General features: G+C 61.9%; 58 protein-coding genes and 1 tRNA gene (2 of these 59 cut by a window edge). 28 read left to right on the top strand and 31 right to left on the bottom strand.

Going from position 1 to position 54,425, the window contains the following annotated elements; genetic code table 11:
- Nucleotides 1–126, bottom strand: the beginning of a protein-coding gene (locus B5P46_RS18950) for a LysR family transcriptional regulator (RefSeq protein WP_129420056.1). 777 nt of this gene lie to the left of the window's left edge; 126 of the gene's 903 nt are visible here — the first part of the coding sequence; it begins with the start codon at nucleotides 124–126; the stop codon falls past the left edge of the window.
- Nucleotides 127–320: 194 nt separating this feature from the next.
- Between B5P46_RS18950 and B5P46_RS18945 the strand changes: the two genes are divergently transcribed.
- Complete coding sequence (locus B5P46_RS18945; RefSeq protein ID WP_129420055.1) at nucleotides 321–1,046, top strand: SDR family NAD(P)-dependent oxidoreductase; 726 nt, start codon at nucleotides 321–323, stop codon at nucleotides 1,044–1,046.
- Nucleotides 1,040–1,525 carry a RidA family protein gene (locus B5P46_RS18940; RefSeq protein ID WP_129420054.1) on the top strand — a complete coding sequence of 162 codons (486 nt, stop codon included), beginning with the start codon at nucleotides 1,040–1,042 and terminating at the stop codon, nucleotides 1,523–1,525. Before B5P46_RS18945 ends, B5P46_RS18940 begins: the two co-directional genes overlap by 7 nt.
- 338 nt (nucleotides 1,526–1,863) lie before the next feature.
- Here B5P46_RS18940 and B5P46_RS18935 read toward each other — a convergent pair whose 3' ends face one another.
- Nucleotides 1,864–2,403 carry a Pycsar system effector family protein gene (locus B5P46_RS18935; RefSeq protein WP_129420053.1) on the bottom strand — a complete coding sequence of 180 codons (540 nt, stop codon included), beginning with the start codon at nucleotides 2,401–2,403 and terminating at the stop codon, nucleotides 1,864–1,866.
- A 129-nt stretch (nucleotides 2,404–2,532) separates the two neighbouring features.
- On the opposite strand from B5P46_RS18935, the gene B5P46_RS18930 reads away from it, so the two are divergent.
- On the top strand, nucleotides 2,533–6,249 hold the full coding sequence (locus tag B5P46_RS18930) for a FecR domain-containing protein (RefSeq protein ID WP_129420052.1): 3,717 nt from the start codon (nucleotides 2,533–2,535) through the stop codon (nucleotides 6,247–6,249).
- Entirely contained in the window at nucleotides 6,249–8,219 is a 1,971-nt protein-coding gene (locus B5P46_RS18925) for a CHASE2 domain-containing protein (RefSeq protein ID WP_129420051.1), read from the top strand. Before B5P46_RS18930 ends, B5P46_RS18925 begins: the two co-directional genes overlap by 1 nt.
- Nucleotides 8,220–8,250: 31 nt before the next feature.
- On the opposite strand, the gene B5P46_RS18920 is transcribed toward B5P46_RS18925, so the two are convergent.
- A complete protein-coding gene (locus B5P46_RS18920; RefSeq protein WP_129420522.1) occupies nucleotides 8,251–9,003 on the bottom strand; it encodes a nucleotidyltransferase domain-containing protein in 753 nt (250 codons plus the stop codon).
- Nucleotides 9,004–9,292: 289 nt separating this feature from the next.
- On the opposite strand from B5P46_RS18920, the gene B5P46_RS18915 reads away from it, so the two are divergent.
- Both B5P46_RS18915 and B5P46_RS18910 read left to right on the top strand, forming a co-directional pair.
- Nucleotides 9,293–9,988, top strand: a complete 696-nt coding sequence (locus B5P46_RS18915) for a fumarylacetoacetate hydrolase family protein (RefSeq protein ID WP_129420050.1) — start codon at nucleotides 9,293–9,295, stop codon at nucleotides 9,986–9,988.
- Nucleotides 9,989–9,998: 10 nt separating this feature from the next.
- A complete protein-coding gene (locus tag B5P46_RS18910) occupies nucleotides 9,999–10,529 on the top strand; it encodes a gamma carbonic anhydrase family protein (protein WP_129420049.1) in 531 nt (176 codons plus the stop codon).
- A 41-nt stretch (nucleotides 10,530–10,570) separates the two neighbouring features.
- Here the strand turns inward: B5P46_RS18910 and B5P46_RS18905 are convergent, their stop codons facing one another.
- Nucleotides 10,571–11,278, bottom strand: a complete 708-nt coding sequence (locus tag B5P46_RS18905; protein WP_206735369.1) for a methyltransferase family protein — start codon at nucleotides 11,276–11,278, stop codon at nucleotides 10,571–10,573.
- 90 nt (nucleotides 11,279–11,368) lie between these two features.
- Entirely contained in the window at nucleotides 11,369–11,770 is a 402-nt protein-coding gene (locus tag B5P46_RS18900; protein ID WP_129420047.1) for a hypothetical protein, read from the bottom strand.
- A gap of 419 nt (nucleotides 11,771–12,189) precedes the next feature.
- Here B5P46_RS18900 and B5P46_RS18890 point away from each other — a divergent pair, with 419 nt between their 5' ends.
- The gene (locus B5P46_RS18890) at nucleotides 12,190–12,561 is read left to right on the top strand and encodes a hypothetical protein (RefSeq protein WP_129420043.1); all 372 of its coding nucleotides are present in this window, start codon (nucleotides 12,190–12,192) and stop codon (nucleotides 12,559–12,561) included.
- Nucleotides 12,562–12,592: 31 nt separating this feature from the next.
- On the opposite strand, the gene B5P46_RS18885 is transcribed toward B5P46_RS18890, so the two are convergent.
- The 4 genes from B5P46_RS18885 to B5P46_RS18870 all read right to left on the bottom strand — a co-directional run bounded on the left by B5P46_RS18885 (nucleotide 12,593) and on the right by B5P46_RS18870 (nucleotide 15,389).
- Nucleotides 12,593–12,991, bottom strand: coding sequence for an ester cyclase (locus B5P46_RS18885; protein ID WP_129420041.1), 399 nt, complete (start codon nucleotides 12,989–12,991; stop codon nucleotides 12,593–12,595).
- 268 nt (nucleotides 12,992–13,259) lie between these two features.
- Nucleotides 13,260–13,658: a Fur family transcriptional regulator gene (locus tag B5P46_RS18880; protein WP_011652680.1), complete on the bottom strand. Its 399-nt coding sequence runs from the start codon at nucleotides 13,656–13,658 to the stop codon at nucleotides 13,260–13,262.
- Nucleotides 13,655–14,470 (bottom strand): zinc ABC transporter permease subunit ZnuB, encoded by an 816-nt coding sequence (gene znuB, locus B5P46_RS18875; protein WP_129420040.1) that lies wholly within the window; start codon nucleotides 14,468–14,470, stop codon nucleotides 13,655–13,657. Before znuB ends, B5P46_RS18880 begins: the two co-directional genes overlap by 4 nt.
- The gene (locus tag B5P46_RS18870) at nucleotides 14,463–15,389 is read right to left on the bottom strand and encodes an ATP-binding cassette domain-containing protein (RefSeq protein ID WP_129420038.1); all 927 of its coding nucleotides are present in this window, start codon (nucleotides 15,387–15,389) and stop codon (nucleotides 14,463–14,465) included. Before B5P46_RS18870 ends, znuB begins: the two co-directional genes overlap by 8 nt.
- Nucleotides 15,390–15,491: 102 nt before the next feature.
- Here B5P46_RS18870 and znuA point away from each other — a divergent pair, with 102 nt between their 5' ends.
- The 3 genes from znuA (at nucleotide 15,492) to B5P46_RS34940 (ending at nucleotide 18,042) form a co-directional block, all read left to right on the top strand.
- Nucleotides 15,492–16,547: a zinc ABC transporter substrate-binding protein ZnuA gene (gene znuA / locus B5P46_RS18865; protein ID WP_129420037.1), complete on the top strand. Its 1,056-nt coding sequence runs from the start codon at nucleotides 15,492–15,494 to the stop codon at nucleotides 16,545–16,547.
- A 113-nt stretch (nucleotides 16,548–16,660) separates the two neighbouring features.
- The gene (gene zigA / locus B5P46_RS18860; RefSeq protein WP_129420036.1) at nucleotides 16,661–17,866 is read left to right on the top strand and encodes a zinc metallochaperone GTPase ZigA; all 1,206 of its coding nucleotides are present in this window, start codon (nucleotides 16,661–16,663) and stop codon (nucleotides 17,864–17,866) included.
- Nucleotides 17,863–18,042, top strand: a complete 180-nt coding sequence (locus tag B5P46_RS34940) for a hypothetical protein (RefSeq protein WP_129420034.1) — start codon at nucleotides 17,863–17,865, stop codon at nucleotides 18,040–18,042. Before zigA ends, B5P46_RS34940 begins: the two co-directional genes overlap by 4 nt.
- A gap of 113 nt (nucleotides 18,043–18,155) precedes the next feature.
- Here the strand turns inward: B5P46_RS34940 and B5P46_RS18850 are convergent, their stop codons facing one another.
- Nucleotides 18,156–18,482 (bottom strand): RcnB family protein, encoded by a 327-nt coding sequence (locus tag B5P46_RS18850; protein WP_072637892.1) that lies wholly within the window; start codon nucleotides 18,480–18,482, stop codon nucleotides 18,156–18,158.
- A gap of 466 nt (nucleotides 18,483–18,948) precedes the next feature.
- Between B5P46_RS18850 and B5P46_RS18845 the strand changes: the two genes are divergently transcribed.
- Both B5P46_RS18845 and B5P46_RS18840 read left to right on the top strand, forming a co-directional pair.
- Complete coding sequence (locus B5P46_RS18845; RefSeq protein ID WP_129420033.1) at nucleotides 18,949–19,332, top strand: VOC family protein; 384 nt, start codon at nucleotides 18,949–18,951, stop codon at nucleotides 19,330–19,332.
- A gap of 131 nt (nucleotides 19,333–19,463) precedes the next feature.
- Nucleotides 19,464–20,795: a hemolysin family protein gene (locus B5P46_RS18840; RefSeq protein WP_129420031.1), complete on the top strand. Its 1,332-nt coding sequence runs from the start codon at nucleotides 19,464–19,466 to the stop codon at nucleotides 20,793–20,795.
- On the opposite strand, the gene chrA is transcribed toward B5P46_RS18840, so the two are convergent.
- Nucleotides 20,792–22,213: a chromate efflux transporter gene (gene chrA / locus B5P46_RS18835; RefSeq protein ID WP_129420030.1), complete on the bottom strand. Its 1,422-nt coding sequence runs from the start codon at nucleotides 22,211–22,213 to the stop codon at nucleotides 20,792–20,794. The two genes, B5P46_RS18840 and chrA, sit on opposite strands and share 4 nt — an antisense overlap.
- Before the next feature lies 1 nt (nucleotide 22,214).
- A complete protein-coding gene (locus B5P46_RS18830) occupies nucleotides 22,215–23,030 on the bottom strand; it encodes a chromate resistance protein ChrB domain-containing protein (protein WP_129420029.1) in 816 nt (271 codons plus the stop codon).
- A gap of 371 nt (nucleotides 23,031–23,401) precedes the next feature.
- On the opposite strand from B5P46_RS18830, the gene B5P46_RS18825 reads away from it, so the two are divergent.
- Complete coding sequence (locus B5P46_RS18825; protein ID WP_129420028.1) at nucleotides 23,402–23,716, top strand: hypothetical protein; 315 nt, start codon at nucleotides 23,402–23,404, stop codon at nucleotides 23,714–23,716.
- Nucleotides 23,717–23,937: 221 nt separating this feature from the next.
- Here B5P46_RS18825 and B5P46_RS18820 read toward each other — a convergent pair whose 3' ends face one another.
- The 6 genes from B5P46_RS18820 to B5P46_RS18790 all read right to left on the bottom strand — a co-directional run bounded on the left by B5P46_RS18820 (nucleotide 23,938) and on the right by B5P46_RS18790 (nucleotide 28,236).
- Nucleotides 23,938–24,240, bottom strand: a complete 303-nt coding sequence (locus tag B5P46_RS18820; protein WP_129420027.1) for a hypothetical protein — start codon at nucleotides 24,238–24,240, stop codon at nucleotides 23,938–23,940.
- A 160-nt stretch (nucleotides 24,241–24,400) separates the two neighbouring features.
- The gene (locus B5P46_RS18815) at nucleotides 24,401–24,697 is read right to left on the bottom strand and encodes a hypothetical protein (RefSeq protein WP_129420026.1); all 297 of its coding nucleotides are present in this window, start codon (nucleotides 24,695–24,697) and stop codon (nucleotides 24,401–24,403) included.
- Nucleotides 24,698–24,852: 155 nt separating this feature from the next.
- A tRNA-Lys gene (locus B5P46_RS18810) sits at nucleotides 24,853–24,928 on the bottom strand.
- Between the two features lie 351 nt (nucleotides 24,929–25,279).
- The gene (locus tag B5P46_RS18800) at nucleotides 25,280–26,191 is read right to left on the bottom strand and encodes a PhzF family phenazine biosynthesis protein (protein ID WP_129420025.1); all 912 of its coding nucleotides are present in this window, start codon (nucleotides 26,189–26,191) and stop codon (nucleotides 25,280–25,282) included.
- A 165-nt stretch (nucleotides 26,192–26,356) separates the two neighbouring features.
- Entirely contained in the window at nucleotides 26,357–27,130 is a 774-nt protein-coding gene (locus tag B5P46_RS18795; protein WP_129420024.1) for an NUDIX hydrolase, read from the bottom strand.
- Nucleotides 27,127–28,236, bottom strand: coding sequence for an endonuclease/exonuclease/phosphatase family protein (locus B5P46_RS18790; protein WP_129420023.1), 1,110 nt, complete (start codon nucleotides 28,234–28,236; stop codon nucleotides 27,127–27,129). Before B5P46_RS18790 ends, B5P46_RS18795 begins: the two co-directional genes overlap by 4 nt.
- Before the next feature lie 198 nt (nucleotides 28,237–28,434).
- Here B5P46_RS18790 and B5P46_RS18785 point away from each other — a divergent pair, with 198 nt between their 5' ends.
- Nucleotides 28,435–28,797 carry a DUF4189 domain-containing protein gene (locus B5P46_RS18785; protein ID WP_129420022.1) on the top strand — a complete coding sequence of 121 codons (363 nt, stop codon included), beginning with the start codon at nucleotides 28,435–28,437 and terminating at the stop codon, nucleotides 28,795–28,797.
- A gap of 20 nt (nucleotides 28,798–28,817) precedes the next feature.
- On the opposite strand, the gene B5P46_RS18780 is transcribed toward B5P46_RS18785, so the two are convergent.
- From B5P46_RS18780 to B5P46_RS18765, 4 genes are all read right to left on the bottom strand, one after another.
- Nucleotides 28,818–29,873: an ABC transporter ATP-binding protein gene (locus B5P46_RS18780; protein ID WP_129420021.1), complete on the bottom strand. Its 1,056-nt coding sequence runs from the start codon at nucleotides 29,871–29,873 to the stop codon at nucleotides 28,818–28,820.
- Entirely contained in the window at nucleotides 29,861–31,555 is a 1,695-nt protein-coding gene (locus tag B5P46_RS18775) for an ABC transporter permease (protein ID WP_129420020.1), read from the bottom strand. The genes B5P46_RS18780 and B5P46_RS18775 overlap by 13 nt, the downstream gene beginning before the upstream one ends.
- A 7-nt stretch (nucleotides 31,556–31,562) precedes the next feature.
- Nucleotides 31,563–32,540, bottom strand: coding sequence for an ABC transporter substrate-binding protein (locus tag B5P46_RS18770; protein WP_129420019.1), 978 nt, complete (start codon nucleotides 32,538–32,540; stop codon nucleotides 31,563–31,565).
- Between the two features lie 260 nt (nucleotides 32,541–32,800).
- Entirely contained in the window at nucleotides 32,801–33,568 is a 768-nt protein-coding gene (locus B5P46_RS18765; RefSeq protein ID WP_129420018.1) for an alpha/beta fold hydrolase, read from the bottom strand.
- Between the two features lie 230 nt (nucleotides 33,569–33,798).
- On the opposite strand from B5P46_RS18765, the gene B5P46_RS18760 reads away from it, so the two are divergent.
- From B5P46_RS18760 to B5P46_RS18750, 3 genes are all read left to right on the top strand, one after another.
- Nucleotides 33,799–34,269, top strand: coding sequence for a MarR family winged helix-turn-helix transcriptional regulator (locus tag B5P46_RS18760; RefSeq protein ID WP_129420017.1), 471 nt, complete (start codon nucleotides 33,799–33,801; stop codon nucleotides 34,267–34,269).
- Between the two features lie 228 nt (nucleotides 34,270–34,497).
- Nucleotides 34,498–35,556 carry an aldo/keto reductase gene (locus B5P46_RS18755; protein ID WP_129420016.1) on the top strand — a complete coding sequence of 353 codons (1,059 nt, stop codon included), beginning with the start codon at nucleotides 34,498–34,500 and terminating at the stop codon, nucleotides 35,554–35,556.
- Between the two features lie 203 nt (nucleotides 35,557–35,759).
- A complete protein-coding gene (locus B5P46_RS18750) occupies nucleotides 35,760–36,800 on the top strand; it encodes a DUF2278 family protein (RefSeq protein ID WP_129420015.1) in 1,041 nt (346 codons plus the stop codon).
- A gap of 204 nt (nucleotides 36,801–37,004) precedes the next feature.
- On the opposite strand, the gene B5P46_RS18740 is transcribed toward B5P46_RS18750, so the two are convergent.
- A complete protein-coding gene (locus B5P46_RS18740) occupies nucleotides 37,005–38,225 on the bottom strand; it encodes a PLP-dependent aminotransferase family protein (RefSeq protein ID WP_129420013.1) in 1,221 nt (406 codons plus the stop codon).
- A gap of 305 nt (nucleotides 38,226–38,530) precedes the next feature.
- On the opposite strand from B5P46_RS18740, the gene B5P46_RS18735 reads away from it, so the two are divergent.
- The 7 genes from B5P46_RS18735 (at nucleotide 38,531) to B5P46_RS18705 (ending at nucleotide 41,825) form a co-directional block, all read left to right on the top strand.
- Entirely contained in the window at nucleotides 38,531–39,631 is a 1,101-nt protein-coding gene (locus B5P46_RS18735; RefSeq protein WP_129420012.1) for a branched-chain amino acid aminotransferase, read from the top strand.
- A complete protein-coding gene (locus B5P46_RS18730) occupies nucleotides 39,597–39,920 on the top strand; it encodes a hypothetical protein (protein ID WP_129420011.1) in 324 nt (107 codons plus the stop codon). The genes B5P46_RS18735 and B5P46_RS18730 overlap by 35 nt, the downstream gene beginning before the upstream one ends.
- A gap of 52 nt (nucleotides 39,921–39,972) precedes the next feature.
- Nucleotides 39,973–40,182: an AbrB/MazE/SpoVT family DNA-binding domain-containing protein gene (locus tag B5P46_RS18725; RefSeq protein ID WP_129420010.1), complete on the top strand. Its 210-nt coding sequence runs from the start codon at nucleotides 39,973–39,975 to the stop codon at nucleotides 40,180–40,182.
- Nucleotides 40,182–40,559 carry a type II toxin-antitoxin system VapC family toxin gene (locus B5P46_RS18720; RefSeq protein WP_129420009.1) on the top strand — a complete coding sequence of 126 codons (378 nt, stop codon included), beginning with the start codon at nucleotides 40,182–40,184 and terminating at the stop codon, nucleotides 40,557–40,559. The genes B5P46_RS18725 and B5P46_RS18720 overlap by 1 nt, the downstream gene beginning before the upstream one ends.
- A gap of 118 nt (nucleotides 40,560–40,677) precedes the next feature.
- Entirely contained in the window at nucleotides 40,678–40,929 is a 252-nt protein-coding gene (locus tag B5P46_RS18715; protein ID WP_129420521.1) for a ribbon-helix-helix domain-containing protein, read from the top strand.
- Nucleotides 40,913–41,248 (top strand): type II toxin-antitoxin system RelE/ParE family toxin, encoded by a 336-nt coding sequence (locus B5P46_RS18710; RefSeq protein WP_129420008.1) that lies wholly within the window; start codon nucleotides 40,913–40,915, stop codon nucleotides 41,246–41,248. Before B5P46_RS18715 ends, B5P46_RS18710 begins: the two co-directional genes overlap by 17 nt.
- A complete protein-coding gene (locus B5P46_RS18705) occupies nucleotides 41,238–41,825 on the top strand; it encodes a class I SAM-dependent methyltransferase (protein WP_129420007.1) in 588 nt (195 codons plus the stop codon). Before B5P46_RS18710 ends, B5P46_RS18705 begins: the two co-directional genes overlap by 11 nt.
- Before the next feature lie 49 nt (nucleotides 41,826–41,874).
- On the opposite strand, the gene ilvC is transcribed toward B5P46_RS18705, so the two are convergent.
- On the bottom strand, nucleotides 41,875–42,894 hold the full coding sequence (gene ilvC, locus B5P46_RS18700; RefSeq protein WP_003560822.1) for a ketol-acid reductoisomerase: 1,020 nt from the start codon (nucleotides 42,892–42,894) through the stop codon (nucleotides 41,875–41,877).
- Between the two features lie 49 nt (nucleotides 42,895–42,943).
- Nucleotides 42,944–43,609 (bottom strand): TetR/AcrR family transcriptional regulator, encoded by a 666-nt coding sequence (locus tag B5P46_RS18695; RefSeq protein WP_206735368.1) that lies wholly within the window; start codon nucleotides 43,607–43,609, stop codon nucleotides 42,944–42,946.
- Between the two features lie 172 nt (nucleotides 43,610–43,781).
- On the opposite strand from B5P46_RS18695, the gene B5P46_RS18690 reads away from it, so the two are divergent.
- Together B5P46_RS18690 and B5P46_RS18685 are read left to right on the top strand one after the other, a co-directional pair.
- Entirely contained in the window at nucleotides 43,782–44,228 is a 447-nt protein-coding gene (locus tag B5P46_RS18690; protein ID WP_129420006.1) for a hypothetical protein, read from the top strand.
- Nucleotides 44,229–44,250: 22 nt separating this feature from the next.
- Entirely contained in the window at nucleotides 44,251–44,616 is a 366-nt protein-coding gene (locus B5P46_RS18685; RefSeq protein WP_129420005.1) for a DUF4087 domain-containing protein, read from the top strand.
- Nucleotides 44,617–44,634: 18 nt separating this feature from the next.
- Here the strand turns inward: B5P46_RS18685 and B5P46_RS18680 are convergent, their stop codons facing one another.
- The 3 genes from B5P46_RS18680 to B5P46_RS18670 all read right to left on the bottom strand — a co-directional run bounded on the left by B5P46_RS18680 (nucleotide 44,635) and on the right by B5P46_RS18670 (nucleotide 48,375).
- Entirely contained in the window at nucleotides 44,635–46,317 is a 1,683-nt protein-coding gene (locus B5P46_RS18680) for a hypothetical protein (protein WP_129420004.1), read from the bottom strand.
- Nucleotides 46,317–47,375: a glycosyltransferase family 2 protein gene (locus tag B5P46_RS18675; RefSeq protein WP_129420003.1), complete on the bottom strand. Its 1,059-nt coding sequence runs from the start codon at nucleotides 47,373–47,375 to the stop codon at nucleotides 46,317–46,319. Before B5P46_RS18675 ends, B5P46_RS18680 begins: the two co-directional genes overlap by 1 nt.
- Before the next feature lie 91 nt (nucleotides 47,376–47,466).
- Nucleotides 47,467–48,375 carry an AraC family transcriptional regulator gene (locus tag B5P46_RS18670; RefSeq protein ID WP_129420002.1) on the bottom strand — a complete coding sequence of 303 codons (909 nt, stop codon included), beginning with the start codon at nucleotides 48,373–48,375 and terminating at the stop codon, nucleotides 47,467–47,469.
- A gap of 204 nt (nucleotides 48,376–48,579) precedes the next feature.
- On the opposite strand from B5P46_RS18670, the gene B5P46_RS18665 reads away from it, so the two are divergent.
- Nucleotides 48,580–49,626, top strand: coding sequence for an NAD(P)-dependent alcohol dehydrogenase (locus B5P46_RS18665; protein WP_129420001.1), 1,047 nt, complete (start codon nucleotides 48,580–48,582; stop codon nucleotides 49,624–49,626).
- Nucleotides 49,627–49,685: 59 nt separating this feature from the next.
- Here the strand turns inward: B5P46_RS18665 and B5P46_RS18660 are convergent, their stop codons facing one another.
- The 3 genes from B5P46_RS18660 to B5P46_RS18650 all read right to left on the bottom strand — a co-directional run bounded on the left by B5P46_RS18660 (nucleotide 49,686) and on the right by B5P46_RS18650 (nucleotide 53,891).
- Nucleotides 49,686–51,641, bottom strand: a complete 1,956-nt coding sequence (locus B5P46_RS18660; RefSeq protein ID WP_129420000.1) for an elongation factor G — start codon at nucleotides 51,639–51,641, stop codon at nucleotides 49,686–49,688.
- 411 nt (nucleotides 51,642–52,052) lie between these two features.
- Nucleotides 52,053–53,318, bottom strand: a complete 1,266-nt coding sequence (locus B5P46_RS18655; protein WP_129419999.1) for an NAD(P)/FAD-dependent oxidoreductase — start codon at nucleotides 53,316–53,318, stop codon at nucleotides 52,053–52,055.
- Nucleotides 53,319–53,426: 108 nt separating this feature from the next.
- Nucleotides 53,427–53,891, bottom strand: coding sequence for an Lrp/AsnC family transcriptional regulator (locus B5P46_RS18650; RefSeq protein WP_129419998.1), 465 nt, complete (start codon nucleotides 53,889–53,891; stop codon nucleotides 53,427–53,429).
- 156 nt (nucleotides 53,892–54,047) lie between these two features.
- Between B5P46_RS18650 and B5P46_RS18645 the strand changes: the two genes are divergently transcribed.
- Nucleotides 54,048–54,425 carry the 5' portion of an aspartate/glutamate racemase family protein gene (locus B5P46_RS18645; protein WP_129419997.1) on the top strand. The gene runs 342 nt beyond the window's last position, so only the first 378 of its 720 coding nucleotides appear in the window; it begins with the start codon at nucleotides 54,048–54,050; its stop codon lies off the right edge, out of view.

The raw sequence follows: 54,425 nt of genomic DNA, 5'->3' as shown, positions 1-54,425 counted from the left end.
CTCCTCCAGCGACGTCACCTTCCGGCTGACGGTCGATACCGGCATGCCGAGGGAAAGGGCAGCACGGCTGAAGCTGCCATACTGCGCCACCTTCACGAAAACGGCGATGTCGTTCAGATCGGCCATGCGCTAATTTTTGCATGAATGCAAAAGAGAATCCAGATATTTCCATCTAATCGGGTAATGGAGTTTTCGCCATATTCACCTTGCGAAAACAACCACAACCGGATGGAGGCGCATTCGCAGCAGCCCCATCTCGAGCGACCCCGCCTTTGCAACCGCAAGGCCCGCGTTGCCCGAACCAGATTATGGAGATCAGCATGACTACGAGAAAAACGGTCATCGTCACGGGTGCCTCCCAGGGTATCGGAGCCGGCCTCGTCAATGCCTTCATCGAGCGCGGCTACAATGTCGTCGCTACCTCGCGCCAGGTCAGCGCCTCGAAGGCTTTCCAAGCCTCGGACAGGCTGGCGCTCGTCGATGGCGACATCGGCGATGCCGAAACCGCAGCGCGGGTGGCAAGGACCGCAATCGATCGCTTCGGCTCGATCGACGCGCTCGTCAACAATGCCGGCATTTTTCTAGCCAAGCCATTCGTCGAGTTCACGATGGCCGACTTCCAGAAATTGTCCTCGACCAATCTCGAAGGCTTCATCCACCTGACCCAACAGGTCGTCAGGCAGATGCTCGTGCAGAAAACGGGCGGCAGCGTCGTCAGTATCACCACCCCATTGACCGATCATCCGATCGCCGGTTTCTCCGCCTCAGTCTCGATGATGACAAAGGGCGGTATCAACGCCATCTCCAAGAACCTGGCGATGGAATATGCGAACGAGGCAATTCGCTTCAATATCGTTGCTCCCGGTGTCGTGGATACGCCGTTGCACAAGGACAATCCGAAGGACTTCCTGAGGACGCTGTCGCCGATGGCAGGCATTTCCAACGTCGAGGAGATCGTCGATGCCGTCGTCTTCCTCACCGAAGCGCCGCGCGTAACCGGGGAGGTGCTGCACGTCGACGGCGGCGCACATCTGGGCAAATGGTAGACCATGCGAAAGCTGAGGCAGCCGGCGCGGAACGGCGGCTGCAGGAACTCGGCATCACGCTTCCCCCGCCGCCGACACCCTTCGGGGCCTATGTCGAAGCGACAAGGACCGGCAATCTGGTCTTTTTCAGCGGAATGCTGCCCGTCGTCGGCCATGAGCCCCGCTATATCGGCCGCGTCGGCGGTGCTTTGACGGTCGAAGACGGCAGGAAGGCCGCCGAAACGGCAACGCTGAGCGCGCTCGCAGCCGCCAAAGACTATCTGGGCTCGCTGGACAGCGTCGTCAGGGTCGTCAAGCTCGGCGTCTACATCGCGACCGAAGGCGATTTCCGCGACCATCCGAAGGTTGCGGATGGAGCATCCGAAATGCTGCTCCAGGTCTTCGGCGAGGAAAAACTCTCCGGCCGCGTCGTCCTCGGCGTCGCTAGCCTGCCTTTAGGTGTGCCGATCAAACTTGAACTTGTCCTCGAAGTCGGCTGAAAGCAGCACTGCTCCCCTTCTCCCCAGCGGGGAGAAGGTGGCCCGAAGGGTCGGAAGGGGGCCGCACGGCACGACATTTATTGCCCTTCGCTGACGCTCAGCGCATTCGCGACTTTGCCGCTCACCCCCTCATCTGCCTGCCGGCATCTTCTCCCCGCTGGGGAGAAGCGGGCTCGTGGCAGCGTCTCGCCTATCCGGAAGCGTGGAAGCGACGGTGAACGCTTCCCCCGCCTCCCCGGCGCGGAAGGTGCCGGCAGGCAGATGAAAGGGGGTGAGGAGTGCCAGCGACGAACGCCTTGAGCGGCAAGCGAAGGCAAATGAGGGTGTTAACAACGCCGTCACACCGCCACCAACAGCAGCACATAGGCGATCACACTCACCATCAGCCCGCGGAATGCAAAGGTGACGCAGCGGTATTTACTGCGGGCGATGGCGGAGAGGGTGTTGGCATTTTCGAGGTACTGATCGAAGAGGTAGCGCTCGTCGCGGCGAAGGGCGGCCTCGAAAAACATGTCGCGATGATCGGGCCAGGCGCCCCAGAATAGCGAGGTGGAGGTGCCGAGACGCCGCGGCAGCACAACAAGAATCGCCGACAGGATCGAGAAGACTGAGGCTGCCGCAAGCAGGCCTGAGAACAGCATGCTGCCCGGCGTGCCGCCGGTGTAACGCGTCAGGCTGAACACGGCCCTCACTTCGCTGGAGCTCACCAGAAAGGCGAGCATGAAAGTAAAAATATAGGCGGCCTTCTGGTCGGATATCTTGATCTGGTCATAAAATATGTCGTTGATTTTCTTGATATGGTCGAAGTACTCGGCACCGATGTCCCCACTCGACGGCTTGCTCAGCATAACCTCGGTCGCATTTTCGAATTCGCTCACGTGAATACTCCACCCCTAAAGTGTTTCCCTGATATTACACTTTGCGACGAAAGCAAGAACACGTGTGCAGCGCGCTTGACTTTTCCACTCTACACGGACAAAGGGGAAGCGGGGTGTGGGGTCGAGGACATGCGGGGTTATTCCAGTAACATCTGTCGCGTCGGGATGGCGCTTGCGTTTGCCGTGCCCGGTTTCGGGCGGCCGGCAGCGGCCGATCCCTTGCCGCGTGCAACACCGGTCGCCGGTTCCGTCATCGCCCGCAAGACCGGCGAAGAAGTCCGCTTCATCGACGTGTCGAACTGGCGTGTCGTCGACATCAATCAGGATCTCCTGACCGGCGACGTGTTGCGCACCAACGCCAACGGTCAGCTCGCCATCGTCTTTTCCGACCACACCCAGGTTCGCCTTGGCCGCAATTCCTCGCTGCAGGTCAAGAAAATGGCTGCGAGCGGCGATACCGTGCTCAATCTCCAATCCGGCACCATCTGGGCACGCGCCGAGCGTGGCGGCCAGGGCCTGACGGTGGAAACACCGGCCGCCGCCGCCGCCATCCGCGGCACCGACTGGACCATGACCGTCGAGGGCGCCAAGACCTCGATGATCGTGCTCGAAGGCCGCGTGGCGCTCAGCAACCCGCAGGGCAGCGTCGAGGTGAACGAGGGCGAAGGGGCGGTCGCCACCATTGGCCAGGCGCCGACCAAGATCATCAGCGTCAATCCCGATGACCGCGAACAGATGCTCTTCTATCTGGACTTGCGCGACGGCTTCGACCTGATGCCGACGTCGCCGCTACGGGCCGACCGCATGGCGACCGAACGCCGCCGCCTGCTGGCGCTGCCGCCGGAGCGCCGCACCACCGAAGACTGGCTGGAACTTGCCGAAGTGCAGAGCGCCTTCGACGGACGCCATGCTGCAGCCGCAACGCTGAAGAATATCCGCGATCGCAAACTGACGGCAGCCCAGCAGGCGCGCGTCGACCTGATCGACGCCACCATCGCCGGCTCGGAAAAGCGCTATGGCGATGCCGCCAAGCTCTTCCAGAAGGCCCTGCCGCATCTCGACCCGACACGCCGCAACATGGCCCAATATGGCGACTATTTCGCCCGTTCGCTGGCCGACCCCGCCCATGCCGAACAGCCGCCGGCCAACACCACCGGCCCCTATGGCGCGATCATGGAGGCCTATACGACAGGCTTCCTAAAAAACCCGCGCGCAGCGCTCGAAATTATAAAGAAAGCAGAGCAGCGCTATCCCGATGATCCGACCCTGCCGGCGGTCCGCGCCCAGTTGGCGGAGCTCACCGACGACCGTGAGCAGATGAAGGAAGCGATAGAACGCTCGCTGTCGCTCGACCCTGATCATCCGATGGCGCTCTCCGCCCGTGCGGGTTACAAGGCAAGCTATGAAAGCGATATCAACGGCGCGCTTGCCGACCTGAACCGCGCCATCGCGCTTGCCCCCGGTGCATCAGGCACGCTGAACTCTCTCGGCCTTCTGCAGAGCTCGCGCGATGCCAATGGCGAAGCGGAAAAGGCCTTCAAGAAGGCGATCGAGCTCGATCCGCAGGACCCGCTGCTGCACGCGAACCTCTCGATACTCTATCTCGATCAGGCGCGCATGAAGGAAGCCAAGCGCGAAATCGACACCGCGATCGCGCTTGATCCGTCCTTCGATCATGCCCTGCTTGCCCGCGGCCGCTATTACCTGCAGTCCGGCGAGCGCGACAAGGCGCTGCAAGATCTGCTTGCCGCCAGCACCGCCAATCCCGCGCATTCGCAGTCGCAGTTCATGCTCGCAGCCGCCCATTATGAAAAGGGCGACCGGCTTCCGTCCGAACAGGCGCTCGACAACGCCAACCGCCTCGACGATGACGATCCGGTCATCTCGTCCTTCCGCACCGCGATCGATATCGACGACTACGATTCGGATGGCGCGATCCGCAACGCGCAGGAATTCCTGCGCCGCTCACGCGCCCGCGGCGGCGATTACAGCGGCCTCGGCGCCAATGCGAGCGCCGGTTCGACACTGAACGACGCCTTCCGCCTGCAAGGATTGGATGCCTGGGGCCGCTATTACGGCGATGCCGTCTTCGATCCTTTCAACGGCACCGGTTATATCGATCAGTCGATCAAGGGCAGCATCTTTCCTTTCGTCAACGCGACCAGCTTCGGCGACGACAATATCATCCAAAACCGCGGCAACGCGTCGAGCTACTCATCCTTCATCCAGGGCCTGCTGCTTTCGCCACACATGCTTTCCGGCCGCTCGCGCTCGGTAACGCTATTCGATGTGCCCTTCATCGAAGGTTCGCTCGGCGGCGGCATCAACAGCGTCGACGGCCATACCAGGCGCATCGGCGAAGCCGATATCCAGGGCTATTCGAACGAGACCATTCCGATCAGCTTCTATGGCAACCTGACCTGGGAAGAGCTGGCGCTCGACCGCGACTACCAGGATTTCGGCGGTGTCCAGACGGATAACAAGCTGCTGAGCGCCAACGGTTATCTGACGGCAACGGTCACGCCCGATGATCGCGTGGTAGCCTTCGTCAACCACGGCAAGAATGATGGAGCGCTGAACGCCTTGTCGTCAAACACCGGGTTCATGGAACTCGTGTTCCGTGTCCCTATCCCGCTGCCTCTCTACACGACAGAGGAGACTGTACGAGAAAGCACGTATGCCGGCATCGGCTGGAGCCACACGTTTGCGTATGAAAACGTGTTGAATGGAGCATTGCTTTATTCAGGAAGCAAATCGAATACGAGCAGCGTGCTTGATGTCGACCTGGACCCAGTGTTTATCGGCAGAGGGGTTCCCTTCATCATTCCCTTTACCAACGTCACTCAGGAGACCGAATCCCAAACCTACATCGGCGCTTTGAGCCATTCCATAAGTGCCGGACCGTTGACATTTCGCTACGGCATCGAAGGCGGCTGGATGGATGCCAGCAGCACCGTCGATGCGACGCTGCTAGGCTTGACAGCTCCTCCCGATCATACCGAGAACACCATCGATATCGGCCGCGGCTATGTCGATGTACTGCATGAGATCACGCCGGACCTCAAGGGCGAATACGCCTTGTTCGCCACGCGCCTGGAGGGCGACGGCATCGATATCAGCCGGCTGGAGCCGCGCTTCGGCCTCGCCTGGGCGCCGGTTCAAAACCACTGGCTGCGTGCTGCCTTCATGCGTCAGAGCTTTGATATTGGAATTCCGACCCTTGCCCCCATCGGCGTCCTCGGGCTTCAGGCCAACCAGTTTTCCGCCAATCCGCAGGGCTACACGGATACGGTCGCGCTGCAGTGGGATGCCGAATGGACGGATCGATTCTTCACCTCGGTCGAGTATCAGCACCAGGAACTGCATGATTTCTCGATCGATTTTCCAATGATCTCGCTTCCGTCGGATACGAGCCTGCCGATCTCGCGCGGCAGCATCGATCGCGCTGCCGTCACAGCAAACGTCGTGCTCGGCCATGGTTTCGGCCTTTCGGCTACCTATGCCTATATGGATTCGGAAAACCGGGATCCGCTTGAGCCGATCTATGGCGGCCCCCTTCCCTTCATACCGCAGAATTCCGGGCAGATTGCGCTGACCTGGGTCAACGAAGCCAAGGTCAAGGCAACGGTTGCCGCCAACTATATCGGCGAGCGCGACGGCGATCGGTTCGGCACGAAACTCGACGATTACTGGAGCCTCGACGCCCACCTGGTCTGGGAACCGTTCGACAAGCGCATCGAGCTGGAGGCGGCCGCCTATAACCTGCTCGACGAGGACTTCGAGATCACCCCCGGTGTGCCCGGCTGGGGCCGCGCCTTCAAGGGCACGCTCAAAGTCCGCTTCTGATGCGGGGGCGGGACAAGCCTCGGCAGGCCAGGCAGATCAGGAGCCGCCATCTCAGGCTGCTGGTGCTGTCGCTAACGACGCTGATCGCCATCTCGCTCCTGTCGCGCCTACCCGCCTGGTCGCTGCTGGAGCTCAGAAGCTTCGACTATCTCTCGACCGTCGACGATCCCCGTCCGCCTCCCGGCGGACCCGTCATCGTCGCGATCGACGAACCCTCGCTTGCCGATATCAACGCGCAATGGCCCTGGCCGCGCAGCCTTCACGCTCAGCTCGTCACCCAGCTGCGCGCCGCCGGCGCCCGCGTCATCGGCCTCGACATCATCCTGGCCGAACCCTCGACCCCGGAGAACGACAACGCGATCACTCGCGCCGTCGGCCGGGATGTCGTTCTTGCCGGCGACGAGACGTTGATCGAGACGCCGCAAGCCTCGCAGCTGATCCGCACGACACCCCTGCCGCAGCTCACCGAGGCAGGTGCCGTGACTGGCATCGCCTCCGTCGAACTCAGCGGCGACGGCACCTTCCGGCGCATCCCGGGCTATGAGGACGGCTTTGCCGCCATGCTGACCAAGGTCGCCGGCGTGGCCCCCGAGACCTTGCCGGCCGGCCGCCTCATCCAAACCTTCGGCCCGGCCCGCAGCTATCCCACCGTCTCGTACTATCAGGCGCTCGACCCGAAGAACCTACTGCCGCCTGATTATTTCAAGGATCGCGTCGTGCTGGTCGGCCTCAGCCTGCAGAATGCGCCCGCCATCGATAAAGGCGGCGTCGATGCCTTCGCGACGCCCTATACCGTCCATACCGGCAAGCTCGTCTCCGGCGTCGAGATCCAGGCGACGATCTACGACAATATCCGCAGCGGCCTGTCGATCGCGGAAGCCCGGCTGCCGACGGTCGCTGCCTGCATCCTGATATCGGTGCTGCTTGCCGCCGCCACCGTCGGGCGCTCGACGGGGTGGCTGACGATCGTGACGAGCGCGGCGGCCCTCCTTGCCTTCGCCGCCGTCAGTGCCGCCGGTATGCGGCTAGCCCATATCTTCGTCTCGCCGCTTGGCCCGACGGTCGCCTATATCTCTGTCGTCTTCGGCCAGGCCGCCTTCGATTTTGCCGAGGAGCGCCGCAACAAGCGCCAAATCACCCGCGCCTTTGCCCAATATATCTCGCCCGATCTCGTCAAGCGCCTGTCGAGCGATCCCTCGCAGCTGAAGCTCGGCGGCGAGCGACGCACGCTGTCGGTGTTGTTTTCCGATGTGCGCGGGTTCACCACCATCGCCGAGACGCTGAAGGATGATCCGGAGCAACTGACCGGCCTGATCAACCGGTTGCTAACGCCGCTTTCCGACGTGGTGATGGATCATGGCGGGACGATCGATAAATATATGGGCGATTGCATCATGGCCTTCTGGAACGCGCCGCTCGACGACCCCGATCACGCCCTGCACGCCGTCAAAGCCTCGCTTGCCATGCAGGCGGCGATATCGAGCCTTAACCGCGAGCTGGAGCGAGAGGCGGCGATGCGCGGCGGCAGGCCGCATGTGTTGAAGATGGGCGTCGGCATCAACACCGGCGAATGCATCGTCGGCAATATGGGCTCGACCCGCCGCTTCGACTATTCCTGCCTCGGCGACAGCGTCAACCTCGCCTCGCGTCTCGAAGGCGCCTCGAAGAATTATGGCGTGGCCCTGCTGCTCGGCGAGGAGACAGCAAGGCTGGTCGCCGGCACCTACACCGTCGTCGAGCTCGATCGCATCATCGTCAAGGGCCGCACCGTGCCCTCGCCTGTCTATACCGTCGTGCACGATGCCGACGCCGAAGCCCTTGCCGCCCATCGGGCTTTCACGCAAGCGAAATACGCCGGCACGCTTGCGACATCCGACCCCGCCTTCGACAGGCTGGCCGCCGATATCCCCGAGCTCGCCCCCTATTACGCGATCGTCCGCGAGGCGCTGGCCGAGTCCGGCGAGGAATGACCGAGCAGAATGCAGGCAACGTAAATCGATACTATTCCAGGCGGCGCGCTTCCAGCGGCGCGTCCTGTCTGAACCCCTCGAAATAGCGGCCGCCATGCAGGGCAAGCTCCCGATCGGCCAAAGCCAGCAATCGGGCGCCGTCGCCCGCTGCCGCCAGTCTGAACGCCGCGTCGAATTCCGCTGCCAATTGTGCATCGAGCTTCCGCATCAGGCGCGGCGCCCACTTGCCGCGACCGGCCCATGCGCCGCGCCCGAGCAGGATCAGGTCGGCCAGCTTCTGGTAGAGGAGTGCGGCGATGGCGGCGACCTCTTCAGGCGGGCGGACGCCGCGCAGGTCATCGGCCAAATCCGTAACTTGGTAGCGCAGCATGTCGTAGTCTGCCCCGGCAAGAGGTTTCGGTCCTGCCGCCAGCATACTTTCCGCCTTTGCCTGGATGACGTGCGCGCTGTCGATATCCGATCCCACTATACAGCCCGTCGCGACCATGTGGGCCATGATGGGATAGCCGCTGTCCGCGTCCTGATGAAGGTAGTGCGCCAGCGTCTGCGGATCGTGGACGAAGGCCTCGACCGGAAACCCATCCGCGCTGAACGACTCCCGCCAGGCTCTTTGGAGCGACGGGAACACCACGACCAGGTCGATATCCGAAAAGGTGGTGCCTTCGCCGCGCATGATGGAGCCGGCGACATAGGCGAATGCGGCCCCGGCATAGCGGCTGGCGATGCAGTCGCGGGCGACGGCCAGCGCCTGCTCCGCAAGAACATGTTTCTGGATATCGTCCACGATCTCGTCCTCGATGCGGGAGACGAGCGGCAACAAAAAACCCGCTCGTTTCCGGCGGGTTGGTTTCAGCAGCAATGAACGGAATTCAGTTCACGCGTCTACCACCCACCGCAGCGCGGTGGTCGTGGACGTCGACGAAACTGCAAAAATCCTGCTCATGGCGGTAACGATACCGCTGGATAGTGATAGCGTCAATGCACCGGGCGCAGGCCAAGGACGCTTCCCCGGCGCGCCGGTTTCCGTCTAAGATGATCCGCAAAGCAAGACTCGAAACAGGAAGAGCCCGCCAATGTCCGATCCCGCCACCGTCATCCCGCTTCCGCAACCGGTGCTGCTGCCGGTCGATGGCAGCGCCGAGCGTTTTCCGGTGCGCCGCGTCTATTGCGTCGGGCGCAACTATGCCGACCATGCGATCGAGATGGGCCATGATCCCAGCCGCGAGCCGCCTTTCTTCTTCCAGAGAAACGCCGACAACCTGCTGCCGGCGGGCAAGGCCTTTCCCTATCCGTCACTGTCGAACGACGTGCATTACGAGGTCGAATGCGTGCTGGCGCTGAAATCAGGCGGCGCAAACATCGAGGCAGCGGACGCGCTCGACTGCGTCTATGGCTATGCCGTCGGTATCGATTTCACCCGCCGCGACCTCCAGGGCGAGGCAAAGAAGCTTGGTCGTCCCTGGGAGGTCGGCAAGGCCTTCGAACATTCCGCCCCTATCTCCCCAATCGTTCCGGCCAGCCGCCTCGGCCACCCCGCGCAGGCGAAGATTTGGCTGGAACAGAACGGCAAGCGCGTGCAGGACGGCGATCTCAACCAGATGATCTGGAAGGTGCCGGAGATCATCGCCGAACTGTCGAAGCTCTTCACTCTTGCAGCCGGCGATATCATCATGACCGGCACACCCGCCGGCGTCGGCGCGGTGGCCAGGGGCGATCGCATCAATTGCGGCATCGACGGCGTCGCCACGCTATCGGTCGAGGTCGTCTGAGGAGGAAGCCATGCCTGTCTACGCGCTTGGCGGATCGACGCCGAAACTGCCCGCCGCCGGCCTCTATTGGATCGCCCCGGATGCCAACATCATCGGCCAGATCGAACTCGGCGAGAATGTCGGCATCTGGTTCGGCGCCGTGCTGCGTGGCGATAACGAGCCAATCAGCGTCGGCGAAGACAGCAACATCCAGGAAGGCGTGATGGCCCATACGGACATGGGCTTCCCGCTGACGATCGGCAAAGGCTGCACCATCGGCCACCACGCCATCCTCCACGGCTGCGCTATTGGCGACAACGCGCTGATCGGCATGGGCGCGACCATCCTGAACGGCGCGAAGATCGGCAGCAACTGCCTGGTAGGCGCCAATGCGCTGGTCACCGAAGGCAAGGAATTCCCCGACAACTCCCTGATCGTCGGAGCGCCTGCCCGGGTCGTGCGCGTACTCGACGAGGCGGCAATCGAAGCCATCCGCCGCTCGGCGGAAAACTACGTCGCCAACTGGCAACGCTTCGCCCGCGATCTCAAACAGATCGGGTGACACAGGTAACGCGGAGGCGGTGGCGAAGCACCCCTCTCCACTCACCAGACTCCCGGAATCCACCGCCAGCGCACACGCGCCATATAATCCGCGTAACCCTCAAGTCCTCTCCGCAGCTCGGCCTCTTCCCCCAGCGTGCGGCCGAAGAGGACGACGACGAGCAGGCCGGCGGGGATCAGCGCGTAGAGCGATCCAAGCGACAGCGCCATGCCGGCGCTGAGCACGATGGCGGTTGCGTATCCGGGATGGCGGATTACGGCGTAGGGTCCGGTGTCGATCACCTTGTGGTCACGGTCGGTCTGAATGCGCACCGTCGGCTCGAAATGCCGGTTGACCGATTGCGCCCAGGTCAGGCCGAGATAACCTGACGTCATCAGGAGATAGCCGATAAACACGACCCAATCGGGTTGCGGCGCCCAGTGGAAACGTCCGTCGTCGAATGCGCCGACCGGAAGAATGGCGGCAAAGAGAATGATCGTCAGCGTCGCCACCACGGCGTCCCAGGATTTGGTACCCTTCTGGTATCGGCTGCGCGCCGCAAACAGCTCCGGATTCGTCCGCCAGATCCAGATGATTGCGACAGCAGTCAGCACAAGGAACAGGCCGAGAAAAATCCAGCCGCGCGGCCAGTCGAACGTGCCGGCGGGCCAAAACAGCGCTACAAACATGACGGCAATGGTGATGGCGAGCGATCCGAGCGATGGCGCCGCGGCGAATGAGTGACCGGGCCGAGTGTCCCGCCGCGTCATGATCGCTCTCCGTTCCATGACAGCGCCGAGCGTCCTCTTAAACGCGCAGAAGGACGCTGCGCATGGCGGATTTCATTGAAAAAAATCGCCTTACTCGGCGGCTTCGAGAAACTGGCTGTTTCGTGAGGATGAGGCAAGAGCCTGAACCCTGGCCTCGGCCTTGGCGATCAGCTGATAGAATTCGTCCTGCGCTTCGACATCCAGCTGAATGACGGCATTGACGTCGTCGGGCGTATCGCAAAGGCAGGCGACCGCAGAAATGGGACAGATGCCGCCGGGATAACGTCTGCCGGTGCCCGTATAGGCGCGACGTCCCCAACGCTCGGAATAGACCGTCTCTTCCCGCTCAAGCTGCAGGATCGTTCCCTTGCAGGCGATCACGATAGCCGCCTTGCCGTAGGCGAACCAGTGATAGTTCAGCCTCCGGAGAATATATTTGCCGGTGATATCTTCGCCAGCCAGTTCGGCAGGATTTTCAATCATTCTAATCATGACGGCTTCCTCAACGTTTAAACAATATCCGTCATGTCTTCGCGCGCAGCAAGTCAAAAAACGCTGCTTTTGGAGACACTTAGTCACAAAGTGTTTCCGATTCTTACATTAACCACGCGCCGAGCATCCCCTTGTGCACACAATTATTCGTCGAATTTCCCGCAACCTGCTACCGACTTCGCCATTGACGGCGACGTCAATGTTCCCTTGTGTTTTTCGACGAGGCTCCGATATGTCTCCCTGATTGGCCCGAAGACCGCGCCGTTTTCAATTCGAGAAACGGCCGGCTAGTTCGCCAGTCGCCATGAGCATGATGCCGAAAAGTGTAAGCGGCTTCGGATGACATCATGCTCTAACTCTTTATTTTAGAACAGGATTCAGGTTTTAGACCGATCATCCTGTTCCAGCGGGAGAATCTCATGGTCGACGCGATCAACCCCATCTCCGCCACCGCCGCGTCCGAACCCACCAAGGTCGGCACCAGCACCTCGATCGGCTCAGAACCCGACAATGCCTGGGTCGCCGCCCGCCAGTCGCAGATCACCGCCGATCAGCTGGCAGCGAAGAAGGCCGTGGAGAAGGAAGCAGTAAACGGTCTCATCCCGCACGCGGATCTGATCGTCGAAAACGAGGAGCATCCGCAAAAGCGGCACGGGCATGCGGCATCGAACGAAGGGAAAGAGGCCGGCGAACGGGGTGAACAGCCGGTCCTGTCAGGCGAAAGCGATCGGATCGGCACCCGCAATTTCGACGACGACACACCCTTCGGCGAGCGCGTCGCCATCATCTGATCGAAACGCAGACCGGAAGCCGTCTGCGCGATCAATTCGAGCCCGCAAGCTGGGACTCGATCGCCGACTTATCGAGCACCGACCAGACCTCGGCGATCTTGCCGACGCGAAATTCGTAGATGACGTTCTCGGTGAAGGAAAGGCGCCTGCCGTTCACATCGAGGCCGAGGAATTTTCCCTTCGGCGTGCAGTCGAAGCCGAGCCGGCATGCGATGTATGGCGGATCGCAAAGCCGCATCAGCACCTTGAAATAGAGATCGGGAATCTCATCGAAGTCCTGCTCGAGCATGGCGACGTAACCCGGCAGCCCGAGCCGCCGGCCGTTATGAACCGCATCGTCGCCGACGAACTGCCCGAGATTGGGCCAGTCCTGCCTGTTCAGGCATGCGATATAGCCGCGGTATATCTCCGCGAGTTCGGTTTTCGTCACGCGATCGCCCCTGGTTTGGGTTCTGCGGCAAAGATAGCGCCGGGATCTGCACTTACCAGCGGCGAACGCACCGCCTCGAGAGTTTCAGTTCAAGAGAACTCGCCTGCACGCCCGGCAAGGGCGGCAATGACGGCCCCAGCAAGGGCGGCTCTGAATCTAAGCCGGACTAAACCCGATCGCTTTGTGATCGCGTCTAATACCGTCGGGACCCGGCGGGCTCTGCCATCGCAATAGTCCCGAGGCGATCGTCTAGCGAACGCGAGGAAGCTTACGCCGCGCAGGCCTCGCACAATCCGCGGATCTCGATCGTCGTCTTTTCAGGCTTGAACTTCTGCCCGCGCACCCATTCCATCAGCCGGTGGTCGACCTCGTGGTCGTGGAACTCCGTCACCTGGCCGCAGCTTTCGCAGATGGCGAAGGCGACGATGCCGTGGCTGTGGCAGTCGTCGCCCGGATGGGCGCAGGCAACGAAGGAGTTGATGCTTTCGAGCCGGTGCACCACGCCATATTCGAGCAGCTTCTCCAGCGCCCGGTAGACCTGCAGCGGCGCGCGAAAACCGTGGTCGCGCAGCTTGTCGAGGATGGTATAGGCGCTGAGCGGCCCTTCGGCCTTTTCGAGCACGTCGAAGACCAGCGACTGGTTCTTGGTCAATTGCGGTGTCGTCATGAGCCTTGTCCTTGCATGACCGCGCGGTAGCGCCTGACGGGAAGCAGGCTGAGAATGAAGAGGATCAGCGCTGCGACCACGATCGAGGGGCCGGAGGGCGTGTCATAGGTGAGCGAGCCGAACAGACCGCCGACGACGGCCGCCGCCCCGATCAGCGAGGCGAGCACCGCCATGATCTCCGGCGTCGGCGAGAAGCGCCGGGCCGCAGCCGCCGGAATGATCAGCAGCGAGGTGATCAGCATGATGCCGACGATCTTCATGGCAATGGCGATGACCAAGGCCATCAGCAGCATGAAGAACAGCCGCGCCCGCTCGGGCTTCAGCCCCTCGGCCTCGGCGAGTTCGGCATTGACGGTCGCAGCCAAGAGCGGGCGCCAGAGCCAGGCCATTGCCACGAGCACGAACAGCCCGCCGCCCCAGATCAGCGCGATGTCGGTGGTGGAAACGGCAAGGATATCGCCGAACAGAAAGGCGATGAGATCGATCCGCACCCAGCTCATGAAGGCGACCATGACGAGGCCGATCGCCAGTGTCGCATGCGAGAGGATGCCGAGCAGCGCATCGGCCGACAGCGCCTGGCGCTTCTGCAGGAAGAGCAGCAGCACCGACACAAGGGCGGCGACAGCAAAGACAGCCAGTGTCAGGTTGAGTTCGAAGAGCAGCGACAGTGCGACGCCGAGCAGCGCCGAATGGGCGATCGTGTCGCCGAAATAGGCCATGCGCCGCCAGATGATGAAGCAGCCGAGCGGCCCGGTCGTCAGCGCCAGGCCGACGCCGGCGAGAATGGCACGCACGAAGAAATCGTCAAGCATGGCGCTCTCCCTCCGCATGTGTGTGCGGATGGGCGTGGTCATGGTGATCATGACTATGGTCATGCCCGGCATGGCCGTGATCGTGCTCATGCCCGTGCTCATGGTGATGTCCGTCGTCGGGGAAGCAATGGTCAGTCACCGTGCCGTCGGCATGCTGCACGCGCCCATCAGGCAGATGCGTATGATCGTGGTGATGGCTGTAGACGGCCAGCGTCTGCGCCGCCCGGCTGCCGAACAGGCGCACATATTCCGGGCTGCGGCTGACGGATTCAGGCGTGCCGCGGCAGCAGACATGTCCGTTGAGGCAGATGACCGTGTCGGTTTCGGCCATGACGACATGCAGGTCGTGCGAGATCAGCAGGATGCCGCAGCCGGTCGCATTGCGGATCGACTTGATGAGGTCGTAGAGGGCGATCTCGCCGGAAAAATCGACCCCCTGCACCGGCTCGTCGAGCACCAGCAGATCCGGCTTGCGGGCAATGGCGCGAGCCATCAGCGCCCGCTGGAATTCGCCACCGGAAAGATGCTGCACTTCGGCATCGAGCATATGAGCGATGCCGGAAGATTCGAGCGCCGAGAGCATGTCGCGCTCCGGCAGCGGGCCGGTCAGCGTCATCAGCCGGCGCACCGAAAGCGGCAGCGTCCAGTCGATCGTGAGCTTCTGCGGGACATAGCCGACCGTGAGGCCGGCCTTGCGCTCCACCCTGCCCTCATCAGGCTTCAACACACCGATCGCCGCCTTGGCACTGGTCGACTTGCCCGAGCCGTTCGGCCCGATCAGCGTGACGATCTCGCCGCGCGAGACGGAAAAATCGACACCGCGCACCAGCCAGCGGCCATTGCGCAGAATGCCGACATTTTCAAGCGAAACCAGCGGTTCGGCCCTGATACCAGCGGGGGTCTTTGCGGGAGAGAGCATCAAATTTTCCGAAAGTGCTGTTGCGTCCTGCTATTGCACACGTTATAGCATAACGCAATTGATGTAATAACATAACAATTGTAATTCAAGGGAAGCATATCGATGCAACGTGCCTTGGGGTCAGCCCTCAAAATGCCAGCTCTCGTAATCATGGGCGTCGTAGTCCCCGCCTTGCTCTTTGCTGGAACGATGCAGGCAGCCGATGCGCCCGTCGTCGTCACCTCGATCAAGCCGATCCATTCGCTGGTTTCGGCGATCATGCAGGGTGTCGGCGAACCTGAATTGATCGTCGATGGCGCCGCCTCCCCGCATACTTACAGCATGAAGCCATCGAACGCGCGTGCCCTGCAGGAGGCGAAGGTCGTCTTCTGGGTCGGCCCGAACCTGGAGGCTTTCCTGGAAAAGCCGCTCGAGGCGCTAGGCTCGAACGCCAGCGTCGTCGAGCTCGACAAGGCGCCTGATCTGACCAGGCTGCCCTTCCGCGAAGGCGGCGCCTTCGAGCCGCATGACGACGCCGACCACGACAGCGCCTCCGCCGATGATCATGATCATGATCATGATCACGATGCCGCCAAACCCGGACATGATGGCGGCCACGCCCATCATGATGATCATGAAGAACATGACCACGGGCACGGCGCCTTCGACACGCACCTCTGGCTCGATCCGATGAATGCGAAGGCGATGGCCGCGGTAATCACCACGACGCTGGTCGCCGCTGATCCCGCCAATGCCCTGACCTACCAGGCCAATGCCAAGGCGCTTGATGATAGACTGACGGCGCTGGACAAGGAGATTGCCGCCACCGTCGCCCCCGTCAAGGACAAGCCCTTCGTTGTCTTCCATGACGCCTACCAATATTTCGAGCACCGCTACGGCATCCGCGTCGCCGGCTCGATCACCGTCAGTCCGGAAACTATTCCCGGCGCCGAGCGCGTCTCTGAAATCCACCGCAAGGTCGGCGAACTCGGCGCAACCTGCGTCTTTGCCGAACCGCAGTTCGAGCCGCGCCTCGTCAAGGTTGTCACCGAAGGCACGAAAGCCAAGTCAGGCGTGCTCGATCCGGAAGCGGCGACGCTGAAGGCCGGCCCCGATCTCTACTTCACCCTCATGCGCGGCATCGCCGACAGCATGAAGGCTTGCCTCTCCGGCGCATGATTGCCGCGCGGTCTCGCGGAGAGAGCTGAGGCGGAAAGAGGCGGATGACCCCGTTCCGCCTTTTTTCGGCACCCTACATGTAATGATATAACATTAATATCAATGAGGTTCCCATGGACAACAGGCTTCCGGTCACGGTGCTTTCAGGCTTTCTCGGCGCCGGCAAGACGACGCTGCTGAACCACGTGCTCGCCAATCGCGAGGGCCTGCGCGTCGCCGTCATCGTCAACGACATGAGCGAAGTGAATATCGACGCCACGCTGGTGCGCGACGGCGGCGCCAATCTCTCGCGCACCGAGGAACAGCTGGTCGAGATGACCAATGGCTGCATCTGCTGCACGCTGCGCGACGACCTGTTGAAGGAGGTCCGCCAGCTCGCCGATCAGGGCCGCTTCGATTACCTCTTGATCGAATCGACCGGCATCGCCGAGCCCCTGCCCGTCGCCACCACCTTCGAATTTCGCGATGAGAACGGCCAAAGCCTTTCCGACGTCGCAAGGCTCGACACCATGGTGACCGTTGTCGACGCCGCCAACCTGCTTTCCGACTACGCCTCAGCCGATTTCCTCGCCGACCGCGGAGAAACGGCCGGCGACGGCGACAACAGAACCATCGTCGACCTGCTGGTCGAGCAGATCGAATTCGCCGACGTCGTGGTGCTGAACAAGATCGGCACGGCAACCAATGATGAGCGCGACGCCGCGCGCAAGATCATCACCGGCCTCAACCCGGATGCAAAGCTGATCGAGGCGGATTTCGGCAAGGTCGCCCTGAAAGACGTGCTCGGCACCGGCCGCTTCGATATCGACAAGGCCGAGACTCATCCGCTCTGGTACAAGGAGCTGCACGGCTTCCGCGATCACGTGCCGGAGACCGAGGAATATGGCATTCGCTCCTTCGTCTATCGCGAGAAGCGGCCCTTCCATCCGGCAAAGCTGCAGGCCTTCCTCGACCGAAGCTGGCCGGGCGTGGTGCGCGCCAAGGGCTTCTTCTGGCTGGCGACCCGGCCGCATCATGTCGGCGAGATCAGCCAGGCGGGCGCGATCGTGCGCACCGGCAAGATGGGCCTCTGGTGGGCGGCCGTACCCCGCGAACAATGGCCTGAGGAACCGGCCTTCATGCGCGCCATCGGCCCTTATCTCGACCCCGTCTGGGGCGACCGCCGCCAGGAAATCGTCTTCATCGGCGCCGATCCCATGGACGAAGCCTGGATCAGGAAGGAACTCGACTCCTGTCTTATCAGGACAGACGCCTTCGCGCCCGAGCGCTGGCGCGACCTGCCCGATCCTTTCGCCAGCTGGAACAGGCAGGCGGCATGAAGGCGCAGGCAATCAAACGCACTCTCTGCGTCTGTACCGAATGCGAACCGCTGCCGCCGATCGAAGGGCTTCATCCGCTTACGCATGAGGAGGATAGCGACGCTGAAGTCGGAAGACCAAGAGGTTTTCTCGGCATCATTGCTGAACGGGTCATGCCGTCACGCAGGCAACCCTGAAGCGGGTCATAACCGCCGCCAGGTCAAGAAGAGGAGGAAGGGCGCGAAACGGCTGCGCGCCCTCCCAGAGTCAAAAAGGCGACCGAAGCCGCCCTTCCTGATTTATCGACCGATCAGCGACCGGCAATAATACTGGAGATGACGCCGCTGGTGACGCCGATCAGCAGGTAGTCGTTATCGGCCCGCACCCAGCGATAGCCGCGCGGCGGAGGCGCCAGCCGGTAGCGGCGGTAGTCGTTGACATCGGAGAACCGGCGACGCTCGCTGGCATTGACGCGGTATCCCTTCTTCCAGTGCGACCGGACGACCGTCTTCTTGACGACCACCTTCTTCTGCACGACGACAGGCGGGCGGCGAAAATCGTCGGCGCTGGCCTGGGAAACAACCATCGGGGAAAGAAGGAAGGAAGCGGAAAGAAGAGCTGCAAAAATCTTTTTCATGTGGGGTTCCTCATGTTGGGCACGTGACTAAACTAGGGCCGAAAAGATGAACCGAAACTGAAATAAAAATTAAACTTTTGTAATGAAATCCGATAGCTAGGGACAGAAGCTTATATTTTAGATTAAACTTATACATTGTGACGAATATTCTGTCGCCGTCGGCGAGGCATCGGCGCCGCCGGCCAGCTTCAACGCATGACCGAAGAAAAGATTATTTGCGGAACACCTGAGGATGAGGCTGGGCGACGCCCCCTGTGCTCATCGCCTGGAAGGCGCCGCCGTGGAGGGATGTCCTGCTGCTGGCGGTGGCAGGTGCTCAGCGATTTGGCATAACGAGATGCATAAAAAAACTTGAAACGGGCGCATAATCGAGTTTCGAAGCGACGTATCTCGGGCACAGGAGAATTCTGCATATCCGGTGAGGGGACGATCAGACCAAGACAACGAAGACCACATGGAGGAAAACATGCCCGGCATCAGCATGCGCTACATCGTCGACGACGTCGACGCCGCGGTGGAATTCTACACGAGACATCTCGGCTTCTCCGTCGCACTTCGTCCCGCGCCGAGTTTCGCCATCCTGACCAGGGACGGTTTTCGTCTGTTCGTCAGCGGCATGACGGGACCGGGCGGAGCATCTCAAGCAATGCCCGACGGGCGAAAGCCGGAGCCCGGTGGATGGAATCGCATCCAGATCGAGGTCGGGGACCTGGAGGCGAAGGTCGCCGCGCTGCGCCAGGCCGGCGCGCGTTTCCGCAACGAGATCGTGCAGGGCATCGGCGGCAAGCAGATCCTGCTCGATGATCCGGCAGGAAACCCGATCGAGCTCTTCGAAGCGCCCAAGAGGTGAATGGCGCGCATGATCCCGCTCATGGCGGCCCGGCCTGGGCTTCTCCTGTCGCGAGAATGATCGGAGCGCCTTGCCACCGGTGTGCGAGTGTGTAGGAGTCGGATTCCCATCAATTCAAAGGCAGGGAAAACATGTCCGAATCCGCCGGCGGGCTCTCCGATTATATCGGGATACTAGCCGTGTTTCTTCTCGTCGCCGCCAATGGCTTCTTCGTTGCCGCCGAATTCGCCCTGGTGTCGGTCAGGCGCAGCCGCGTCGCCGAAATGGCCGCGGCAGGCCGCATGAACGCCTCGGCACTTCAGCGCGCCGTCGACAACCTCGACTCCAACCTCGCAGCCACCCAGCTCGGCATCACCATCTCGTCGCTCGCCCTCGGCTGGGTCGGCGAACCGGCGCTTGCCCACCTGATCGAGCCCCTGTTGTCATGGCTGCCCGGGCAATGGGCGACAGCGGGCGCGCATACTGTTGCCGTCGTCATCGCCTTCGTCATCATCACAGCACTTCATATCGTGCTCGGCGAGCTCGCGCCGAAGAGCCTGGCGCTTCAGCGCAGCGAGGCCACTTCACTTGCCGTGGTGCGCCCGCTCGGTCTGTTCCTGGTGCTGTTCAAGCCAGCGATCTTTGTCCTGAACGGCATGGGCAACCTCGTGCTGCGAGGCGTCGGTCTTCACGCCGGAACCGGTGAATCGTCGTTCCATTCGCCGCAGGAGCTCAAGCTTTTGGTCGCCGAGAGCCACGAGGCCGGCCTTCTCAACCAGGTGCAGCAGCAGCTCGTCGAGCGGGTGTTCAACATCGGCGAGAGGCCGATCTCCGACATCATGACCCCGCGTCTCGATATCGAATGGTTCGACGCCGACGACAGCGAGGCCGAGATCTGGAAGACGATCCGCGAATGCAGCCATGAGCAGTTGCTGGTCGCCCGCGGCTCGATCGACGAACCGATCGGCATGGTGTTGAAGAAGGACCTTCTCGATCAGGTTCTCGACGGCGGCAGGATCCGGCCGATGGAGGTGATCAAACAGCCGCTGGTGCTGCACGAGGGAACCTCTGTCGTCCGCGTGCTCGACAGTTTCAAGGCCTCGCCCGTCCGCCTCGCCATCGTCATCGACGAATATGGCAGCCTCGAGGGCATCGTCACCCAGACCGATCTGCTCGAAGCCATTGCCGGCGACCTGCCGGGAACCAACCAGGAGCCCGACATCGTCGTCAGAGAGGATGGTTCGCTGCTGATCGATGCGATGATGCCGGCCTTCGACGCCTTCGAACGGCTGGGCCTGCGCGATCGTCCGGATGCCGATTTCCATACGCTGGCGGGCTTCGCGCTGCATCAGCTCCAGCACATCCCCGAAGCCGGCGAAACCTTCGTCTTCGACAACTGGCGCTTCGAGGTGCTCGACATGGATGGCATGCGTATCGACAAGATGCTCGCGACGCGCATTTCCACCGATGGGGCGGAGGCCTAATTTACCGCCAGCGTCCAGAGCATTCCCGCGGCTGCGCAGGCTAGCAGCGTCGCGATCACGGAAGCCTTGAAGCGGAAGATCGCTATCGCCGCAGCGGCAGACAGCGCCATAGCCGCCGGCACGGCCGATTGCAGCACCGGAATATCGAGCCGCAAGCCGCCAAGGTGGACGGTCGCAACCTCGGCAAACAGCGTGTGCAGGGCAAACCAGATAGCGAGGTTGAGGATAACCCCGACCACCGCCGCTGTTATGGCCGACATCGCGCCGGCGAGCGCAATGTTACCACGCAGTTTTTCGATGAACGGCGCGCCGAGGAAGATCCAGAGGAAACAGGGCACGAAGGTGACCCAGCTCGTCAGTACCGCCGCAAGGGTTGCAGCAAGCATCGGGTCCAGCGCTCCCGGATCGCGGTAGGCGCCCATGAAGCCGACGAACTGGACGACCATGATCAGCGGCCCCGGCGTCGTCTCGGCCATGCCGAGACCATCCAGCATCTCGCCGGGTTTCAGCCAGCCGAAATGCTGCACGGCCTCCTGTGCGACATAGGCAAGCACGGCATAGGCCCCGCCGAAGGTGACGACCGCCATTTTGCTGAAGAAAAGGCCGATTTCGGTAAAGACGTTGTCAGCACCGAAGGTTGCGTAGAGCGCTGCCAGCGGAGCGAGCCAGAGGGCAAGCAGCACGGCCGAGATGCGCAGCGACCAAGCAAGATTCGGGCGCGCATGCGCCGGTATGCCTTCGCCGAGCGCCGACTCGGCATCCGACAGCACCGGGCCGCTTCCGGCCTTATGGCCGCCGCCCGTCTGGAAGGCGGCAAGCCCGAACCTGCCGCCGAGGAAGCCCGCAATGCCGGCCGCGAGCACGATCAGCGGGAACGGGACATGGAGAAAGAAGATGGCGATGAAGGCCGCAGCCGCGATACCGACCATGACGCGATTCTTGAGCGCACGGCCGCCGATGCGGATGACGGCCTGCACGACGACGGCAAGCACCGCCGCCTTCAGCCCGAAGAACAGGCCGGCGACGATGCCGACGTTGCCGTAAGCCGCGTAGATATAACTGAGACAGAGGATCGACAGGAACCCAGGCAGCACGAACAGCAGGCCGGCGACGAGACCGCCCACTGTCCGATGCATCAGCCAGCCGATATAGATGGCGAGCTGCTGCGCCTCGGGTCCGGGGAGCAGCATGCAATAGTTCAGCGCATGCAGAAAACGGTGCTCACCAATCCATCGCTTCTCGTCGACGATGATCCGGTGCATGACGGCGATCTGGCCGGCGGGGCCGCCGAAACTCAGGGCGGCGACGCGCAGCCACACCCTGAAGGCATCGCCAAACGAGACGCCGTGATGATGCCCCTCCCCCGCGACTTTCGCCGTCATTTTGCCGTCGGGCGCATTATCCGTCATCTCGACCATCTCATGCCCTCTTCTTCGGTGCCGGCCAGTTGTGGGTTTCCTCGGTCGCATCGCGGCACCAGCGGAAGAAGGCGTCGTAGAGAAGCATCCCGGCCTCGAGCTGTTCCAGATCGTCGGAATACATCCTGGAGAGGCCGAGCGAAGCGGCCAGCAGGCCCGCCGCCTCGGGCGCGAGATCAAGCCTTGCAGTATCCGCCGCCCTGACGATCCGCGCCAGGCCCAGAAGCGGTTCCGAAGCCAGTACGAACTCTTCGACCATGACGTCGAAAGTGCAGAATTCGCCCCGATGGCTCCAGAACACGTCTTCGATATCAAAGGGCGTCGCCCCGAAGCGCTCGCCGACGGCCAAAACCTCGGGCGCCGGCACGAACAAGAACACGGCGTTCGGATCGACGAAGCGCCGGATCAGCCAGGGACAGGCGATGCGATCGATCTTTGGCCGCGCCCGCGTCACCCAGACGGTGCGTCCCTGTATGTCCCGGCGCGGCAGCTTTTCCTCGGGCACCGCCGATCCGGCTACAATCCAGGCTTCGAATCCACCTTCGAGGCTTTCCGCGTCGATCCCGGCATGGCGGAGATAGGCGGCAACACCATGACTGAGCTTGCTGCCCTTCTGGCAGACCACGACGACGGCTTCGGCATCGACGCTGCCCGCCCAGGACGCGACCTCGGAATGGTCGCGCCGGATCGAGCCCGGCACCAGGCGCGGATCGAGCGCGAAGTCCTCCTCAGTGCGAACGTCGATAATGCAAGGCGCACCGGGGGTTCCGATGAGGCGGCTGAGCTTGTCGGGAGAAATTTCGAGAAATGACGGCATGACGCGTCCCTCCGTTGATCGGTTTTACTGGACGCGATTCTTCAGCATGACGCCTCGTGGGGTGATCGCGACCCCATACAGAAATCATTCGCAAACAGACCCGGTGGTGTCAAGCGCATTACGCCATGGCGGCCTGCCATCTGCCTCGGCGCCCGATCAGCCGGCATCTCTTCCACCGGGTCCCTGCCGGTCATCTCCAAGCGAGCCGCAGGCAGATGAGGGGGTGAGCGGCAAAGCCGCGAATGCACGAGGCGCCAGTGAAGTGCGAGAATGAAGAGTGCGAAAATCCAATCAGCACAGGCGCTTCGGCCCAGAACGGAACAAAAAGCCCACTTCGGCATTCTTCTCTCACCGAAAGAGGAGAAAGTACCATGACGTACGACCCCAATAATGCCAACGACCCGAACCGCCCGCTGAACCCAAATTTGGACCTGCGCACCACGCCGAGCGCGCGCAGCACTAATACCTGGGTTGTCTGGGTCGCTGCATTGGCCGTGATCGCTGTCGCTGCATTCGCCTATTCGCAGTGGAGCACCCCCGGCACATCCCCGGACACGACAGCCTCCACAACCCAATCAGAGCCGGCGCCGGCTAAGCCGATCGCTCCGACTGACAACAGCGCAACGCCCGCACCCGCACCGGCACCAGCACCGGCCACTCCGCCGGCTGCCCCTGCCCAGCAGTAACGCCTGCTCGGTAAAAAGGAAGCCGGCCAATGCCGGCTTCCCTTCGGCTGCGAGCTCTTGAAGATGTTTAAGTAAACCCTATTTAAGGGATATCATATCTGTCTCTGACGGCTGACCACGGATGTACTGGCAGCCGTTATCGAGACTGATTGAGGAAGGTCGGCGCGAGTTTCGCCCGGCCTTTTTTCTTGACCGTATTTGGCAACGCCTGGATCGGGATATTATTTCGGGATCCTGTTATAGAAAGACTGCGGATCGTACACGCACTCGTAGTCGAGGAGGCAGAGCTTGCCATTGGCATCCCTTACTCTTGCGGTGTCGTACTTGTCGCCGAGATTGCACCTGGCCGGCGGATAACGGAAGCTACGGCCGCCAAAGCCCATCCGCACAAAAACCGCCTTGTCCTTGCGGATGATCTGCGCAAGCTCCTCGCAGCTGTGATCTCTGGCATTGACCTCCACCGCCTCGACGGCAAGGGCTGCGGACGGAAACAACAGTGCGACGGCCAGAACAATGCTTTTCATGGAAACTCCTGATGTGAGAGAGCGAAGTTAGGGCACCGCTCCCTTGCCGCCAATCCGAGAATCACCCGAATTCTATCGCCTGAGTATAGCCCTTCCCTTTCAGCTCCCAGCACGTTTTAGAAATCAGCTCATTGCGGCAGCCATGTCTCAGCCGAAGCGCCTAAGGGAAATTATAGGGCGACGCCGGGTCGAAGACGCAAGCATAGTCGAGAACGCACTGCTTTCCCGCGGCATCGCGAAAACTGGTCGTGCTCCGCTTTTCGCCCATGCTGCATTGGGCCGGCGGATAGCGGAAACTGCGGCCGCCGAAGCCGACGCGGACAAAGACCTTTTTATTCTGACGGATGATCTGCACAAACTCGCCACAGCTATGATCGCCTGCTTTGACCTCCATTGCGCCTGCGGCAAAGGCAGGCAACGGCAGAGACAATGCGACGGCAAAAATAACGCTTCTCATAGACCCCTCCTGATACGCGAGAGGGAGATAGGGCGCGCGGATGAACGCGGCCAGTCCTGTGGACAGCGCGAACCGTGCCGCCTGCTTCGAGAACAGTTTCCGGCAGGCCGGAATATCCGGCCTGAGTTCGAATACATCAATCTTTTCAGGATATTTGGTGGGTGATGTAGGGCTCGAACCTACGACCCGCTGATTAAGAGTCAGCTGCTCTACCAACTGAGCTAATCACCCGTTCGCGCTTGGCTGCGCGGTGTGACGGGGCGTATAAACAGGATCGGCAGCCTTGTCCAGCGCATAGGCGAAATTTCTTTGGTTAATCGCGAAGATTTTTCTGCATGGCTGAAATGCAGCGCATAACCCCGAAAATCGGAATCGATTTTCGGAAAGGATTATGCGCGGATTCGAAAGGATTATGCGCGGATTCAAAGTGATAGAGCGTCCTTAGCGCGTCGTGTTGGACGCGCGGCGCTCTAATGCATGTCGCCCAAAAGTGCGCAGCGGGTTTGGGATAACGACTTGCATAAAACAAAGACTTAAAGCGCGTCGCATGAATCCGGATTGACGCGACGCGCTTTAATGAAATCAAAGGTCGAGCGTGCCGCTGGCCAGCCGCACTGCCTGGCCGCCGATCCGCGCGTTGGAGATCGCCCCGCCGTCGACATCGATATGCAGGTGGATGAAGGACGGCCGGCCCATCTCGACGCCCTGCTCGATCATGATCGGATGATGCCCGTCCGTCAGCCGGTCGAAATGGTGGATCGCGCCGGAGAGTGCGGCTGCCGCCGAGCCGGTGGCTGGGTCTTCGACGATCCCCATGCCGCTTGCGAACATGCGCGCATGGAACTTCGCCACGTGGTTGACGCCGCCGCGGCAGTAGACATAGGCCGAGGCAAGCGCGCCATCGACGAAGGGCACGATCTTTTCCCAGAGCTGAGGATCGAATTCCACCCGCTGCGTGGCTCCGACATCGTGCACCGGAATGAGCAGGAAGGGAACGCCGGCGCTCCAGACCGACGGGACGTGATTTTCGAAGCCGATCTCGGTCACCTTCAGCGATAGCGCGTCGGCGATGCCGAGCTTGTCGAGCGGCATGATGGCCGGCTGCGATTTGCGCGGCAGATCGAATTCGGCAAAGCTCGCCTCACCCTCTCTCAGCCGCACCGCGCAGCGCACCGGCCCGACATTTTCCTCGAGCACCGAGACAAGATCGCGCGTCGCAGCACCATGCGCCCGTTCGGCCAGCGCCACCGCCGTGCCGACCGTCGGATGGCCGGCAAAGGGCAGTTCGCGTCCGGGCGTGAATATCCTCAGCCGCGCCGCATAGGCGGGATTGGTCGAAGGCTGCACGAACACCGTCTCGGAGAGATTGATCTCCCGGGTGATCGCCTGCATCGCCTCGTCGCTGAGATCGTCTCCGTCGAAGATCACCGCCAGCGGGTTGCCCGCAAGCTTTCGATCGGTGAACACGTCATAGACGCTGTAGCTTCGCGCCACATCGGCCTCCTTGAATCGTCATCGCGCCGCCAACCTGCCCGACCACGCGAGCGAGTGCAAGGCGCTAAAACGCGTCACGTCAACCGGATTCACACGACGCGCTTTCGATCGTTGCGTGATGCGTGTCGTTATCCCGAAACGCTACATGGCTTTGGGCGGCATACATCAACTCCACTCGGCCTTACCGAAATACCAGTCGATCACAGGCAACATGGCGATGTTATAGGAATGGGCGGAGGGATCGGCCGAGCGGATCGCCACCGCGCCCGCGATCTCCTGATCCTCGGCGACGAGCATATGCCGCTCGATCCGCTCGATCATCTCATCCGCCGTCATGTCGAAGCGGAATAGCCGCAGCAGCGTCACCGTGCGCTTGTTATGGGTGGCGAACAGCCCCTCACCCGCGACGGATTCGGCAAGATCGAGCCCGGTCTCCTCATAGACCTCGCGGCGCATGTTCGCCTCGATGTCGCAACGCCCGTCGACGATATCCTCCGGCTCCAGCGAGCCGGCGGCGAAATACACCTGGCCGGGATTGGCGGTATGCGCGCCCATACGGATCGCCACCAGCGCGCCGTCCGAGGTTTCGAGCACCGGATAGGCGAAGATGTGAACGCCACCCTGACGCTGCGGCTGTCGGCGCCACCACATGAAGGCAGAAAAGGGAATGACGTGGCCCTCGCCCGCAATCCCGTTTTCACTGAGGGAGAGCCGTTGCTGAAACACCATGCGCCCGTCGAACAGCGCCGGGTTGGCGGCGGTCTCCCGCGCCCAGTTCTCCCCGATCGCCGCTTCTTCGGCGGTGACCAAAGGATGGGGACCGGGCAGAATGCGCAGATCCACGCCGGCAATCGGGAAGACCGTCGCCTCCGGCGGCCAGCCGGCAAAATCATCGGAAAAATTGATGTTGGTGAAATTCGCGTTCAAATTTGCATTCATGGGAGATCCAGTGTCATGACGACGGGGCAATGATCGGACGCCTTCGGCCTGTCCCAGCCGGTGCGCGGATAGCGCTCCACCTCCTGCCCCGGCGGGAAGATGGTGCGGTAGGGCTGGCCGCTGCGGATGATTTCGGGCAGGCGGCCGGCATTATGGGCGGCAAGTGCTGGCGAAAGCCAGAGATAGTCGAGTTGGCAAAGCCACTGCTCCTGTGGCCCGCGCGCGTGATAGAGCGTCCAGCGGTCGAGGGGGGCGCGGCGGCGCACGACATTTTCGGCAAAGCCGTCGCTACTGAAAACGTCGAGCGCGCTTTCGGTCTCGTTCTGATGTTCGAAGCGATAACCGGTGCCCCGGCGGCCGATGACATCGACACGCTCCTGATAATCGTTCATGTCTCCACAGATGGCGAAGCTCTTCGTACCGGCTTGCTCCGCACCGAAGCGATCCTCGATGATGCGGCGCACGGCGCGCGCCTCGGCGCGGCGGATCGGCATGGTCGATTGCCGCCCGTCCAGCCCGTCGCGCGGATTGCCCATCGACTTGAAATGCACGACGTAGAGCGAAAACGGCCGGCCACCGATCAGAAGGTCAAGCTCCAGGCAGTCGCGCTTGAAGATCTTGTCGTCGATGCGGTTGGTGAGCGCCAGCTCCTCATTGAAGAGATCGAGATCGCGATAGGTCGTCATCGCATGGCTTCTGATATCCCTGAGCTCGATCTTCTGGCCGTCGCGCGTTTCCTCGCGCATCAGCACGGCAACATCAATGCCGCGGCTATCATTGCCCTCGACCAGGTATTTCTGCCGGTAGCCGTTTCCGACCATGCGGAAGAGATAGCCGTATTCGAAGGCCTGAAGGGCAGCCATGTTGTCGACTTCCTGCAGGCAGAGGATATCGGCGTCAGCGTCGGCGATCGCAAGGGCCGACATCTGCCGCGTGTCGTCGGTCGCGGCAATCACACGCGCCTGCTCGAGCTGCTGATAGACACCCTCGCTCGACACCTCGAAAAGCTTGATGACGCGGTCCTGGCGCAGCTGGTTTCGGAAGCCGGTGAAATCGAAACGGGTGAGAAGATTTTCGACATTGAAGGTGGCGAGGCGAAGCGACATAGGAAGGATCCGGTTGCGGGCAGTACCTTATCCGGCAATAGCCGCGGGAAAAGATGGCAGGGCCAAGAAATATGCGAATAATCACTCCTCTTGGAGCCCCAGAGGCGATTGCTTGTGACTTGGGCCGCAGATATTCCGCCGCAAGCCTCGGATAGTTCTTAGCAGAGGACAATCGTCGTTCCGGCGCGGGGGCATTTCATGAAGCGGGTTCTTGCATCGTTTGCGGCTCTGACGTCCCTCGCCGGCGCGGCCCTTGCCGACACCTATGGCGCGATTGCCTACTCGCCGTCGACCCGCGCCATCGGCTGGTCCTATGCTTATGACAATCGCGGCGACGCCGAAACCGTTGCCCGGCGCAATTGCGACAGCAGCGCCAACGATTGTCGCATCGCCATCTGGTTCCGGAACGGCTGCGGCGCGGTGGCCGTCGGCCATCGCAGCGGCTGGGGCTCCGGCTGGGGTAATGATGGCCGCGAGGCCCAGCGCCAGGCGATCCGCAGCTGCAGAAAGCAAACCGGCAACTGCCGCGTCATCCGCTGGCAGTGTTCGGAGAGCGAATGACACTGGCGAGGCGCGATGTCTCAAAGCCGCCACGCCGCGCGCACCGATAGTCTGAGGCTGTCACCCGTCCGGACGGGAAAGCGGGAATTGGCCCGCAGCACCTGACTGTCGGCGAGGATCAGCTTCAGCGCATAACGCTCGCCCTCGAAGAGAACGGACTCGACCGTCGCCGCGATCCCCGCGCCGGCGGCAATATTCTCGCCAGAGACGATGACATCCTCCGGCCGAACGAGGACATCCATCCGGTCGCCGTCGGCAGTACTAACGGCGGCACCGGCAAACATCGGCTCCAGCGCCTGCCAGTCGAAGGCCCTGTTGTCACCAGCAGCACGCGGCAGCGTCACGATCGTGCCCCGCCCGATCAACCCGCCGACGATGCGCCCTTCCGGCCGCGCGTAGATCTCGGCCGGCGGCGCCACCTGCAGCAGCCGCCCTTCCGACATGACAGCGACGTCGGTCGCGAGCGCCATCGCCTCGCTCTGGTCGTGGGTGACATAGACCATCGTCGCGCCCGAGCGCTGGTGGAACTCGCGGAAAGTCTCTTCCATCTCCTGCTTCAGGTGCCGGTCGAGATTGGCGAGCGGCTCGTCGAGCAGCACCACGTCGGGCGAGGTCACCAGGCAGCGGGCGAGCGCGACGCGCTGGCGCTGGCCGCCGGAGAGATCGGCCGGGCGCCGTTCGGCGTAGTCGGCGAGTCGGACGGTGCCGAGCGCGTCGCGCACCTTCGCCCGGTAGGTTTCGCCTGATATCCCGCGCACCTTGAGGGGATAACCGACATTGTCGGCGACGCTCATATGCGGCCAGAGCGCATAGGACTGGAAGACCATCGCCATGTTGCGCTTTTCCGGCGGCAGCGACTGCGCGGCGTCGGCAAGCAGCCGCTCGCCGAGGTGAATCGAGCCGTCGGTGGGCGTCTCGAAACCGGCGATCATGCGCAGCACCGTCGTCTTGCCGCAGCCGGAAGGTCCGAGTAGCGCCAGGAAGCCGCCCTCACGCACATCGAGCGAGAAATCGCTGACGGCTGCGCGCCCGGTGCCGAAATCCTTGGCGACCCGGTTGAGGATCAGCTTCGCCATGGGACCACCCCTTTCGGCAGGCGTTTTGCCAGAAGCTCGAGCAGCAGCATCATGACGACAACCATGAGCACGACGAGCACCGAAAGCGCCGAGGCGAGATCGGAACTGCCGCTGTCGTCGAGATTGTAGATGGCGACACCGAGCGTCTGGGTGCCCGCCGACCAGAGCAGCGCCGAGATCGTCAGCTCGTTGCAGGCAATCAGGAAGACCAGGATGACCGAGGCGCCGGCGGCCGGTGCGATCAGCGGCACGATGATATCGGCAAGCCTGCGGAAGAAGCCGGCGCCGGAAAGCCGCGCCGCCTCTTCGAGCGCCGGGTCGAGTTGATGAAAGGCGCTGACCACGGGTTTCAAGCTGACGGCGAAGAAGGAGGAGAAATAGGCGATCAGGATGATCCAGATCGTGCCGTAGAGCGAGACGTGGAGGATCGGGATCGGTGCTGCGAACACCAGGATAAAGCACACCGCGATGACGATGCCGGGCAGCGAATATGGTATCTCGATCAGGCTGGCGACGATCCGCGACGCCGCATCCTTGCGCCGCGTCAGCGCATAGGCCGCAAGCACCGTCACCACCAGGAGACCAAGCGCGGTGGCTCCGGCGAGCGACAGCGAATTGATAAAGGCCGTGCGCGTCACCGCCTGCCGGAACAGGATCTCCTCGAAGGCATGCAGCGACATGGTCTTGAAGGTGAGCGGCACACCATAGGCCGGCACCAGCGCGCCGGCGACCAGCGCGAAGAATGGCGCCGCCAGCATGAAGAATAGGATGCCCCAGAGGAGCGGCTTGAAGACAAAGCGCCATGCGCCGAGCTCGAAGGCGGCGCTCGCCGCCGATAGCCCGATGACGCGGTAGTCGCGGCCACGCAATGCTCGGTCCTGGATCATCAATCCTGCGACCGAGATCATCGCAATAATCGCCGAGAGCACGGCGACGTCGCCGAAGGTGCGGCTGGTGAAAGCGGAAAACTTGGTGAAAACAAGCGTCGGCAGCGTGAAGATCGAGGCCGGAATGCCGAGAATGGCGGGAATACCGAAATTGCCGGTGCAGGAGACGAAGGAGATTGCCGCGCCCGCGATGATGCCGGGCAATGACAAGGGCAGGATGATGTCGCAAAACACCCGAAGGCTGGAGGCGCCGGAAAGCCGCGCCGCCTCGACGCCGTCGCGCGGCAGGGTCATCAGCCCGGCCCGGAGCGCCAGATAGACGAGCGGCGCATGCTGCACGCCATAGAGCAGCGCGATGCCGCCGACCGAGTAGAGCGGCTGCGGCGAGCCGAGCGGCGGGGCGATGGAGAGCGCCTTCAAGAGCGGGCTGGAGGGGCCTGACATCTGCACCCAGGCGAGCGCCGTTACCTGCGGCGGGATCATCATCGGCAGCACGAAGAAGAAGCTGAGCAGCCCCTTGGCGCGGATATCGGTCAGCGTCAGCAGGAAGGCGAAGAGGCAGCCGATGGCGAGCGAGATGATTGTGCCCAAAATGGCGGTGACGATGGTGTAATAGGTCGCCGACCAGAGCGAGGCTTCGCTCAGAACATCAATCACGCCGCCGCTGGCGAAGGCTGCGATCCCGACCATGGCGAGACGAGCGAGCGGCAGCACGCTGAGGAACAGGACGACGACGACGATAAAAGGAAACAGCCAGGCGGGCTGGCTGTTTCCGGTTTTGATGTATCCGTGCATGAAACGATCAGTTCGAGCCGTAGATGCCCGAGAAGGTCTTCAGATCCTGGTCGGTATTCTTCAGCGCCTCTGCGGCCTTGATCGGCAGGACCTTGATGGTGTCGCGTGCCGGGAAGCCGTCCGGCAGCTTCATGCCGTTGCGGGCCGGGATGTAGCCGAGCTTCAGGAAACCCTCCTGGCCCTTTTCGGAGAGCACGTAATCGACGAATTTCTTGGCGGCATCGGCATTTTTGGTGCTGGCAAGGATGCCGACCGGCTCGGTGACGGCCGAAACGCCTTCGCTCGGGAATACGAACTCGACAGGCGCGCCCTTGGCCTTCTCGCGGATCGGCAGGTAGTCGACGACCACGCCATAGGCCTTTTCGCCCGAGGCGACCGACTTCAGCACGGCGCCGTTGCCGCCGGCAGCGATCGCGCCGTTGGCCTGCAGCGACTTGTAGAAATCCCAGCCGAGGCCGGGAACAGCGGCAAGCGTCTGGGCGTGGATGAGGGCCGCACCCGAGGCAAGCGGGCTCGGCATGGTGACGAGGCCCTTGGCTTCCGGCTTCGTCAGGTCCTTCCAGCTCGCAGGCTTCATGGCGGCCGAAGTGTTGTACATGATGCCGGTGGTGATCAGCTTGGTCGAGTAGTAATAGCCGTCGGCGTCATAAAGGGCGGCATCGTACCCTGCGGATTCCGGCGACTTATAGGCCAAGAGCTTGCCGTCTTCCTTGAGGCGCTCCAGCGTCACCATGTCGGCGATGAGGAGAATGTCGGCAACCGGGTTGCCGGCCTGGATCTCGGCCTGGAGTTTCGCCATGATCTTCGGCGTGCCGTCGCGTACCCAGTCGACCTTGATATCGGGATTGGCGGCCATGAAGCCATCGACCGTTGCCTGCGCGTCTTCGTTCGGCTGGCTGGTGTAGAGAACGAGGTTTGCGGCAGAAGCCGGAATGGCAAAGAGGCTCGCGGCGAGAAGGGCTGCGGCGGAAACGATCGTTTTCATGGGAAGGGGTCCTCGGAATTGCGTCACCCTCCCTTATTAGGGATCGTTGACAGAGATGTGACAGGGCGCGTCGGTTGGTCCACGCCCTGCACCACTACTTTGTCATCGAGCAGTCGTAACCTCTCCAGGGCTGCTGTGTCGGCATCGAATGGAACGGGCTGAGCCCGGCTTTAACGACGGCGGCATTTTCAAGCCGAATGATCAGGCTCACAGCATCCGAGGGCCACGGCGCTCGCGCGCCGTGGCCCTCGGATCGAATACTACTTTGCGGCCTCTTCGATCAGTTCCGCCACCTTCTCGGGATTCGACACCATCACGACGTGGGAAGCGCCATCGACCACGACGATCCTCTTCGAGCCTGCCCGCTCGGCCATGAAGCCAAGGGCTGCAGCGGGGATGTTCTTGTCGCCGGTGCCGTAGACAAACCACGACGGCAGCTTCTTCCAGGCGGGCTCGCCGGATTTTTCGGTCAGGGCGGCCTCGGTGACCGGACGTTGGGCAGCCGCCATCAGGGCCGCCTGCTCGGCCGGCACGTCGCTGGCGAACTGATCGTGGAACTTGGCCTGATCGATATAGAGATCGACACCGCCGGCACTGAGCTTCACCGGGGCCGCAAGCGCTCCGCTCAGCGTACCGCCCGGAAACTTGCCGGCGAGATCTGCGACCGATTCTCCGGCATCCGGCGCAAAGGCCGCGACATAGACCAGCGACCTGACGTTGTCGTGGCCGTTGGCCGCGGTCGAAATGACCTGGCCGCCATAGGAGTGACCAACAAGGACCACGGGGCCGGCGATGCTGCCAACCACGTCGGAGACATAGGCAGCGTCGTTCGAAACGCTGCGCAGCGGATTGGCGGCTGCCACGACAGAAAAGCCGTCCTTGCGTAGGATTTCGACGACGCCGTTCCAGCTGGATGAATCGGCAAAGGCGCCATGGACGAGGACAACGGTCGGCTTGGCCGGCTGGGCAACAGCAGCACCGGAAAGAAGAGCGCCTGCCAGGGCGACGGCAGCAGCAAACTTAAACATTGGTCATTTCCTTTCTTCGGTTGAGTTTCAGAGGAGCCGAATCGGGCCCACAAGGGAATTCATGTGCTTGCGCATCTGTTGACGCGGCAAACCTCTGCAGCTTTCCATGTTCGGCGCATACTTTGTCAGCGATTTCTTTGTACACGATCTAATTAGGCCGCCTCATCTGCCGAGTCAATAGCTTGCAAACAGATCGCACACAAATTATATTGAGATCAGAGGAGAGCGTGATGAAAGACCCCACATCAAATGATCTCGCTGACGTGCCCAAGATCGATGAAATGCTTTGCTTCTCGATCTATTCGGCAAGCCACGCCTTTAACCAGCTTTACCGTCCCCTGCTCGACGAACTGGAACTCACCTATCCCCAGTTCCTCGTCATGACCGCCTTGTGGGCGCGCGACGACCGCACGGTGAAGGATCTCGGCGAGACGCTTTTTCTCGACTCCAGCACCCTCACTCCGCTGCTGAAGCGGCTGGAAAATGTCGGCCTCGTCACCCGTAACCGCAATCCCGCCGATGAGCGCCAGGTGCTCTTGCGCCTTACCAAGAAGGGACTGGCTCTCAAGAGCCGTGCCACCCATGTGTTCGACTGCATCGGCAAGGCCGTCGGTCTCGACGCCGAGACTGTCAGCAAGATTCGGGACACAATTGCTTCGATCCGCGACAACATTCACAACAGGGATAAGGGCGAGGCCTGACGCAGTGCCGCCTCCCCGCGTTGCTGCGACGATTTTCGTTCGACAAGCCGATAGCATATTGTACCATCCGTCTGCTGCCGGCACGCGCGATCGGCCATTCCGCCACGCGGCCCGAAGATGCAAGTGTCCGCTATCTTGCCTGAGCCTCACGCAGGCGTGAATACGCCGCCATTGCCATTCGGTCGCGCTGAGGTACGTCAATCCTGTTTCGATGAAGGAGGAAGTTTAATGGAATATCGTCAGCTCGGCCGTTCCGGCCTGAAGATTTCGACATTGACCATGGGCACGATGACCTTCGGCGGCGTCGGTTGGGCGAAGATGGTCGGCGATCTCGGCGTCTCCGAGGCGAAGAAGATGATCGACATGTGCATCGATGCCGGCATCAATCTGATCGACACCGCCAACGCCTATTCATCAGGCGAATGCGAAAACATCATCGGTGACGTGCTCTCCGGCAAGCGGCCGCAAGGGGTGTTGCTCGCCACCAAGGCCCGCTTCAGCATGGGCGACGGCCCGAACGACCAGGGTCTGTCGCGTTACCACCTGATCCGCGAATGTGAGGCGAGCCTCAAGCGCCTGAAGACCGATGTCATCGACCTTTACCAAGTGCATGAATGGGACGGCCAGACGCCGCTCGAAGAGACGATGGAAGCGCTCGACACCCTCGTCAAGCAAGGCAAGGTGCGTTACGTGGGCTGCTCGAACTATTCCGGCTGGCACATCATGAAGGCGCTCGGCATCGCCAACGAGCACCGATACCAGCGTTTCGTGAGCCAGCAGATCCATTATACGCTGGAAGCCCGCGACGCCGAATACGAGCTGCTGCCGATCTCGATCGACCAGGGTCTTGGCGTGCTGGTCTGGAGCCCGCTCGCCGGCGGCCTGCTCTCCGGCAAGCATCGCCGCAACCAGGCAGCGCCCGAAGGCACGCGCCAGTTCGCCGGCTGGACCGAACCGCCGATCCGCGACGAGAACCGCCTCTGGAACATCGTCGAGACGCTGGTCGCGATCGGTGAGGAACGGGGCGTTTCCGCTGCACAGGTGGCGCTCGCCTGGCTGATCGGCCGCAAGGCGGTGACGTCGGTCATCATCGGCGGCCGCACCGAAGCCCAGTTCCGCGACAACATCGCCGCCGCCGAGCTGAAGCTCACGGACGAGGAACGCAAGCGCCTCGACGCGGTCAGCCTGCCGCCGGTGATCTATCCCTACTGGCACCAGCTGAACACGGTTAGCGACAGGCTTGGTGAAGCCGATCTCGAACTTTTCGGACCGCATCTGGAGCAATAGGCGATAGCGGATCAAGCATTGCACGGCGGAAGACAAAGCATGTCGCGCAAAAGTGTGCAGCGGTTTTGCGACCACGACATGCTCAAATCAAAGACCTAAAGTGTGGCAGGCAAATCTGAAAGATCGCGTCATACTTTAGCCGTCACAAAAGATGCACTTTCGCCGTGTTAGCGTAAGATCCCGCCACCCCCGCGAGGTTCTCCATGCTGAAGAATTACAAGGTCCTGAAGGGTACGGCGAGCGCACTCGCCCTTGATGACGACAACGATCCCCATATCGAGATCCGCATCGAGGCGGACGGCGTCAGCTACCGGATCGCTCTGAATGTCCGCTCGAAGATGTCGCCGCACGACCTGCTCTATGCCAACATCGTCGATTTCAAGCATCCGGCACTGACGGACGCCCTCGAAGCCCTGCCGATGGGCCTGATCGACATCAAGGACCGTCCGGAGCTTGCGATCGACTATGTCCGCGGCGGGCTGATCGAGCGCGAGGACATGAATGTCGCGCCCTTCCAGCTCTCCGGCCCGAAGAACGATCTCAGGGAATTCATCGAGCCGATCGTCGAGGAAGGCATTGCCGATCCCGACATCCATTTCTATGCCTTCGGCGAGGCCTGGGGCCCCGAGCACAACAAGCCCGACCAATATTTCGATTTCGAGCCGGGCAACGGCATCCACGACATCCACATGAACCAGGGCGATGGCGGCAGCTTCAAGGCCACCAACGGGCCGAACCAGGACGGCGCGCTGCTCGTCCATTTCAACGATACCGACGAATGGGCGGCGATCTTCCTCTGCTTTCAGTCGCAGAACTGGAATACCGATGCGGCGACCGGCCATCCGGTTTCCGACAGCCGTGGCGGCCAGGGCCGCGGCGAAGGCACACGCCGGCCGCAGCCGATCGTCGCCTCGTCGCTGCGCATCGTCGCCGCGCTGATCAACCCGGTCAACGGCGAAGGCGGCACCGAGGCCGAAACGGTAACGCTCATCAACCGCTCCGACATGGAGGCATCGCTCGAAGGCTGGAAGCTGGAGGACGAAAACGGCAGGACCCAGACGCTGTCGGGATCGCTGAGCGCAGGCGAGTTGCGCACGATAGCGCTCGATGCCGCAGCCGGCGGCCCGCAACTTGCCAACCGGGGCGGTGACATCATCCTGCGCAATGCCGACGGTGCCGTGGCCGATCGGGTCGGCTACGGCAAGAGCGAGACGGCGAACGAAGGCTGGACGACGATCTTCTGATCAGGCCATCCACCCGGCTTGCTCCCTCTTCTCCCCAGCGGGGAGAAGGTGGCCCGAAGGGTCGGATGAGGGGGCGGCACGGCACGCCCGGCATTGTTGCCCTCCGCTTACGCTTAGTGCATTTGCGGCTTCGCCGCTCACCCCCTCATCTGCCTGCCGGCATCTTCTCCCCGCTGGGGAGAAGGGTATGTGGCAGCGTCTCGTTCAGCCGCCGATTTCAGCAGAGATCAGCGCGCTCAGGCGGCCGATGCCATCCTCGATCATTTGCTCGTTCGCGCAGGAGAAGCTGACGCGGAAGGTGTTGGCGCCGGAACCGTCGGCGAAGAACGCCTTGCCGGGCACGAAGGCGACCTTGGCGGTTTCGAGCGATTTCGCCAGCAGCTTGGCGCCATCCATGCCCTCCGGCAGCGTGATCCAGATGAACATGCCGCCTTCCGGCTTCGTCCAGCTGGTGCCTTCAGGCATGTATTTCTCAAGCGCGGCCAGCATGCAGTCGCGGCGTCGGCTGTAGGCGGCCTTGATCTTTGCGACCTGCGCGTCGAAACCGCGCTCGGCGACATCTGATATCGCCATCTGGTTGATCGTCGAGGAATGCAGGTCGGCCGCCTGCTTCATCAGCACCAGCTTGCGGATAACAGGCGCGTTGGCGACGATGAAGCCGACGCGAAGGCCGGGCGCCAGCGTCTTCGAGAAGCTGCCGCAATAGATCGTGCGCGTATCGTTGATATGGCCCTTCTCGGCGATCTCCAGCGCCAGGATCGGCGGGATCGGATCGCCATCGTAACGCAGCGACTGGTAGGCCGCATCCTCGATGACGGCGATGTCGAGATCTTCTGCAAGTGCCAGGACCTTCTTGCGGCCGTCAAGATCGACGGTTTCGCCGGTCGGATTGGAGAAGTCGGTGGAAAGATAGGCGAACTTTACCTTGCCGCCGGCAGCGGAAGCGGATGCATGGTAGGACTCGGGCGTCCGGTTGCCGTTCGGCGTCAGCTGGTCGTAGGCCGGTTCATAGGCATTGAAGGCCTGCAGCGCGCCGAGATAGGTCGGCCACGTCACGAGCGCGGTGTCATCAGGCGACAGGAAGAGCTTGCCGAGATAATCGAGGCCCTGCTGCGAACCGGACACGATGAAAACATTGTCGAGTTCGCAGGGGATGTCGAGAGCTGCCATCTGCCCGACCAGCCATTCGCGCAGCGGTTTGTAGCCCTCGCTGACCGAATATTGCAGCGCCGAGTTGACGGCCGCGCCGTCGAAGATATCGGCATAGGCCTGCTTGAATTCCTGATCGGGAAAGAGCGCCGGATCCGGAATGCCGCCAGCGAAGGAGATGATGTCGGGCCGGTCGAGAAGCTTCAAGAGCTCGCGGATCTCGGATGCGCGCATGCGCGACGAGCGCGACGCAAACATGGTGTCCCAGTTCAGCATGGGGTTTCCTCGTATTTTTCTATTCCCCCAGCAGACCATGCCGGGGTATTTATGTCAACAATACTGACCTATTTTCTTGTCATGGTGACAAATTCCGGATCTTGTATTCGAAAGCCTTGGAGGGAGATCAGCGAACGTCAGCCAATATCGAAGGCGCTCAATCCAAATTTGCTGCTCGACGTCGGCCACCTCAAGCGATTATTCCTCTGATCAAAGCCGAAACCGGCTGATTCAGACCTTTCCAAAACCAGCTCGGCGGCAGTAGTGTCGCCGCCACTATTCAATGTACTATCAAGGTGCCAGCAATGACCGTGACGTCGGCCTCTCCTGAAATCAAAATCGAACTCCATAAGTCTCCCGTCTCCGACGCCGACCGCATCCAGGCTCTGGAGACGCCCGGCTTCGGCAAGGTCTTCACGGATCATATGGTCCTGGCACGATGGACTGCCGACAAGGGCTGGCACGATGCGAAGGTTACGCCGAGGCGCCCTCTGGAGCTCGATCCTGCGAGCGCCGTGTTGCATTATGCTCAGGAAATTTTCGAAGGCATGAAAGCCTACAAGGCGGATGATGGCCGGATTCTACTCTTTCGGCCTGAAGAGAACGCCCGCCGCTTCGCGCAGTCGGCGACCCGCATGGCTATGCCTCCTGTGCCCGAAGAACTCTTCCTGAAGGCGGTCGAAGAACTGGTCCGCGTTGACAAGGCCTGGATTCCGTCCGGCGACGCCAGCCTCTACCTGCGCCCCTTCATGTTCGCCAACGAAGCATTCCTGGGCGTTCGTCCGGCTCAGGAATATGTCTTCTGCATCATCGCCTCTCCGGTCGGCGCCTACTTCAAAGGCGGAGCGAAGGCGGTCTCCCTATGGGTCGAGACCGAATACACCCGTGCCGCCGCCGGCGGCACGGGTGCGGCAAAATGCGGCGGAAACTACGCAGCCAGCCTCGTGGCGCAAGCGGAAGCCGCGAAGAAGGATTGCGATCAGGTCGTCTTCCTGGACGCAGCAGAGCATCGCTGGGTCGAGGAACTCGGCGGAATGAATGTCTTCTTCGTCATGAATGACGGATCGGTGGTCACCCCGCCTCTTGGCGGCACGATCCTGCCGGGTATCACCCGGGCCTCGGTGATCGTGCTCGCTGGAGAAAAGGGCCTGCGCGTCGAGCAGCGTCCCTACTCCTTCGCGGAATGGCAGCAGGACGCAACCAGCGGCAAGCTCGTCGAAGCCTTCGCTTGCGGCACTGCCGCAGTCCTGGCGGGCATCGGCCTGGTTCGACATGCCGGCGGCGAGTTTCTGGTCGGAGACGGACAGACCGGCAAGTTGACCAGCGAACTGCGCCAGCAGCTCGTCAGTCTGCAGAAAGGCGTAACGAACGATGAGCGCGGCTGGACGCGCCTTATCCCGGCCTGAACTCCGGACGTTCCCCGCGAATGGCGGCGTCAACACCGACTTGGTGGACGCCGCTCTCCGCCTCGCCCGCAAAGCCGTCGGGCTGGCGATCTATTCCGCCCTCGCCGGAGTTCGTTTCGATCTGCACGATACGATGTTCTTCGAGCCGACAGCCATTAAGCAATCCGCGAATCTCTTTCGAAACCGGGCGCCGCCCGGTTTTTTGTGGCCGATTCAGCCGGGAAAAACCATCGTCAACTTCCCATTTGGCGACCGAAATAGCACCAACGCCAAAACGGTTCGCCATTGACCGATGCCAAGTAAATTCTTACTATCTACTAATCGATAGAGGAAAGGTAAGAATGGCAACCGCAACCCTCTCTACAAAATTCCAGATCTCCATTCCCAAGGAAGTGCGCGAACAACAGCACTGGTCGGCGGGACAGGAATTCGTGTTCATACCGAAAGGCAAAGGCGTATTGCTGATGCCGGTCCCGACGCTTGCCGATCTTCGCGGCGTCGCCGAAGGAGCGGACAAGAAAAACTACCGCGACCGGAACGACCGTTTCTGATGCGTGTGATCGACAGCTCCGCATGGATAGAATGGCTGACGAAAAGTGCTGCCGGAACGCGGCTGCAGGCTGAAATCCCGGAACGCGATCAATGCATCGTTCCGACGATCGTGCAGCTTGAGCTGTCCAAATGGCTGGCACGCGAAAAGGACGAGGAAGCCGTCGACAGCTTCATCGCTTATACCGCGACATGCATGGTTGTTACTCTCGACACGACGCTTGCCCGCCGTGCTGCCGAAATATCGGCAACTCATAAACTCGCCACCGCCGATGCGATCATTTATGCGACCGCGGAGCGCCATGATGCCGATATCCTGACCTGCGACGCCCATTTCAAAGATCTCGAACGCGTCATCTATATCGATAAAAAAGACTGATCTGCATGTGACCCAAGCCCTCGACGGCGCGGCACAACGCTTCTATCACAAACTGGGAAACGATAATCTGGCATCTGGAATGGCTGAAAACCGGCATGTGCGGGCGGCACCGAATCCAATGGCGAAAATGACGATCTCGCTTCCGGATAATCTGGCGGAATACGTCGAAAACCGTGTCGCAAGCGGCAGATACAGCAGTGCCGACGCATTCCTGGCGGAGCTTATTCTGAAGGATCAGCTCCATCACAAGCTTGACGACGAAGAACTGCGCAACATCCTGAGGCAGGCTGAGGAAAGCGGCCCGAGCGATCGACGCATTCCCGACATCCTGTCGGAAACGAAGGCAAAGCTGCGTGACAACCACCTATAGGCTGACCCGAACCGCGGACTCTGTGCTATCAGGCATCGACGAATATGCTTGCCTCAATTTCGGCGAGGCGCAGGCAGACGCCTATCTTCTCGACTGGGACAGGATTTTCGTGCTTCTTTCGCATGCTCCCTCCATGGGAGAAGAATGCGACGAACTCGGCGTCGGCCTTCGCCGCCTCCTCCACATGCGTCACGTCGCCTTCTACCGGGTGACATCGGAAGGGATTGTCGTCATTGACATCATCGACGCCGACCGGCTTCCCGAAAGATATCTTCAATCCAATCGACGCCCGCGATCGGCCGAACAGCATGCCTCTTGACTGCACCTCCGCCTTTTACGGGGAAAATGCCGAGACATACGCCAAGCGGGCGCGCAGCCTGCCGAAGCGGCAGCTCGATGCCTTCCTCGCCGGGCTTGCGCCGGGTGCGGCAATCCTCGAACTCGGCTGCGGCGGCGGGCAGGACAGCGCCTACATGCTGTCGCAGGGTTTCGACGTGACGCCGACGGATGGCTCGACCGAGCTTGCAAGACAAGCGGAAGCGCTGATCGGCAGACCGGTCAGGGTCATGCTGTTCCAGGAGCTCGACGCCGACAGCGCCTTCGACGGCGTCTGGGCGCAGGCAAGCCTCCTTCACGTCCCAAGGCCCGAGCTGCCCGATGTCTTCGCCCGCATCCGGCGCGCCCTGAGAACCGGCGGCGTCATGCATGCGAGCTTCAAGGCAGGCGATGCGGAAGGCCATGACGGCTTCGGGCGTTATTACAACTATCCCTCCGCCGAATGGCTGTCGGAGCTTTTGACGAATGGCGGCTGGCGGAACATCGCCATCAGCGAAAGTGACGGCGGCGGATATGACGGCAAGCCAACCCGCTGGCTCACCGCCAGCGCACAACGATAAAGGCCGAAGCTTTCGCCCCGGCCCTCGATTCCTACAGTCTGAAAACTGCTTAGTTGACCGACTTGTCGACCAGCTTGTTCTTGCCGATCCAGGGCATCATGCCGCGCAGCTTGGCGCCGACTTCTTCGATCGGGTGGCTGTCGTTCAGGCGGCGGATGCCCTTGAAGCGCGAGCCGCCGGCGCGGTATTCCTGCATCCAATCGGACGTGAACTTGCCGGTCTGGATGTCCTTGAGGACGCGCTTCATCTCGGCCTTGGTCTCGGCAGTGATGATGCGCGGACCGGAGACATATTCGCCCCACTCGGCCGTGTTGGAGATCGAGTAGTTCATGTTGGCGATGCCGCCTTCATAAATCAGGTCGACGATGAGCTTCACTTCGTGCAGGCACTCGAAATAGGCCATCTCAGGCGCGTAACCGGCTTCGGTGAGCGTTTCGAAACCAGCGCGGATGAGCTCGACGAGACCGCCGCAGAGAACGACCTGTTCGCCGAAGAGGTCGGTTTCGCACTCTTCGCGGAAGTTGGTTTCGATGATGCCCGAACGGCCGCCGCCGACGCCGCAGGCGTAGGAGAGAGCGAGTTCAAGCGCATTGCCGGAAGCGTTCTGGTGAACGGCAACGAGGCAGGGAACGCCGCCGCCCTTCTGGTATTCGCCGCGAACCGTGTGGCCCGGGCCCTTCGGTGCGATCATGACGACGTCGACCGAAGCCTTCGGCTCGATGAGGCCGAAGTGAACGTTGAGGCCGTGAGCGAAGGCGATGGCTGCGCCATCACGGATGTTGCCGGCGATGTCGGCCTTGTAGATGTCGGCCTGCAGTTCGTCCGGGGTCGCCATCATCATCAGGTCCGCCCAGGCGGCAGCTTCGGCAACCGTCATGACCTTGAAACCATCGGCTTCGGCCTTCTTGACGGTCGGCGAACCGGCCTTGAGTGCGATGACGACGTTCTGGGCGCCGCTGTCCTTGAGGTTCAGCGCATGGGCACGGCCCTGCGAACCGTAGCCGATGACGGCGACCTTCTTGGCCTTGATGAGGTTGAGATCGGCATCACGATCGTAATAGACGCGCATTTGAAGTTCCTTCCCTTTGCTTGTCTTGTTGACTGTCATTAAAGCGGAATCAGCCGAGAACCGGCATCTCCGCCAGAACCTTGTCCGTGCCATAGAGCCTGAGGAAGGCGGTGACCGCCCTCTCCGCCTGGCGCGCGGTATCCTTGAGGCCCGGTTCGCCGAGCAGCATGCGCACATGCAGGTCGGAGACGATCAGGCCGTAGAGGGTGTGATAAGCCTCGTCGGCATCGGAAAAACGCAGGAGCCCTGCCCTTTTGCCGGCATCGATCAGCGCCATGGCGCGCCGGTCGATCTGGCGACGGCCGCGCTCGAGCAGCAGCTTGCCGAGTTTCGAGCCGTCGCGGTTCGACTGGCCGATCGCCAGCCGGTTCAGCGCCAGCGAGACGTCGCCGGCAAGCACCTCCAGCAGGTCACGTGCAAAAATGACCACATGGTCATGCAGGCTGGCCGCCGTCAGCCGCTCGCCATTGCGCTCGAAGGTGCGCACCTTGCTCGCCTGATAGGCGATCATCGCCGACAGCAGCCCGTCGCGATCGCCGAACCACTTGTAGAGGCTTTCCTTCGAGCAATTGGCGGCGCGCGCCACGCCAGAGGTCGTCAGCGCCTTCTCGCCGCCATCGACGAGCAATCGCAGCGCCTGCTCCAGAACGGCGTTCTGGCGCGGCGAAAATTCGCTCGGCTCTGCGGTATCGACGGACACGGTCACGGCTCCCATATACGTACCGTACGGTACGGTTCGTGAGGTTTATGCGATAAACCGGACGGGCCGTCAAGAAGCCCGGAGAGATTTTTTAATACGGGAAACCGTGATGAAATACCAGAATTGGATAGGCGCGAATCCTCGGCGATCGCATAATGTGCGCTACGCCATTTCCCCGGAGGCTTCGATGTCACGCCTGTCTGCAGCTCTTCTCCTGCTCGGAGCAATTCTCCTTGGCGGAGCAAGTGCTCTCGCGCAGTCCGACAGCGACGTCTATAATCGCATCGAAGAGCTGCACGGCGATGCCGTGGGTTTCGACCGGCCGCTGCGCCAGCTTGTCAAGGCGATGCGCTCGGTCGACGCCGAGGCCATCGCCGGCCTTGCCGAATACCCGCTGACGGTCAAGGCCAATGGTGAGACCTACGACGTCGAGAATGCCGAGGATTTCATCGACAATTTCGATGATCTCGTGATGCCGGAAACGCGCCGCGCCGTCGGACGCCAGCAATACGAGGATCTTTTCGTCAACAGCGACGGCGTCATGCTGGCCGGCGGCGCCGTCTGGATGGGCGCGATCTGCGAGGACAACGCCTGCGAGGCGAGCCATTGGGCGATCATCGCGATCAACAACTGATATCTGTCGAGGGGAAAAGGCAATGAGATACCGGATAGCCGCCGCGGTCATAATCGCAGCTCTCGTCGTCGCAGCCAATGCGCAGGCCGCCGAAACGCGCTGCGGCTGGATCGAGAATCCGACGCCCGCCAACTGGTGGCTGGAGGACGCGGAGAACACCTGGACGATCATGACCCAGGGCGACGATGCCGGCGAAGTGGAAGGCATGGAGCTGATCTCCGACATCTCCGAACATGACTATGTCAGAACCAACGGCAATTACGGCTATGCATGCGCCTGCATGAGTGTGGAAACGGATGGCAAGGACCGCATCACCCGCATCCTCTCCTTCCGCCAGCTAAAGCTCGCCAAATGCCGTGCCGACAAGGCGCTGAAATTCCCCGGCTGATCCAAGAAACGCCGGAGCCTATGATGCCGAAGCGCAACCGGCAGGGATCACGAGAGGCTCTGCCGGCATCGTCTTGTCGATCGCGTAAAGCTTTGCGAAACCCGCATCTTCGACCAGCGTTAGCCCCGCCGGCATCAAGGCGCCGACATAGCGGTCGGGGATATCGGCGTTGGCGACGAGGACGAAATCGAAACGCCTGCGCCAATCCGACAGGTAAGGCGTAAAGTTTCTATACTCCTGCATCATTGCCGGGCATGAAAGCACGCCGATCGACAGCAGATTGCCCTCGGGAACGGCGATCTCAGACCATGGCGACAGAACGGATAACGGCTGCTTGCCTTTTGCCGTGAAGAGCGTCGGCACGAAAGCATGCGAGAAGGGCACTGCAAGCGTCGGCAGGTGCCGGAAAGTATCCAACCCCCAGGCAAAATGCCGGTTGGAGTGGGCAAGACCGCTCACTGTCTCGGGTTCATGTCCCAGAGGCAGCACGGCTGCACCGGCCGGCACCTTTTTAAGCACGGTCTCGACAGCAGCAACATCCTTCTGTGCCAGCCACCAGGTCCAGCCGACCCAGCCGGTGCGGCCGAAGACCGCGAGATTGATGACGAGCGCCAGCAATAGCGCTTGCCGGCGCGTGAGATTGGCGAAGGGGCACACCATCGCCATGGCGACGAGCGCAGTCATGATCGGAAAGCGCCAACTGATCCATCCGGTGCCGAGCATGTGGCGAGGCGAAACACAAGACAGAAGTAGCAGGCCGCTGGCGGCGACGGCAAGCCCCGCATGGATGCGGATGTCACCCGCGCGTACGGCACGCGTGCAGATGAGGATCAACGGCAGAACCAGCACGACATCCACCACCGGGACATAGGTCGTGATGGCGGAGAGCAGATTCAGGACGATCAGGATGATGCCGTCGTTCCAGGCAAGGCCAAGGCCGTTGCCGCCGGCGTTGGGCAAAGCCGCCGTATGGAGATAGAGCGCGACTGGCGGCAGGACGCAGGCGCCGAGCGCCAGCGCCAACCGGCCGGCGAGCCTCATCAGAGCCGCCTTCGATCGCACTATATCGATGCGCCAGGAAAATTCGAGGCCGCAGACGATCGCCATATAGAAGCCAAGCGCGAAGAGATGCATCACCGTCAGCAGCAGCGCGGCGGCGAGCCGCCAGGCAAAAGCCAGGGCGGGATTTCCGCCCTGCAACCGCAGATCGACGCAGGCGAAGGCGAGCGCCATGCCGAGGCCGATCTGGAAGTTGATGAAGCCGCCGATCATGGTGGCGCACCAGCTAAGCGACAGCATCGCGGTCTGCCAATGGTGTCGGCCGCCGAAAAGCGCGCGGTGCAGGCCGATTGCCCCGAGCGGCGGCAGCACGATCGCCAGGAAAAGCAAAGCCCGCGCAAGCCTGTCGGCACCGACGAGCGGCCCCAGCCAGGTGGCCAGAACGTCGATCCCGACATTGGTGAAGGTGCGGTTCCAATCGACTGCATAGATCTCAGGAAACGGCTGCTCGCCGATCCCGCCCGAAAGGAGCCAGATACGAGCGTAGTGATTGGCGTAATCGAGAACCGGCGGAAAGGGAAACAGGAGAACCAAAGCCGCGGCAAGTCCGACGAATGCGACGATCGCAACGGTGGAATCCTGCCTGGCGATCGATTCCTCAGGCCCGGCTGCGGCCACAGCAGGCGCGGCAATCCGGTCCATTATCCGATCCGGCTGTTCTTTTGCGAGCGCGGCGGCTCTTCGGATGCAAAGGCCGCATCCAGCGCGGCGCGCTTGTCGCTGGCGCTCATCTCCGAGAAAGCGATCGACAATTCTGCCTGTTCACTGCCGCGCACGATCGTCTCGACCATGAACATCGGCCGCTTCTTGCTCTCTTGTACCAGACGGCCGAGATACTCGCCGATGATGCCGATGCAGATCAGCTGGATGGCGCTGAAGGCGCTGACCGCGGCCATGATCGACGACCAGCCGGTCACCGTCTCGCCCTGCAGCCAGCGAACGAAGGTGTAGACGAGCAACGCGATCGCGACGCCGGCGCTCATCATGCCAAGCCATGTGCTGATGCGCAGCGGCGTCGTCGAAAAGCTGGTGATCGCATCGAGCGCGAAATTGATCATCTTGCGCAGCGGATATTTCGTCGTGCCGGCAAAACGGGCGTCACGCTCATAGGGGAGAGCCACCTGCTTGCCGCCGATCCAGCTAACCATGCCACGGATAAAGCGATCGCGCTCCGTCATCGCCAGTAGGATATCGACGACACGCCGGCGCATCAGCCGGAAATCACCGGTATCGCGCGGAATGGTCACGGAAGCGAGCTTGGACAAAGCGCGATAGAAGAGCGAAGCGGAGGCCAGCTTGAACCAGCTTTCGCCCTGCCGGCGCGTGCGCTGGCCGTAAACGACGTCGGCGCCGCGCTCGATGATCGGCATCATCATCAAAAGCAGCTCTGGGGGATCCTGAAGATCGGCATCGATCAAAAGCACGCGCTCGCCCCGCGACGCGGAAAGACCCGCCGTCGCTGCCAGCTGGTGGCCATGATTGCGTAAAAGACGAACGCCGAGCACCTGCGGCACATCTGCCGCCAGATCCGAAATGATCTCCCAGGTGCGGTCGGACGAGCCGTCATCGACGAGAATGAGCTCGAAGGCATCGCCGGCGACACTGCGACCGGCAGCGGCAGCGCGGCGGCAGAACTCGCGCAGCCCTTCTTCCTCGTTGTGACAAGGCGCGACTATGGAAAGAAATGGTACTTGCGCCATGCTGACGTCGGTGCCTGCTTGATGGTTGGCGCCAGACTAGCGTCGAAAGGTCAAACATCCTTTAACGATTGGCTGCCCGTCGCAAGGCCGACTATTCCGCCGCCATGACCTCGCGCGCTCCGTCGATATCCCGGGCCGGCGAGGCGCCGTAGAGGCGGCTGTATTCGCGGCTGAATTGCGAAGGGCTTTGATAGCCGACGCGGTGACCGGCCGTGCCCGCATCGAGACGCTCCACGAGCATCAGACGGCGCGCCTCGTGCAGGCGAAGCTGCTTCTGATACTGCACCGGCGTCATCGCCGTGACCGACTTGAAGTGATGATGGAAGGACGACACGCTCATGCTAACGCGGTCGGCAAGGTCTTCTATACGCAGTGGCCGCGCGAAATTCTCCTTCAGCCATGCGACGGCGCGCGCGACCCTGTTGCTGTGGCTGTCTGCGGTGGCGATGTTGATCAGACGGGCGCCATCCGGCCCGGTCAGCACCCGGTAGAGGATTTCCTGCTCGATCAGCGGCGCCATGGCAGGAATGTCGCCTGGACGATCGAGCAAGCGCAGAAGGCGAACGGCAGCATCCAGGAGCTCCGGCGGAGCGACGTTCACCACCATCCCGCGCTGCCCGTCGGTATGGGCGGCCGGGCTCGGAATATCGATGCGACTGAGCAATTCCAGCAGCTTTTCCGAGTCGATTGTCAGCCCCAGGCAGAGATGCGGAACCTCAGGGCTCGCCTCCGTGACGCGCCAGGCGACCGGCAGGTCGAGCGAGGTCAGCAGATAGTCACCGGTCCCGTAGCTGATAAGTTCCGTGCCGAGGCGCAGGCTCTTGGCTCCCTGCAGCACAAAGGCAAAACAGGGCCGGTAGCTGCTGTGCAGCGGATCGCTGGGCTTGGACCGACGGCTGATGTGAAGATTGCCGATATCAGTCGCAAACTCGCCGTCACCAGCCGCGAAACGCATCGCGATATCGACAATTTCCTGGTAGGGGCTGAAGGGCAAAGTCATGCGGCAACTCTTTCTGTCAACTGTCTGACGCCGGCGATACCGCTCTTATCTAGAGTGCCTTGGCCATTTCGCAAACAGGCCGGCGCCTCACTTTTGCAGGATCGTGCAAAAAGCTGAGAGGATCGCTCTAACCCTCTGACGCAGTTCCGGGCAATAGTCCACCATCTCTTTCAACCCCCACCACAATCGAAAAGGATGGTTCCCATGCCTATTGCAAGAGGCTACGCCGCGACCGACGCTTCCAAGCCGCTGACCCCTTTCACCTTCGAACGCCGCAACCCGAACCCCGACGACGTCGTTATCGACATCAAGTTTGCCGGCATCTGCCATTCGGACATCCACACTGTCCGCAACGAATGGAAGAACGCCGTCTATCCGATCGTGCCCGGCCATGAGATTGCCGGCATCGTCTCGGCCGTCGGTTCTGATGTGACCAAATTCAAGGTTGGCGATCGCGTCGGCGTCGGCTGCTTCGTCGATTCCTGCATCGGCTGCGCCGAGCGCGACCTCGATCGGGAACAGTATATGCCGGGGCTCGCCGGCACCTACAACGACTTCGAAGCCGACCGCAAGACACGGACCCAGGGCGGCTATTCCGACTCGATCGTCGTTAGGGAAGGCTATGTCATGTCCATTCCGGACAATCTGCCGCTCGATGCGTCTGCGCCGCTGCTCTGCGCCGGCATCACGCTCTATTCGCCGCTGCGCCACTGGAATGCCGGCCCCGGCAAGAAGGTCGCGATCGTCGGCATGGGCGGCCTCGGCCACATGGGCGTCAAGCTCGGCGCCGCCATGGGCGCCGATATCACCGTTCTCTCCCAGAGCCTTTCCAAGAAGGAAGATGGGCTGAAGCTCGGCGCCAAGGAATATTACGCCACCAACGACCCGGAAACCTTCACGAAGCTTGCCGGCACTTTCGACCTGATCATCTGCACCGTAAGCGCCGAGATCGACTGGAATGCCTATCTCGGCCTCCTGAAAGTGGATGGTTCCTTCGTGGTGGTCGGCGCGCCGGAAAACCCGATCCCCGTGCATGCATTCTCGATCATCCCCGGCCGCAAGAGCATTTCCGGCTCGATGATCGGCTCGATCAAGGAAACCCAGGAAATGCTCGACTTCTGCGGCGAGCACAACATCGTCTCCGAGATCGAGAAGATCAACATCCAGCAGGTCAACGAAGCCTATGAACGCGTCCTGAAAAGCGACGTCCGCTACCGCTTCGTCATCGACCTCGCCTCGCTGGCGGCTTGAGAAAACGAGAGGCGGCTCGCGAGAGCCGCCTTTTTGATAACGGCATCCTCCATCCGTCCTCATGCTGAGGCTCTCGTGTACTGCAGCCGCAGCAGATATTCGACTGGTTTGAACGGATCGGGGCCTGAACGCTGGCGCGAACGTGGCGGGCCGGCCATCGGGGCATAATGATCGAAAGAAGTTTCCATGGTTCCCGCCCCGCTCGTCAGGCCCGGCAATTGTTGCTGGACGCTTTGGATCATTGCGGACGCCAGAGTGCCTTCGAGCCGCGCTACGCCATCGGCAATCACGGAACCCGTCGTCACAGCTGCCGATTTCGCAAGCAAGGTGAGCACGCCGCTCAAACTCTCCGCCGGCGCTTCGAGATGGAAACCGTCGACCGGCTCGCAGATGACGGTTTCAGCGGACGATAGCGCCGTTGCCAGCACCCAGGGCGTCAGCTGGCGGAAATCGGCGGCGGTGCTTGCCGGCGAACTGTGCCGGGCTGCCGTCATCGCCACGTGGCAATCGATGACCTGCCATCCGAAAACACCCTGCTTCAGCGTCTCGAACACGGTTTCCTCGACCGCCCGGTAAAAGGCTGCCGGCATCTGGCCGACATCCACTTCCAGCGCGAAGCTGTTGCCCGCGCCGGCAGGCCGCGGCTCGACCCGCAGGCCTACCGTCGCCAGGAAGGGATTGGGCTCCTTGAAGAGGATCTGCAGCCCTTCCCCGGTTCCCACAAGCCTTTCCACTAAGATGACCGTGCTTTCCTCGAACCCAGCCTCGAGACCGAAATCCGTCAGCAGGGTCGATTGGACGACCTCCTTCTGCACCTCGCCATAGAGCGACACGAAGACGTCGTCCGTATCGTCGTCCCGGCGCAGATTGATCAATGGATCCTGTTCGGCCATCTGGTTCAGCGCCAGCCAGAGCGCCGCTTTGTCGGAAGGCCGTCGGGCAAGGACGCGGGTTTCGAGGCTGGGCGGAGCAAACTGCAGCCGGCCGGCCGCGAGCAGGTCGCCGCCCACCGCATCCCCGATGCGTGCGCCGGCAAGGCCGCTTACACGCGCGATCTGCCCGGCGCGGAAGCTTGCGGCGCCATGAATCCGGCCGGCCTCGAAAACCTCGATCGCGGTCACCCTATCCGGGCCTTTGGGCAAATCCAGATATTGCCGCAGCCGGACCGTGCCTGACGTCAGATACATATAGGCCAGCTTTTCGCCGCCCCAGCCGCGTTCGATCTTGAAGATTGTTCCCGCAATCGGCCCATCCGGATCGAGGCGCCGGCCGGGCAATATCGTCGCAATGGCTGATGTCAGGGCCGGCACGCCGACGCCGGTCGTTGCCGCGCCTGCGAAGACAGGATGCACCAGACCCCTGGCGACCTGATCGGTCAGGCAGCGTCCAAGCCTATCCGCCGTCAGGCGATCGGGCGTCAAGATGTAATCGTCCAGCAGCGCCTCGTCATTCTCCGCGAGTGCTTCGCAGAGCGGCGTGAAAAGCGGTTCGCATCCGTGAACCAAAGCCACCACCCTGGCAAGCCTGCTGCCGGCATCGATCACGGAAGACATGGCGATGGGGCGAACGAGCAATTGGCTGGCAAGAGCGTTCAGCACGTCCTCATATTGGGCGCCGAGACGATCGACCTTGTTGACGAAGAAGATAAAGGGAACGCCAAGCCGCCGCAGCGCCCGCACCAGCACCCGCGTCTGGGCCTGTACGCCTTCGACCGCCGAAACGACGACGACCGCGGCATCCAGCAATCCGAGCACCCGCTCGACCTCGGCGATGAAATCCGGGTGACCGGGCGTGTCGATGAGATTGACGATCCTGTCGCCGATCGTAAACGACACCACCGCGGCTCTGATCGTGATGCCGCGTTGCCGTTCGAGTTCGAGAGTGTCCGTCTGTGTATTGCCGGTATCGACGCTGCCAAGCTTGTCGATGACGCCGGCGTTGAAAAGCAGTCTTTCGGTAAGGCTAGTCTTGCCCGCATCCACATGGGCGAGGATGCCCAGATTCAAAGTGCGCATGAACCACCAACTTCTCAGAATTTCGAATGTGATTTTCGTGAGAAGTGAATCGGCGCATTGGAACCTCTACCCGTTGATACGGCTGGATGCGTAACCCGCGGTGGTGGTTGGGAGACGCGGGCGGGATGCTAAGGCGATGTGGGAAGATGTGTCAAGCGTAGGCGTCCTTACTTAGAGGCTCCGGCCGTCAGCGTGTGCGCCCCAGGGCACAACGATCAGCCCTCATGGTGAGGAGGCCCACAGGGCCGTCTCGAACCACGAGGGCGGGTGGTTGGGTGCGTGCTGCATACCGATATCACCGGGTGAAGCGCCAGTGGCCGGCCCCGTCCTTCGAGGGCGCCTCAGGATGAGGCCGGAGAGACGTCGCATCCGGGGGCACGGCAGGATCGCCGTGGACGCACCGCAGCATATCTACCCCTCCTCCCGCAACGTCTCCCGCTGGGTGATCAGCCTGGCACTGTGCTGGCCGCTGAGGTAGATCCAAAGCCAACTCCAGGCGACGGAGAAGCGCGAGCGGGTGCCGATCAGGAAGTAGATATGGGCAAGGCCCCAGATCCACCAGGCGATCCAGCCCTTTAGTTTGATCCGGCCAAAATCGATGATCGCAGCGCTCTTGCCGATCGTCGCCAGGCTGCCCTGATGCCAGTAACGGAAAGGCGCCGGCGCCGGTTTGCCCGATATGCGGGCGCGGATCACTTTGGCGACGTAACCGCCCTGCTGCTTGGCGGCGGGCGCAATGCCCGGCACCGGTTTGCCATCCTCGCGCATGACCGATGCGGTATCGCCGACGACGAAGACGTCGGGCAGACCGGGCGCGCTCAGATCCTTCTCGACCACGACGCGCCCTGCCCGGTCGGCCGGCACGCCGAGCCATCGTGCCGCCGGCGAGGCGGTGACGCCGGCTGCCCAGACGATCGTCCGGCTGGCGACGAAAGTCTCGCCGATCTTCACGCCGTCGGCGTTGCACTCGGTCACCGGTTGGCCCAGATGGATCTCGACCCCGAGTTTCTCCAGCGCCTTCTGAGCATAGGCCGAAAGCTCTTCGGCGAAGGTCGGCAGCACCCGCGGGCCTGCTTCGACCAGAACGACGCGGGTCTTGCGCGTATCGATGTTGCGGAATTCCTTGGGCAGCGTGAAATGCGCGAGTTCGGCGATGATGCCGGCCAGCTCGACACCGGTCGGCCCCGCCCCGACGATGGTGAAGGTCAAAAGCGCATCGCGCACGGCAGGATCGCTCTCCATCTCCGCCTTCTCGAAGGCGAGCAGCACGCGCCGGCGGATCGTCGTCGCGTCCTCCAGCGTCTTCAGGCCCGGCGCCACCGGCTCCCATTCGTCATGGCCGAAATAGGCATGCGTCGCTCCGGTCGCCAACACCAGCGTATCGTAACCAAGAGTCATGCCGTTGCGTAAGGAAACCGTCTTCGCGCCACTGTCGACGCCCGTGACCTCGCCGAGCAGCACCGTCACGTCAGGCCGGTCGGCATAAAGGCGGCGGATCGGCCAGGCGATCTCCGAGGTGGAAAGAATGGTGGTCGCCACCTGATAGAGCAGCGGCTGGAAGAGATGGTGATTGCGCCGGTCGACCAGCGTGATCTTGACGCCCGCCCCCTTCAACCCGTTGACGAGCTGCAGCCCGCCGAAACCGCCGCCGACAACGACGACATGATGATCGCTCATGACCTACCCCTTTGCGCCATTTCGCTCAAAGCCAATGTGGCCCTCGCCGCGAAGGTTGCAACTGCCGTTTCGGCATAGCTCCCCTGCATCCCGGTCGGTGGAGCTTGCTCAATCGGCATATCCGACGGGGATCGCCGTGCCGCCCTTCAGATGCTCCATCGAGATCGACGCTGAAACATCGAAAAGCTCGATCTTCCGCACGATCTGCTTGTAGACCACGTCGTAATGCTCGACGCGCGGCAGCACGATCTTCAGGATATAGTCGTGATTGCCAGTCAGACGGTGCGCCTCGACGATCTCGGGAATGTCACTGATGATCCGGCGGAAGCTTTCCGTCCATTCGTCGGAATGGTGCGCCGTCTTGACCAGCGCGAAAACTGTCGTCGGCACGCCCATCTTTTCCCGGTCGAGTACGACGATGCGCCGGGCGATATGGCCGCTCTCCTCCAGCCGCTGGATGCGCCGCGAGCAGGCCGATATCGAAAGCGCCACGCGCTCGGCAAGATCGGTCACGGATATGCCCGCATCCTTTTGCAGCATGTCTAGAATGCGTCTGTCGCGATCATCAAGCATGTGTCGAACATAACCTCTCGCCTCTTTTTTGCAGGATTTCATAAAACGGCGCAAAATCCTATCACGTATCTGACGCTGCAGACAAACAAAGCAAACACGCCGCGTCGGGATTGCGGCATCATTTTCGAAAGTTCAGAAGCATGGAGAGCATGAAGAATGGAAACGATCGGACTGATCGGCGGCATGAGTTTCGAAAGTTCGGCGGTCTACTACCGCCTCGTCAACGAGATGGTGCGTGACCGCAAGGGTGGCCTCGCCTCGGCCGAACTCATCCTGCATTCGGTCAACTTCGAGGAGATCGTCGCCCTTCAGAAGGCCGGCGACTGGGATATGGCTGCCCACCGCCTCGCCGATGTGGCTCTGCGCCTGCAGATTGCCGGTGCCGGCTGCATCCTCATCTGCACCAACACCATGCATCTGATCGCCGACAAGGTCGCAGACAAGATCTCCGTGCCACTGATCCACATCATCGATGAGACGGCGAAATCGCTGCATGCGGCCGGTCGCAAGCGCCCGCTGCTGCTTGCTACCCGC

This window comes from Rhizobium leguminosarum, from assembly GCF_004123835.1.
In the GTDB taxonomy this organism is placed as follows: Bacteria; Pseudomonadota; Alphaproteobacteria; order Rhizobiales; family Rhizobiaceae; genus Rhizobium; species Rhizobium leguminosarum_M.
The sequence above is the reverse complement of the archived record's forward strand: the minus strand, read 5'-3'. Positions and strand labels throughout refer to the sequence as shown.

Excerpts from the sequence above, each read along its gene's own strand:
- B5P46_RS18945 (WP_129420055.1), top strand. The coding sequence starts at position 321 with ATGACTACGAGAAAAACGGTCATCGTCACGGGTGCCTCCCAGGGTATC.
- B5P46_RS18940 (WP_129420054.1), top strand. The coding sequence starts at position 1,040 with ATGGTAGACCATGCGAAAGCTGAGGCAGCCGGCGCGGAACGGCGGCTG.
- B5P46_RS18930 (WP_129420052.1), top strand. The coding sequence starts at position 2,533 with ATGCGGGGTTATTCCAGTAACATCTGTCGCGTCGGGATGGCGCTTGCG.
- B5P46_RS18925 (WP_129420051.1), top strand. The coding sequence starts at position 6,249 with ATGCGGGGGCGGGACAAGCCTCGGCAGGCCAGGCAGATCAGGAGCCGC.
- B5P46_RS18915 (WP_129420050.1), top strand. The coding sequence starts at position 9,293 with ATGTCCGATCCCGCCACCGTCATCCCGCTTCCGCAACCGGTGCTGCTG.
- B5P46_RS18910 (WP_129420049.1), top strand. The coding sequence starts at position 9,999 with ATGCCTGTCTACGCGCTTGGCGGATCGACGCCGAAACTGCCCGCCGCC.
- B5P46_RS18905 (WP_206735369.1), bottom strand. The coding sequence starts at position 11,278 with ATGACGCGGCGGGACACTCGGCCCGGTCACTCATTCGCCGCGGCGCCA.
- B5P46_RS18900 (WP_129420047.1), bottom strand. The coding sequence starts at position 11,770 with ATGATTAGAATGATTGAAAATCCTGCCGAACTGGCTGGCGAAGATATC.
- B5P46_RS18890 (WP_129420043.1), top strand. The coding sequence starts at position 12,190 with ATGGTCGACGCGATCAACCCCATCTCCGCCACCGCCGCGTCCGAACCC.
- B5P46_RS18880 (WP_011652680.1), bottom strand. The coding sequence starts at position 13,658 with ATGACGACACCGCAATTGACCAAGAACCAGTCGCTGGTCTTCGACGTG.
- znuB (WP_129420040.1), bottom strand. The coding sequence starts at position 14,470 with ATGCTTGACGATTTCTTCGTGCGTGCCATTCTCGCCGGCGTCGGCCTG.
- B5P46_RS18870 (WP_129420038.1), bottom strand. The coding sequence starts at position 15,389 with ATGCTCTCTCCCGCAAAGACCCCCGCTGGTATCAGGGCCGAACCGCTG.
- znuA (WP_129420037.1), top strand. The coding sequence starts at position 15,492 with ATGCAACGTGCCTTGGGGTCAGCCCTCAAAATGCCAGCTCTCGTAATC.
- zigA (WP_129420036.1), top strand. The coding sequence starts at position 16,661 with ATGGACAACAGGCTTCCGGTCACGGTGCTTTCAGGCTTTCTCGGCGCC.
- B5P46_RS34940 (WP_129420034.1), top strand. The coding sequence starts at position 17,863 with ATGAAGGCGCAGGCAATCAAACGCACTCTCTGCGTCTGTACCGAATGC.
- B5P46_RS18850 (WP_072637892.1), bottom strand. The coding sequence starts at position 18,482 with ATGAAAAAGATTTTTGCAGCTCTTCTTTCCGCTTCCTTCCTTCTTTCC.
- B5P46_RS18845 (WP_129420033.1), top strand. The coding sequence starts at position 18,949 with ATGCCCGGCATCAGCATGCGCTACATCGTCGACGACGTCGACGCCGCG.
- B5P46_RS18840 (WP_129420031.1), top strand. The coding sequence starts at position 19,464 with ATGTCCGAATCCGCCGGCGGGCTCTCCGATTATATCGGGATACTAGCC.
- chrA (WP_129420030.1), bottom strand. The coding sequence starts at position 22,213 with ATGGTCGAGATGACGGATAATGCGCCCGACGGCAAAATGACGGCGAAA.
- B5P46_RS18830 (WP_129420029.1), bottom strand. The coding sequence starts at position 23,030 with ATGCCGTCATTTCTCGAAATTTCTCCCGACAAGCTCAGCCGCCTCATC.
- B5P46_RS18825 (WP_129420028.1), top strand. The coding sequence starts at position 23,402 with ATGACGTACGACCCCAATAATGCCAACGACCCGAACCGCCCGCTGAAC.
- B5P46_RS18820 (WP_129420027.1), bottom strand. The coding sequence starts at position 24,240 with ATGAAAAGCATTGTTCTGGCCGTCGCACTGTTGTTTCCGTCCGCAGCC.
- B5P46_RS18815 (WP_129420026.1), bottom strand. The coding sequence starts at position 24,697 with ATGAGAAGCGTTATTTTTGCCGTCGCATTGTCTCTGCCGTTGCCTGCC.
- B5P46_RS18795 (WP_129420024.1), bottom strand. The coding sequence starts at position 27,130 with ATGAATGCAAATTTGAACGCGAATTTCACCAACATCAATTTTTCCGAT.
- B5P46_RS18790 (WP_129420023.1), bottom strand. The coding sequence starts at position 28,236 with ATGTCGCTTCGCCTCGCCACCTTCAATGTCGAAAATCTTCTCACCCGT.
- B5P46_RS18785 (WP_129420022.1), top strand. The coding sequence starts at position 28,435 with ATGAAGCGGGTTCTTGCATCGTTTGCGGCTCTGACGTCCCTCGCCGGC.
- B5P46_RS18780 (WP_129420021.1), bottom strand. The coding sequence starts at position 29,873 with ATGGCGAAGCTGATCCTCAACCGGGTCGCCAAGGATTTCGGCACCGGG.
- B5P46_RS18775 (WP_129420020.1), bottom strand. The coding sequence starts at position 31,555 with ATGCACGGATACATCAAAACCGGAAACAGCCAGCCCGCCTGGCTGTTT.
- B5P46_RS18770 (WP_129420019.1), bottom strand. The coding sequence starts at position 32,540 with ATGAAAACGATCGTTTCCGCCGCAGCCCTTCTCGCCGCGAGCCTCTTT.
- B5P46_RS18765 (WP_129420018.1), bottom strand. The coding sequence starts at position 33,568 with ATGTTTAAGTTTGCTGCTGCCGTCGCCCTGGCAGGCGCTCTTCTTTCC.
- B5P46_RS18760 (WP_129420017.1), top strand. The coding sequence starts at position 33,799 with ATGAAAGACCCCACATCAAATGATCTCGCTGACGTGCCCAAGATCGAT.
- B5P46_RS18755 (WP_129420016.1), top strand. The coding sequence starts at position 34,498 with ATGGAATATCGTCAGCTCGGCCGTTCCGGCCTGAAGATTTCGACATTG.
- B5P46_RS18750 (WP_129420015.1), top strand. The coding sequence starts at position 35,760 with ATGCTGAAGAATTACAAGGTCCTGAAGGGTACGGCGAGCGCACTCGCC.
- B5P46_RS18740 (WP_129420013.1), bottom strand. The coding sequence starts at position 38,225 with ATGCTGAACTGGGACACCATGTTTGCGTCGCGCTCGTCGCGCATGCGC.
- B5P46_RS18735 (WP_129420012.1), top strand. The coding sequence starts at position 38,531 with ATGACCGTGACGTCGGCCTCTCCTGAAATCAAAATCGAACTCCATAAG.
- B5P46_RS18730 (WP_129420011.1), top strand. The coding sequence starts at position 39,597 with ATGAGCGCGGCTGGACGCGCCTTATCCCGGCCTGAACTCCGGACGTTC.
- B5P46_RS18725 (WP_129420010.1), top strand. The coding sequence starts at position 39,973 with ATGGCAACCGCAACCCTCTCTACAAAATTCCAGATCTCCATTCCCAAG.
- B5P46_RS18720 (WP_129420009.1), top strand. The coding sequence starts at position 40,182 with ATGCGTGTGATCGACAGCTCCGCATGGATAGAATGGCTGACGAAAAGT.
- B5P46_RS18715 (WP_129420521.1), top strand. The coding sequence starts at position 40,678 with ATGGCGAAAATGACGATCTCGCTTCCGGATAATCTGGCGGAATACGTC.
- B5P46_RS18705 (WP_129420007.1), top strand. The coding sequence starts at position 41,238 with ATGCCTCTTGACTGCACCTCCGCCTTTTACGGGGAAAATGCCGAGACA.
- ilvC (WP_003560822.1), bottom strand. The coding sequence starts at position 42,894 with ATGCGCGTCTATTACGATCGTGATGCCGATCTCAACCTCATCAAGGCC.
- B5P46_RS18695 (WP_206735368.1), bottom strand. The coding sequence starts at position 43,609 with ATGGGAGCCGTGACCGTGTCCGTCGATACCGCAGAGCCGAGCGAATTT.
- B5P46_RS18690 (WP_129420006.1), top strand. The coding sequence starts at position 43,782 with ATGTCACGCCTGTCTGCAGCTCTTCTCCTGCTCGGAGCAATTCTCCTT.
- B5P46_RS18685 (WP_129420005.1), top strand. The coding sequence starts at position 44,251 with ATGAGATACCGGATAGCCGCCGCGGTCATAATCGCAGCTCTCGTCGTC.
- B5P46_RS18680 (WP_129420004.1), bottom strand. The coding sequence starts at position 46,317 with ATGGACCGGATTGCCGCGCCTGCTGTGGCCGCAGCCGGGCCTGAGGAA.
- B5P46_RS18675 (WP_129420003.1), bottom strand. The coding sequence starts at position 47,375 with ATGGCGCAAGTACCATTTCTTTCCATAGTCGCGCCTTGTCACAACGAG.
- B5P46_RS18670 (WP_129420002.1), bottom strand. The coding sequence starts at position 48,375 with ATGACTTTGCCCTTCAGCCCCTACCAGGAAATTGTCGATATCGCGATG.
- B5P46_RS18665 (WP_129420001.1), top strand. The coding sequence starts at position 48,580 with ATGCCTATTGCAAGAGGCTACGCCGCGACCGACGCTTCCAAGCCGCTG.
- B5P46_RS18660 (WP_129420000.1), bottom strand. The coding sequence starts at position 51,641 with ATGCGCACTTTGAATCTGGGCATCCTCGCCCATGTGGATGCGGGCAAG.
- B5P46_RS18655 (WP_129419999.1), bottom strand. The coding sequence starts at position 53,318 with ATGAGCGATCATCATGTCGTCGTTGTCGGCGGCGGTTTCGGCGGGCTG.
- B5P46_RS18650 (WP_129419998.1), bottom strand. The coding sequence starts at position 53,891 with ATGCTTGATGATCGCGACAGACGCATTCTAGACATGCTGCAAAAGGAT.